At 55.1% G+C, this 57,671-nt stretch carries 50 protein-coding genes and 1 riboswitch (1 of these 51 running past the window's edge); of the genes, 20 read left to right on the top strand and 30 right to left on the bottom strand.

All coding sequences use genetic code 11. The annotated features are described in order from the left end of the window. The 3 genes in view from moaC to M1136_09660 are tightly spaced (at most 10 nt apart) and all read right to left on the bottom strand, a layout consistent with a single transcriptional unit that may run on beyond the window. Nucleotides 1-203, bottom strand: the beginning of a protein-coding gene (gene moaC / locus M1136_09670; GenBank protein MCL5075896.1) for a cyclic pyranopterin monophosphate synthase MoaC. 301 nt of this gene lie to the left of the window's left edge; only the first 203 of its 504 coding nucleotides appear in the window; its start codon is at nt 201-203; the stop codon falls past the left edge of the window. A 4-nt stretch (nt 204-207) separates the two neighbouring features. Then, a complete protein-coding gene (gene moaA, locus M1136_09665) occupies nt 208-1,224 on the bottom strand; it encodes a GTP 3',8-cyclase MoaA (GenBank protein MCL5075895.1) in 1,017 nt (338 codons plus the stop codon). A gap of 10 nt (nt 1,225-1,234) precedes the next feature. Continuing rightward, nucleotides 1,235-1,978: a metallophosphatase family protein gene (locus M1136_09660; GenBank protein MCL5075894.1), complete on the bottom strand. Its 744-nt coding sequence runs from the start codon at nt 1,976-1,978 to the stop codon at nt 1,235-1,237. Nucleotides 1,979-2,197: 219 nt separating this feature from the next. Continuing rightward, nucleotides 2,198-2,336: riboswitch (molybdenum cofactor riboswitch) on the bottom strand. A 1,672-nt stretch (nt 2,337-4,008) separates the two neighbouring features. Here M1136_09660 and argF point away from each other — a divergent pair. The 5 genes from argF (at nt 4,009) to M1136_09635 (ending at nt 9,975) form a co-directional block, all read left to right on the top strand. Then, nucleotides 4,009-4,932, top strand: coding sequence for an ornithine carbamoyltransferase (argF, locus tag M1136_09655; GenBank protein ID MCL5075893.1), 924 nt, complete (start codon nt 4,009-4,011; stop codon nt 4,930-4,932). 18 nt (nt 4,933-4,950) lie between these two features. Continuing rightward, nucleotides 4,951-5,820, top strand: a complete 870-nt coding sequence (gene cdaA, locus M1136_09650) for a diadenylate cyclase CdaA (protein ID MCL5075892.1) — start codon at nt 4,951-4,953, stop codon at nt 5,818-5,820. 4 nt (nt 5,821-5,824) lie between these two features. Then, complete coding sequence (locus M1136_09645) at nt 5,825-7,015, top strand: CdaR family protein (GenBank protein MCL5075891.1); 1,191 nt, start codon at nt 5,825-5,827, stop codon at nt 7,013-7,015. 612 nt (nt 7,016-7,627) lie between these two features. Continuing rightward, nucleotides 7,628-8,959 (top strand): ribosome biogenesis GTPase Der, encoded by a 1,332-nt coding sequence (der, locus tag M1136_09640; protein ID MCL5075890.1) that lies wholly within the window; start codon nt 7,628-7,630, stop codon nt 8,957-8,959. Then, the gene (locus M1136_09635) at nt 8,956-9,975 is read left to right on the top strand and encodes an NAD(P)-dependent glycerol-3-phosphate dehydrogenase (GenBank protein ID MCL5075889.1); all 1,020 of its coding nucleotides are present in this window, start codon (nt 8,956-8,958) and stop codon (nt 9,973-9,975) included. The genes der and M1136_09635 overlap by 4 nt, the downstream gene beginning before the upstream one ends. Nucleotides 9,976-10,055: 80 nt before the next feature. Here M1136_09635 and M1136_09630 read toward each other — a convergent pair whose 3' ends face one another. After that, nucleotides 10,056-10,271: a hypothetical protein gene (locus tag M1136_09630; protein ID MCL5075888.1), complete on the bottom strand. Its 216-nt coding sequence runs from the start codon at nt 10,269-10,271 to the stop codon at nt 10,056-10,058. Between the two features lie 135 nt (nt 10,272-10,406). On the opposite strand from M1136_09630, the gene M1136_09625 reads away from it, so the two are divergent. Beyond that, on the top strand, nt 10,407-11,750 hold the full coding sequence (locus M1136_09625) for an amidohydrolase (GenBank protein MCL5075887.1): 1,344 nt from the start codon (nt 10,407-10,409) through the stop codon (nt 11,748-11,750). A gap of 114 nt (nt 11,751-11,864) precedes the next feature. Here M1136_09625 and M1136_09620 read toward each other — a convergent pair whose 3' ends face one another. Further along, nucleotides 11,865-15,065: a DEAD/DEAH box helicase family protein gene (locus tag M1136_09620; protein ID MCL5075886.1), complete on the bottom strand. Its 3,201-nt coding sequence runs from the start codon at nt 15,063-15,065 to the stop codon at nt 11,865-11,867. Nucleotides 15,066-15,070: 5 nt separating this feature from the next. Next, a complete protein-coding gene (locus tag M1136_09615; protein MCL5075885.1) occupies nt 15,071-17,989 on the bottom strand; it encodes a site-specific DNA-methyltransferase in 2,919 nt (972 codons plus the stop codon). Between the two features lie 317 nt (nt 17,990-18,306). Between M1136_09615 and M1136_09610 the strand changes: the two genes are divergently transcribed. Next, on the top strand, nt 18,307-19,758 hold the full coding sequence (locus M1136_09610) for an FAD-dependent oxidoreductase (GenBank protein ID MCL5075884.1): 1,452 nt from the start codon (nt 18,307-18,309) through the stop codon (nt 19,756-19,758). Here M1136_09610 and M1136_09605 read toward each other — a convergent pair whose 3' ends face one another. The 18 genes from M1136_09605 to M1136_09520 all read right to left on the bottom strand — a co-directional run bounded on the left by M1136_09605 (nt 19,759) and on the right by M1136_09520 (nt 38,445). Continuing rightward, entirely contained in the window at nt 19,759-21,933 is a 2,175-nt protein-coding gene (locus M1136_09605) for a xanthine dehydrogenase family protein molybdopterin-binding subunit (protein MCL5075883.1), read from the bottom strand. It abuts the gene before it with no gap. A 10-nt stretch (nt 21,934-21,943) separates the two neighbouring features. After that, nucleotides 21,944-22,819 (bottom strand): CoB--CoM heterodisulfide reductase iron-sulfur subunit B family protein, encoded by an 876-nt coding sequence (locus tag M1136_09600; protein MCL5075882.1) that lies wholly within the window; start codon nt 22,817-22,819, stop codon nt 21,944-21,946. Beyond that, on the bottom strand, nt 22,816-23,784 hold the full coding sequence (locus tag M1136_09595) for a 2Fe-2S iron-sulfur cluster-binding protein (GenBank protein ID MCL5075881.1): 969 nt from the start codon (nt 23,782-23,784) through the stop codon (nt 22,816-22,818). Before M1136_09595 ends, M1136_09600 begins: the two co-directional genes overlap by 4 nt. Before the next feature lie 9 nt (nt 23,785-23,793). After that, nucleotides 23,794-25,512 (bottom strand): FAD-binding protein, encoded by a 1,719-nt coding sequence (locus M1136_09590; GenBank protein MCL5075880.1) that lies wholly within the window; start codon nt 25,510-25,512, stop codon nt 23,794-23,796. 248 nt (nt 25,513-25,760) lie between these two features. Beyond that, nucleotides 25,761-26,981 (bottom strand): ABC transporter substrate-binding protein, encoded by a 1,221-nt coding sequence (locus tag M1136_09585; protein ID MCL5075879.1) that lies wholly within the window; start codon nt 26,979-26,981, stop codon nt 25,761-25,763. A 120-nt stretch (nt 26,982-27,101) separates the two neighbouring features. Beyond that, the gene (locus M1136_09580; GenBank protein MCL5075878.1) at nt 27,102-28,178 is read right to left on the bottom strand and encodes an ABC transporter ATP-binding protein; all 1,077 of its coding nucleotides are present in this window, start codon (nt 28,176-28,178) and stop codon (nt 27,102-27,104) included. A gap of 12 nt (nt 28,179-28,190) precedes the next feature. Further along, nucleotides 28,191-28,982 carry an ABC transporter permease gene (locus M1136_09575; GenBank protein MCL5075877.1) on the bottom strand — a complete coding sequence of 264 codons (792 nt, stop codon included), beginning with the start codon at nt 28,980-28,982 and terminating at the stop codon, nt 28,191-28,193. 20 nt (nt 28,983-29,002) lie between these two features. After that, the gene (locus tag M1136_09570; GenBank protein MCL5075876.1) at nt 29,003-29,872 is read right to left on the bottom strand and encodes an ABC transporter permease; all 870 of its coding nucleotides are present in this window, start codon (nt 29,870-29,872) and stop codon (nt 29,003-29,005) included. Nucleotides 29,873-30,116: 244 nt separating this feature from the next. Continuing rightward, nucleotides 30,117-31,238, bottom strand: coding sequence for a tRNA 2-thiouridine(34) synthase MnmA (mnmA, locus tag M1136_09565; protein ID MCL5075875.1), 1,122 nt, complete (start codon nt 31,236-31,238; stop codon nt 30,117-30,119). A gap of 103 nt (nt 31,239-31,341) precedes the next feature. Then, complete coding sequence (cysK, locus tag M1136_09560) at nt 31,342-32,283, bottom strand: cysteine synthase A (protein MCL5075874.1); 942 nt, start codon at nt 32,281-32,283, stop codon at nt 31,342-31,344. Between the two features lie 393 nt (nt 32,284-32,676). Next, a complete protein-coding gene (locus M1136_09555) occupies nt 32,677-33,087 on the bottom strand; it encodes a M67 family metallopeptidase (protein ID MCL5075873.1) in 411 nt (136 codons plus the stop codon). A gap of 14 nt (nt 33,088-33,101) precedes the next feature. After that, nucleotides 33,102-33,344: a sulfurtransferase TusA family protein gene (locus M1136_09550; GenBank protein ID MCL5075872.1), complete on the bottom strand. Its 243-nt coding sequence runs from the start codon at nt 33,342-33,344 to the stop codon at nt 33,102-33,104. A gap of 19 nt (nt 33,345-33,363) precedes the next feature. Continuing rightward, a complete protein-coding gene (locus M1136_09545; GenBank protein MCL5075871.1) occupies nt 33,364-34,356 on the bottom strand; it encodes a sulfurtransferase in 993 nt (330 codons plus the stop codon). Between the two features lie 42 nt (nt 34,357-34,398). Then, a complete protein-coding gene (locus M1136_09540) occupies nt 34,399-34,620 on the bottom strand; it encodes a sulfurtransferase TusA family protein (GenBank protein MCL5075870.1) in 222 nt (73 codons plus the stop codon). A 13-nt stretch (nt 34,621-34,633) separates the two neighbouring features. Beyond that, nucleotides 34,634-35,887 carry a YeeE/YedE family protein gene (locus M1136_09535; protein MCL5075869.1) on the bottom strand — a complete coding sequence of 418 codons (1,254 nt, stop codon included), beginning with the start codon at nt 35,885-35,887 and terminating at the stop codon, nt 34,634-34,636. An 11-nt stretch (nt 35,888-35,898) separates the two neighbouring features. Next, nucleotides 35,899-36,984: a molybdopterin-synthase adenylyltransferase MoeB gene (gene moeB, locus M1136_09530; GenBank protein MCL5075868.1), complete on the bottom strand. Its 1,086-nt coding sequence runs from the start codon at nt 36,982-36,984 to the stop codon at nt 35,899-35,901. 2 nt (nt 36,985-36,986) lie between these two features. Then, entirely contained in the window at nt 36,987-37,946 is a 960-nt protein-coding gene (cysK, locus tag M1136_09525; GenBank protein MCL5075867.1) for a cysteine synthase A, read from the bottom strand. A 61-nt stretch (nt 37,947-38,007) separates the two neighbouring features. Then, entirely contained in the window at nt 38,008-38,445 is a 438-nt protein-coding gene (locus M1136_09520; protein ID MCL5075866.1) for an Rrf2 family transcriptional regulator, read from the bottom strand. 160 nt (nt 38,446-38,605) lie between these two features. On the opposite strand from M1136_09520, the gene M1136_09515 reads away from it, so the two are divergent. Genes M1136_09515 through pyrE form a run of 4 tightly spaced genes read left to right on the top strand, consistent with a single transcriptional unit; the run spans nt 38,606 to nt 41,504 of the window. Further along, on the top strand, nt 38,606-39,814 hold the full coding sequence (locus M1136_09515; protein MCL5075865.1) for a 2,3-bisphosphoglycerate-independent phosphoglycerate mutase: 1,209 nt from the start codon (nt 38,606-38,608) through the stop codon (nt 39,812-39,814). Beyond that, on the top strand, nt 39,807-39,959 hold the full coding sequence (locus M1136_09510; GenBank protein ID MCL5075864.1) for a hypothetical protein: 153 nt from the start codon (nt 39,807-39,809) through the stop codon (nt 39,957-39,959). Before M1136_09515 ends, M1136_09510 begins: the two co-directional genes overlap by 8 nt. Further along, the gene (locus M1136_09505; protein MCL5075863.1) at nt 39,956-40,399 is read left to right on the top strand and encodes a hypothetical protein; all 444 of its coding nucleotides are present in this window, start codon (nt 39,956-39,958) and stop codon (nt 40,397-40,399) included. The genes M1136_09510 and M1136_09505 overlap by 4 nt, the downstream gene beginning before the upstream one ends. After that, the gene (pyrE, locus tag M1136_09500; GenBank protein ID MCL5075862.1) at nt 40,362-41,504 is read left to right on the top strand and encodes an orotate phosphoribosyltransferase; all 1,143 of its coding nucleotides are present in this window, start codon (nt 40,362-40,364) and stop codon (nt 41,502-41,504) included. Before M1136_09505 ends, pyrE begins: the two co-directional genes overlap by 38 nt. A gap of 120 nt (nt 41,505-41,624) precedes the next feature. Here the strand turns inward: pyrE and M1136_09495 are convergent, their stop codons facing one another. Continuing rightward, entirely contained in the window at nt 41,625-42,476 is an 852-nt protein-coding gene (locus M1136_09495) for a DUF11 domain-containing protein (GenBank protein ID MCL5075861.1), read from the bottom strand. Between the two features lie 366 nt (nt 42,477-42,842). Here M1136_09495 and M1136_09490 point away from each other — a divergent pair, with 366 nt between their 5' ends. Beyond that, nucleotides 42,843-43,694, top strand: coding sequence for a winged helix DNA-binding domain-containing protein (locus M1136_09490; GenBank protein ID MCL5075860.1), 852 nt, complete (start codon nt 42,843-42,845; stop codon nt 43,692-43,694). A 1-nt stretch (nt 43,695) separates the two neighbouring features. Beyond that, nucleotides 43,696-44,961 carry a competence/damage-inducible protein A gene (locus M1136_09485; protein ID MCL5075859.1) on the top strand — a complete coding sequence of 422 codons (1,266 nt, stop codon included), beginning with the start codon at nt 43,696-43,698 and terminating at the stop codon, nt 44,959-44,961. Between the two features lie 18 nt (nt 44,962-44,979). Here M1136_09485 and M1136_09480 read toward each other — a convergent pair whose 3' ends face one another. Beyond that, nucleotides 44,980-45,816 carry an MTAP family purine nucleoside phosphorylase gene (locus M1136_09480; GenBank protein MCL5075858.1) on the bottom strand — a complete coding sequence of 279 codons (837 nt, stop codon included), beginning with the start codon at nt 45,814-45,816 and terminating at the stop codon, nt 44,980-44,982. A 173-nt stretch (nt 45,817-45,989) separates the two neighbouring features. Here M1136_09480 and M1136_09475 point away from each other — a divergent pair, with 173 nt between their 5' ends. The 5 genes from M1136_09475 to M1136_09455 all read left to right on the top strand — a co-directional run bounded on the left by M1136_09475 (nt 45,990) and on the right by M1136_09455 (nt 49,382). Beyond that, nucleotides 45,990-46,805: an XdhC/CoxI family protein gene (locus tag M1136_09475; protein MCL5075857.1), complete on the top strand. Its 816-nt coding sequence runs from the start codon at nt 45,990-45,992 to the stop codon at nt 46,803-46,805. A 110-nt stretch (nt 46,806-46,915) separates the two neighbouring features. Then, nucleotides 46,916-47,233: an XdhC family protein gene (locus M1136_09470; GenBank protein ID MCL5075856.1), complete on the top strand. Its 318-nt coding sequence runs from the start codon at nt 46,916-46,918 to the stop codon at nt 47,231-47,233. Between the two features lie 262 nt (nt 47,234-47,495). Then, nucleotides 47,496-47,699, top strand: a complete 204-nt coding sequence (locus M1136_09465) for a TM2 domain-containing protein (protein MCL5075855.1) — start codon at nt 47,496-47,498, stop codon at nt 47,697-47,699. A gap of 224 nt (nt 47,700-47,923) precedes the next feature. Further along, nucleotides 47,924-48,796: a xanthine dehydrogenase family protein subunit M gene (locus M1136_09460; GenBank protein MCL5075854.1), complete on the top strand. Its 873-nt coding sequence runs from the start codon at nt 47,924-47,926 to the stop codon at nt 48,794-48,796. Between the two features lie 181 nt (nt 48,797-48,977). Beyond that, complete coding sequence (locus M1136_09455) at nt 48,978-49,382, top strand: (2Fe-2S)-binding protein (GenBank protein ID MCL5075853.1); 405 nt, start codon at nt 48,978-48,980, stop codon at nt 49,380-49,382. A 78-nt stretch (nt 49,383-49,460) separates the two neighbouring features. Here the strand turns inward: M1136_09455 and M1136_09450 are convergent, their stop codons facing one another. From M1136_09450 to M1136_09440, 3 genes are all read right to left on the bottom strand, one after another. Then, nucleotides 49,461-50,822, bottom strand: coding sequence for an amidohydrolase (locus tag M1136_09450; protein MCL5075852.1), 1,362 nt, complete (start codon nt 50,820-50,822; stop codon nt 49,461-49,463). Between the two features lie 48 nt (nt 50,823-50,870). Further along, the gene (gene ade / locus M1136_09445; protein ID MCL5075851.1) at nt 50,871-52,634 is read right to left on the bottom strand and encodes an adenine deaminase; all 1,764 of its coding nucleotides are present in this window, start codon (nt 52,632-52,634) and stop codon (nt 50,871-50,873) included. Nucleotides 52,635-52,772: 138 nt separating this feature from the next. Further along, entirely contained in the window at nt 52,773-54,317 is a 1,545-nt protein-coding gene (locus tag M1136_09440; protein ID MCL5075850.1) for a hypothetical protein, read from the bottom strand. Between the two features lie 281 nt (nt 54,318-54,598). On the opposite strand from M1136_09440, the gene M1136_09435 reads away from it, so the two are divergent. Together M1136_09435 and M1136_09430 are read left to right on the top strand one after the other, a co-directional pair. After that, nucleotides 54,599-55,201: an XRE family transcriptional regulator gene (locus tag M1136_09435; GenBank protein MCL5075849.1), complete on the top strand. Its 603-nt coding sequence runs from the start codon at nt 54,599-54,601 to the stop codon at nt 55,199-55,201. 353 nt (nt 55,202-55,554) lie between these two features. Further along, entirely contained in the window at nt 55,555-56,442 is an 888-nt protein-coding gene (locus tag M1136_09430) for a prohibitin family protein (protein ID MCL5075848.1), read from the top strand. Between the two features lie 40 nt (nt 56,443-56,482). Here M1136_09430 and M1136_09425 read toward each other — a convergent pair whose 3' ends face one another. Beyond that, complete coding sequence (locus M1136_09425; GenBank protein ID MCL5075847.1) at nt 56,483-57,337, bottom strand: sugar phosphate isomerase/epimerase; 855 nt, start codon at nt 57,335-57,337, stop codon at nt 56,483-56,485. Between the last annotated feature and the right edge of the window lie 334 nt (nt 57,338-57,671).

Below are 57,671 nucleotides of genomic sequence, written 5' to 3'. Positions count from 1 at the left end.
GCGGCCAGTTGAGCGGTGGCCAGGACATCGCCCTTCTTCGTCTTCCCTTCCTTGATCGCTGTCAATGTGGCCGGCTGCATGGCGATCTCCCCTACCGCTGTAGCCACCCGCAGCGTGTCGGGCTTTTCACTGACGTCTACCATACGCGGCCGGCCTGTAGTATCGAGATGGGTCAAACCATCCGCCCGCTCACCCTTGCTCATTCCGTCAGCCTCCAATCTGGTACATTGAACGATCCTCAGGGACAACGCGTTCGTTCAAGCGATGCCCCAACGGTTTCATCTGAGCAGCCTGCCTGATCAGTTGTTTGATATCGTCTATGGTGGCCCCCTGGCGGAGGGGACTACGCAAGTCAACCTCTTGCTCACTCAGCAGGCAGGGACGGAGGCGACCGTCGGCCGTCAAGCGAAGACGATTGCATTGAGCACAGAATTGACAGCTGATGGGGCTAATGAAACCGATCGTGCCTTTGGCCCTCGGCAGGCGGTAGTAACGGGCTGGGCCATCAAGATTGAACCTCGGCTCGTTTCCAGTGTTGGTCGCCGGATGGTGCGGCTCCAGGTGACCCAAGGCCTCCTCTATCCGCCGCTTTATCTCGTCCAGGGGGATGTATCTCTCCTGGGCCCAGTCCGCTGTGCCTCCCACCGGCATCAACTCGATAAAGCGGATGTGCCAATTTCTCTCGATGGTGAGCGTGGCGATGTCGATCAGCTCATCAGCGTTGAAACCATCGATGACCACGGTGTTAATCTTCAGCGGCTGCAGCCCCACCGCTTGGGCAGTCTCGATGCCCTTGAGCACCTCTTCCAGTCGGCCGAGCCGGGTGATCTGCTGGAAGCGATCGGGTCTCAATGTATCCAAACTGACGTTGATGCGTTTAAGTCCGGCTCTCTTCAAGTCAGCGGCGTAGCGGCTGAGCAAGAAACCGTTAGTAGTCAAGGAGAGGTCATCAATTCCCGGCATGGCCCTTAACATAGCAATAAAATTGGTCAGACCAAGTCTCACCAGTGGTTCACCGCCAGTTAAGCGGACCTTGCGGATGCCCAGCTCGGCCGCTGCCCGCACGATCGCAGCCATCTCCTCATAACTGAGGATCTCAGCGTGGGATAGACTGGCTATTCCCTCCAGGGGCATGCAATAAAGGCAGCGGAAGTTACAGCGATCGGTCACCGAGATGCGCAGGTAAGAGATGGGCCGATTGAAGCCATCACGTAAACAGGTCATAGCAGTTCCTCTACGGCTGGTTGATCATCCAGGAATGTGGTGGCAATCCCTTACGGATACTCTCTACGATTATTTCCTTACCGGGCATGTCACGCCTGAGAATCGCCTCCACGGTGGCTTCAACATCATACGCTACCCGACGATGTTCCACCTTCCAGGAGTGGTTTTCATAGGTCAATAGCCCATATCCAGCCCTGAGATCACCGTCAAACGGCCTACCAACGCTGCCGACGTTCACCCATAATCGCCCATTTATGGGACGCACAAAGGGAAGGTGCACGTGTCCACACACGATCAGCGGCGAGTCGGCTCCCGCTAGGGCTTCCCGCACCACCTCCTCCGGCGTATCAGGAAAGATGTTCTCAGACTGGTCGCGGGGGGTAGCATGCACTACCAACAGGCTTGTTCCCTCCGGCCCAGCAATCGTACATTGCAAGGGCAGTTCGGCCAGAAATCGCCTCTGTTTCGGTTCCAGCTGTTGCTGGGCCCAAAGACACTGCAGCACAACTAAGCCCTTATGCCCAGCGGCGCGCTGTTCCAGGTCCGGACTGCTCACCACAGCATCCGTGTTCCCCTGGACGATGGGGCAAGGCAAGTCCAGCAGGCGCTCAAGGACAGCCGACGGCTCCGGACCACCAAAAGCGAGGTCTCCAGCAACAACGACCTGATCCACCTGCTGGGCATAGATGTCGTCCAGGACTGCTTCTAAGGCCTTCAGGTTAGCGTGAATATCCGATATAGCTGCTATCCTCATTGATGCCCTCCCCGCGATGCGGCGGGCTCACTCGCCGTTGATCAGGTTTTGATTCCAAACCAGGCGACCGCCTGGCAGAAAATCACCCCATCGGCCACCAGAGCTCCGCACCAGCCGGCGATGTAGCCGATGGGTTAGGGAATCACAGGCAACTCCAGGTCCTGATGAAAAAAGCAGCATCTTCCTGCTAGGAGATGCTGCTCAGCGAACAATCATACGGCTCTAGCCGAGCGTTCTCCTTTCCGAAGATGGGTGGCTCAGGCGTTTCCCCCTGAACCAGCGGGATGTATAGGCCATCCACGTGGCCACCGGCCCTGGGAAATCCTGTAGGCCAAACGGCTCGGAGAAACAAGTGCTGGTCTAATATAGCACGTTGACTGTGGCCTGGTCAAGGCAACGAAGTTTTGGATAGTGTATCCTTTATTCAGGCTTTTCCTTAAAGAAGCCGGTCATCTCTCTTGTGTTAACCTCTCAGTCTAACTTTTTTAGTTTACCACCGCCTTAAGCCAGTCTTCCTTCGCCATTCTAGCATTTTCCTTAGCCAGCCAGATCCTTAAGAAGTTAGCCGCTCCCATAACCGACTTGAAGCCGTCCATCGGTCTAGTCCGTCTCCGCTACTCCTTTATACCCCTTTCCAAAGGCGATGTCGTCTTCGGTCCTCCAGTTTGCAGCCTCATTTTAGCGATTTGAACAACCTGCTTTATCTTTTCTCGATCGTTAGGAAATAGTTCCCTTGCCTTAAGGAAGATATTGTGGAGCTCAGGCCAGACACATAGGCGGCTTTTGGCTTCAGGCAAGACCAAACTTAAGGCGGAAGCAATCGCCTGGTCACCATCGTGGATAACTAATAATCCCTTGCCACTATCGGGGACCCCTAAGGCCTCAAGGAGGCTCACCCAGGAAGCTGCGCTTTTATCCCTGGATAAGACAGCCCCAAGATAAGCCCTTTGGCCATCTTGGCCCTCCCCTAAAGCCAATAGACTCCAGTAAGGCTTTCCTTTTACCTTGGTATAAGCCTCATCAAGATATAAAAACCTTTAGTGGCTCATCCCAATGGTGGGATGAAGCCCTCCTGGCCATCTTCGGGAAGCGCTGCCATAAGCCCATCAACCCACAGTCTGACTCCATCACCCGCTCTAGTATCGCCTTAATCTGGCGATAGCTAGCCCCGCAGAGATAAAGCTCAGTGATTCTCCGATCTAGCTCTATCCAGTACCTCTTTCTTTTGGGGAGGAAAAGGGCATTTAAGGCTACTACTCTGCCGCAATCAAGACACTCAAGCTGGGGGACTCTTAGGTGGATGACACCTTCAGCAACCACCAGGCAGCGTCGATGATGTCCATTTCTCTTAATCTGATTACTTTCCCGTGAACCACATTTTAGACATGCCCAGGGAGTGGGTTCTCTTTCCCTAATCTTTAGCCATTTGGGGCCATGGTATTTATCTACCAGGTTTTCTCAAGCCTCCTCAAGCAATCTCCTTTTCCATGCCCTCAGATTAGCCTTTGCCTTTCGAATCTACTAGCTCTATCACCTCTTTAGCACTGTTGCACTCCAAAATCTTTTGTGCTACCTTCATCTCGGGCTCTCCTCCTTGTGTTTTCTAACCAGACTGAAGGGTCTAACACAAGTAGGTGAGCCCCATTCCTTGTCCCTTTAAGAAAAGCCTGAATAAAAAGAACGCTACTGCGAATTTGTGGGACACTAATGTAATGGGCCAATAGCCTGGACTCAGACAGATAGGGATGGTATACTATGCCTAAGATTCGGCAACGCCTTTCGGAGGCATGTCCTGAGCATCCCTGTAAGGTCCCAGGGCTCCGCCCTGCCCATCATCCCCCCTCTCCCGCCGGAGCAGGGGTAGTCCAGAAGGGGATCACCCCTTCTGGGTGGGTCCTAGGGCTCCGCCCTGACCTATAATTCCCCCTCTCCCGCGAAGCGGGAGAGGGGGATACAGGGGGTGAGGGTATCATTTATAGTAAGGAGGTTAAGGAGGTTGGGCGCTCTCGCCTAACCGAATCTTTATAAGGATGAAAGTGAAACATCTCGTTAGTATCGCCGATTTGTCAGCCGCCGATATTTGGGAAATCTTGAACGTCTCCCTTCAGTTAAAAGAGGAGCTGAGGGCAGGCAAGCCACGCCCTCTCCTGGCCGGGAAGACGCTCGGCATGATTTTTCAAAAACCTTCGCTACGAACGCGTGTCTCCTTTGAAGTGGGTATGCTTCAGCTCGGTGGCCATGCCCTTTATCTATCACCCAACGAGATACAGCTGGGCCAACGGGAAAGCACACCAGATGCGGCCCGTGTCCTGAGTCGTTATGTAGATGCACTTATGGCTCGTACTTTTGCGCATAGCGATATCGAATTGTTGGCTGAGTATTCCCGTGTACCTGTAATCAATGGTCTCTCCGACTTGAGCCATCCTTGCCAGGCCCTGGGCGACCTGCTGACGATTTACGAGAAAAAGGGAAAGCTAGAAGGTTTGCGTTTGGCCTGGGTTGGCGATGGCAACAACGTGGCCCACTCCCTCTTGTTGAGTGCTGGAAAATTGGGCATGGCGATGACGGTAGCTTCACCAAAGGGCTATGAATGCAACCCAGATATAGTGGCCAAGGCTAAGGCCGCAGCTGTAGAAAGCGGGGCTAAATTAAGCTTTACCCACGACCCAGCAGAGGCTGTACAACGGGCTGATGTAATCTACACTGATGTATGGGCTAGCATGGGGAAGGAAGCGGAACGAGGGGAGCGCCTCAAGGTTTTCCAGCCCTATCAGGTGGATACGAGACTGGTCAGCAAGGCAGCCAGAGAAGTCATTGTCATGCACTGTCTGCCAGCCCATCGGGGTGAGGAGATCACCGATGCGGTGCTGGATGGGTCACATTCGGTCGTTTTAGACCAGGCAGAAAATAGAATGCATGCGCAGAAGGGGCTTTTGGTTTTATTGCTCACATAGGAGGCGAGGTAGAAAACCATGCCTCAATTAATCCAGGTCGTTTTCTCAACACTGGCGCGCCTGAGCGTCTGGAGCGTCATTGATATCCTGCTTGTGGCCATAATCATATATGGTGTCCTCAGCCTTTTCCGTGGAACGAGCGCCCTGACCCTCTTGTATGGCTTATTTCTTCTGCTCGGGGCAGTGTTAATAGTAAACAGTCTGCCTCAGCTGGTTATGCTCAACTGGTTGCTGCGCAATACATTGCCCATTCTTTCCATCGCCTTACTGATCATCTTCCAACCTGAGCTGCGAAGGGCGGTCGAACGAATCGGACGGTTTCGAGGACTATTCTACCGTCCTTTCACTATCCCGGGGGCACTGGCTATCCCCAAATCTATCGATGAGGTCAGCCGGGCCTGCCAGCAGCTGGCCGATCAACGCTATGGTGCCCTGCTCGTTCTGGAGCGGAGCACAGGATTACAGGAGTACACTGAGACCGGAGTGGAGATCAACGGTACTGTATCAGCAGAGCTGTTGCTGACCCTTTTCTATCCCAACTCACCGCTACACGATGGCGCCGTGATCATCCGGGGAGATCGGGTCGTGGCTGCTGGCTGTGTATTACCCTTATCCGAAAATACGGTTAATTATCAGCTTGGTACACGCCACCGAGCCGCTGTGGGCATAACCGAACAGACCGATGCCCTCTCAATCATCGTCTCGGAAGAGAGCGGGGCGATCTCTCTGGCTAACAATGGACGGTTGGTGCGAGACCTCAATGAGGATAAACTACGGAAGGTCTTAAGTGTACTTTATCGCTCACCCTCTTATTACGAGTCCCTTCCTCTCTTCTGGCCACGGCGGGATGAACGTCAGCAGCACACGACACGCATAAAGCGGGAATAAACTTATGTTACCATTCCTGAAGAAGCAATTGAGCTGGATATTACTAGCGATTGGCTTATCAACGATCATGTGGGGGATCGTCACTAATCAATTGAACCCCGAAGTGAGTGACGTCTTCCAGGGCATCCCGGTGCGAGTGGATAATCTACCAGCTGGCCTGGTTGTTAGAGGCGAGGTCCAGGGAGTCGACGTTAGGATTGTGGCCCCACAGGACGTGATGAAGCGTTTAACTCGTAATGAGATTCAGGCCTATGTTGATGCCTCGAAAGCGGGTCCTGGGATCCAAGAGCTGCCAGTTAGAGCGGAGGTAGCGTACTTTCAAGCACACGTCGACGATACTCAGCCATCTAAGGTGGCCGTTCAGCTCAGCGTTGTCAAGAAGAAGGACATACCAGTTAAAGTCAACCTGCTCGGTAACGTTCCCTTTGGCTATACCCAAAAGCTACCCCGTGTAGCTCCGGAGCAGGTGACTGTCAGTGGACCGGAGGACGCCGTGAAAGCAGCTGTGGCCGCAGTCATTGATATAAGGTTAGATGGGGTAACAAGTAGCATCAGCCAGCTGTTCAAACCCGTCCCTCAGGATGGCTATGGTGGTGATGTCAAGGATGTTAGTCTTAACCCTGAATCGGTATTGGTGGAGATGCCAATTGAGCGCGAGGTCGGTTATAAGACCGTGCCGATAGTTCCGCAGGTGGTTGGTGTGCCAGCCCTTGGCTATCAGGTGGTGGGCGTCATGTCTGATCCCACCAGTATAACTGTAGTGGGCGACCCCAAGGCTCTGGATGGCCTCTCTTTCCTGACGACAACGCCTATCGATGTTACTGGAGCATCGCGGGATATGACTACCAACGCTGAGCCATCCTTGCCTAGCGGTGTCTCTCTGGCCAGGAAGCAAAGCGTCGTAGTCCGCCTTTATATCAACCCTATAGAGGGTTCCGAGATCCTGCGGGTAGCACCCACCATAAAGGGGCTACGCGATGGTCTGCAGGCGACTATCGCGCCTTCAGCTATAGACGTGACCCTTTCTGGGCTGATGCCTGTTCTTTCCTCCACAAAGCCTCAGGACATCCAAATTGTCATCGATGCTACTGGTCTAACGGCTGGTAAATATACGGTGAGTCCAAAAGTCATTCCTCCGCCCGCTCTCAAAGTGGGACAGATACGCCCGGATAAAGTGGAATTGACCATACGCTAGCCTGGAACAGACTGGGAGGGTCTTGGGGTTTCGCCCTAACCTATATTCCCCCTTCTCCCGCCTGATAGGGAGTGCAGCGGGGCAAGGCCCCTCAGTCAGGGTAAGGGGTATTCCAAACCTCCACTCCCCTTCTCCTGCTGGAGTAATGGAGAGGTCAAAGAGATGGGGACCCAGCCCACTACTTTTGGTGGTGCAGGGATGCAGCCTACATCCCCCTTCTCCTACCGGAGTGGGGGTGTGCAGAGGGGGATCGCCCCTTCTGGGTAGGTCCCAGGGCTCCGCCCTGGGTTTATTCCCCCCTTCTCCCAGTGGAGTAGGGGGTAGTCCAGAAGGGGATTGCCCCTTCTGGGTAGGTCCCAGGGCTCCGCCCTGGGTTTATTCCCCCCTTCTCCTACCGGAGTGGGGGTGTGCAGAGGGGGATCGCCCCTTCTGGGTAGGTCCCAGGGCTCCGCCCTGGGTTTATTCCCCCCTTCTCCTACCGGAGTGGGGGTGTGCAGAGGGGCAAAGCCCCTCTGCCGGGGTTTGGGGTGTCCCCAAATCTTTATTCCCCCCTTCTCCCGTCCTTCTCCGAAGGACGGGAGAAGGGGGCAGGGGGATGAGGGAAATAGAAAGGTGACCAAACCATTAGTGGCCATCGTAGGACGTCCCAATGTCGGTAAGTCTACCCTCTTTAATCGTTTGGTTGGTGAACCGATGGCTATCGTGGAAGAGATGCCGGGGACTACCCGCGATCGCCTCTACGCCGATGCCGAGTGGGGCGGACGCCAGTTCACCCTTATCGATACCGGTGGCTTAGAGCCAACACCCGGTAGCAATATCACCCGTCTTGTTCGAGAGCAGGCAGAATTGGCCATCGACCAGGCAGACGTCATCCTCTTTCTGGTCGATACTAAGGAGGGTATAACCCCGGCCGACCAGGATATCGCCGATATTCTTCGCCGAACGGAGAAGCCGGTAATAGTGGTGGCCAATAAAGCCGATAACAAGGAGCGACGACTCAACTCTATCCAGTTCTATGAATTGGGCGTTGGTGAGATTATCCCTATATCAGCCACCCATGGGACAGGTACAGGTGACCTGCTAGATTCAATCATTGCCTGGTTTCCTAGCGAAGCGGCCACCGAGGCGGAGGCCGATGTGGTGGGGGTAGCCATCGTGGGGCGTCCCAATGTCGGTAAGTCATCGCTGCTCAATGCCCTCCTGGGAGAGGAGCGGGTCATCGTCCATGAGGTGCCAGGTACTACCCGCGATGCCATCGATACGTTCCTCGAGTACGGTGACAGAAGGGTAGTCCTGATCGATACGGCCGGCATCCGTCGCAGGGGGCGGGTGGAAGCGGGGATCGAGAAATATAGTGTGCTGCGCGCCCTGCGAGCGATAAATAGGGCCGATATCGCTGCGCTAGTTATCGATGCTGTCGAGGGGATAGCGGCACAGGATACGCATATCGCCGGTTATATTCAACAGGCGGCTAAGGGTATCATCCTAATCGTTAATAAATGGGATCTGGTGAAGAAGACCAGCCATACGGAGAAGGAGTTCACGAGGGCGATCAGAGAGGAATTAAAGTTTTTGCCTTATGCACCGATCCTCTTCACCTCGGCCAAGACGAAGCAAGGAGTCCCAAAGATTTTGCCGGCTGCATTGCAGATCAAGGGGGAGCGACAGAAACGCATTCCTACTGGACTGATTAACAGTGTGATCGGCGAAGCGGTATTAGCCCATAGTCCCCCCTCAGTCCGAGGGCATCGTTTAAAAATCCTCTATGTCAGCCAGATCGGTGTCGAGCCACCCACCTTTGCCTTCGTCGTCAATGATCCCAAGCTACTCCATTTCTCTTATCAGCGTTATCTGGAAAACAAGCTGCGGGAGGACCTTGGATTTGAGGGGACACCCTTACGCTTATTCTTCCGTGCTCGAAGGGAAGGGAGCAGACAGGCTTGAAGGGGATAACCATCATCGGCACCGGTACCTGGGGCACGACCCTAGCCATCTTCTTGGCTAGGAAGGGGTTGCCTGTCCAGCTTTGGTGCCGTACAGCGGAAGAGGCGACCATTCTGGAGAAGGAAGGCGAAAATAAGACCTTCCTGCCCAGTGTCATGTTCCCGGAAGGGTTAAGGGTGACTGCCTCACTGGACGATGCCTGTAGCGATTGCTGGTTCCTTCTTTTGATCGTCCCTGCCCAAACGATGCGAGCTAACGTCAGGCGTCTGCGCGATCGTCTGAATAGTAGTACGCTTATCCTCAGTGGAGCGAAGGGGCTGGAGTATGATACAGGCATGCGCATGACCGAGGTGATCACCAGCGAGTTGCCAGCGCAATTTCAGGGACGCATTGCCGCTCTTTCTGGTCCCAACCTGGCTCGCGAGATAGCCATGGGACTACCGGCCACGACAGTCGTCGCCTGTCACGATCAGGGCGTTGCCGACTGTATGCAGAGTGTACTGATGGATCCCCTTTTGCGAGTGTACACGAACACTGACGTCATTGGTGTGGAGCTCGGTGGTGCGCTGAAGAATATTATCGCCCTGGGGGCAGGCATTTGCGATGGCTTTGGCTATGGTGACAATGCCAAAGCGGCCTTTATAACACGTGGCTTAGCTGAGATAAGCAGGTTGGGGATTGCCGCTGGGGCAAATCCATTGACCTTTGCCGGCCTGACCGGACTGGGCGACTTGGTCTGTACCTGTGCCAGCCCCTATAGTCGTAATCGCTACGTTGGGCAAGAGCTAGCCAAAGGACGGAAAATCTCTGACATCTTGTCCTCGATGAGAATGGTAGCTGAGGGCGTTCAGACGACGGTTGCTGCCCGGCGCCTGTCCCAGCGTTATGGGGTGGAGATGCCTATAACAGAGCTCACCTATCAGGTTCTTTTTGAGGGGAAGGACCCCCGAAAGGCAGTTGGCGAGCTTATGGGACGCGGACCAAAACAGGAGCTTTACGGCCTTGAATCTAGCTGAAGGGTTTGGCGAAGAAACAGGAACTTCCCCACATTGCTTCCCTTTTAGCATGTCATGCGGACGACGGCCAGCAGGCTGATCTAGAGACGTAATCCTGGGACGATGGTGAAGATAGGTACATTCAGTAGGATAGCGGCCAGAATGGTGGCTGTGATCAAAATGAATAGGGCTAGGAAGAATGCCAGCCAGGCCAGGATAAGTCCACAACCAAGCTTAAAACCATCGCCTACAGTCAAACGAACGCGGTGTTCCCCTTCAGTAAAGGTAATCTGAGGTTCAGTTTCAGGCACACTCATTGGTTATCATACTCCTGAGTTGTTGAAGGAATCGCTTAGGGATATTCTACCGAGGGCTATAATTGTGATTATAACACGGTTGAGCTGTTAAACCAACCACTGATCCGAGACCCCTAAGTATACAAGGATACTGCGATGCAAAAAAGGGCTGATCTGCTGATCTCCAACGGACTCATCGTCGTGATGGATCCCCAGATGGCGACGTATTATCCTGGATCTATTGCTGTCGACGGAGGTCTCATTGTGGCCGCAGGATCGAGTGAGATCATCGACCCACAGTACCTAGCCGATACCAAAATAGATGCCACAGGCAAGATCGTGATGCCGGGACTGATCAGCTGCCACACGCATGCGGCTTTAAGCGTGCTCAGAGGAATGGCTGATGATACCCCATTGCAGCCACGTTTGCAGATCATCATCTGGCCGATCCTCGCTCAGATGACTGAGTCCGAGAGCTACGCGGCGGCTCGCCTTGGTTGCCTGGAGATGCTCCGCGCCGGAATAACCACCTTTCTCGACATGTGGAACTTCATCGGAGCCACCGTCGCCGCCGTTGAGGAGGCCGGGCTACGAGCCTGTCTATCACCTTACATCATGGGTTTGGGGGATATGGGGAGGGGTGACCGGGAACTCGCGCAGAACGTTCGCGATTGGAGACTCTACCACGGTCGCGCCAATGGGCGTATCAGCATCTGGTTTGGGCCACACACACCCTACACCTGCTCAGAGCACCTCCTCCGTCAGGTTCAGGAGTTGGCTACTTCTTGCGGAGTGGGTGTGCACATCCATGTGGCGGAGACCAGAGAAGAGCATTGGCAATCAATGCAGAGGCATGGGGTCTCGCCGATAACTTATCTGGATAGGATAGGTTTCCTTCGCCCGAATGTGCTCGCTGCCCACATGGTGCAGTTATCTGCTGAGGATATAGCCATCGTCAAGGAGCGAGGGGTAAGCGTCGCCCACAATCCGACAAGCAATATGAAGCTGGGCAGTGGTATCGCCCCAGTGCCACAGATGCTGGAGTGTGGTATCGCCGTTGGGCTTGGCCCAGATGGCGCCTCGGCCAATAATGTGTTGGATCTCTTTCAAGAGATGAAGATGACAGCCCTGTTGCATAAGGTTGATCGCTATGATCCAACTGTGCTCCCTGCTGAGCAAATTCTGGCTATGGGCACGCGCATAGGGGCCCAGGCCCTTGGCCTAGAGAAACATATTGGTACGCTGGAAGTCGGAAAGAAGGCTGATATCATCATCATCGATACATGTAAGGCACACTTGGTCCCGCTTCATCCCCGTTTGCCTCAGCAGATTTTCTCCCACCTGGTTTACGCCACCTCCGCTCAGGATGTGGAGACAGTGATCGTGGATGGCCGCATTCTCCTTTTCCAGGGAAGGGTCATGTCAATGGATGAAGAGAGGGTGCTCAAAGAGGGGCAGGAGACAGCAGAGCGTCTTCTAAAAAGGATTGGTCTATTGTAGTTCCCCGAATTTATCAATAGACAGAGACCGGCCTCCTTCTCAATCATCTCCTCAACCCGCCGCTTCGCCTCAGTGTCATTGATGGCCGAAATGAATTTCCTCAGGGTCAGACTTCTATGCCTCGGCACTGGCATCCTCCAAAACTTTGCTGAGGAGCTTGCCGATGTACCGAGAGTCCTCGGAGAAAAGGATGTTGTGCTCCTCAAATTCCTCTCGTGAGTGCTGTCCCGTTCCGAAGGTCCTTCTCGTCTCTTCATAGGAGCCGGGGGCAAGAATGAAGGATGCTAGATGCACTTGCCATTGGGCACACTGCTGTTGTAGCGTTGGCTCCAGAACCTTTAGGCTTTTGTGCAACGTCACCTTCGGGTCATTGAAGCCGCCTCGGGCCATGCGCAGGCCATGAGGATCAATGAAAGTAACCCGCTGCTGCTGGTCCTGAATCAGCCACAAAATGAAGTCGGGATAGAATGCCTCACCCTCGCCTGCTTCAAAGAAGCCAATGCCCCTGCTACGGGTAAGGTTCCTTAGTAAGAAGATCTCTTTGTCTTCAAACTCTGCCCTTTGCGATTGCAGGTAGGTGCGCAAATCATGGACAAACCTGGCCTCCCCTTCGTTCAGGGCCGGAGGGGTTGCCTCCATGCGTTCCTGCTTGTCGGTGACTAACAAGGGCTGATAGAGATGGCGGTCAAAGTGAATGTTGGGGAAACGTGCGACATCCTTCTTGTAAATCTCGTCGGCACGGCTGACTAGTTCGCGCACCTGCTCCAAGAAAGCTCTATCGGCAGTCTTCACCCGAAGCGTATAGGCGCCGAATTTAAGGTTCGGGTCATCGGGCATCAGCGCCGCCAGTCTCATGTTCTCTTGTTCCCATGCTCGACGCCTCCGGTCATAGAACGCAGACACGTATTTCCGCAGAACAGCAATGGCACTATCCTCCGCCCGGCGGACTTCTTGGTAACCGGACGGTGGCAGTTGCCCGTCAGGACAAAGGACTTCATAGTTGCCTTTCTGAAGGATCTCCCGCAGGCTCGCTTCTCCAAAACTCAGGTTATGAAAACCCTTCAACCTCTTGAACGCCAGCAGGTCAAAGTAAATCCGCTGCCAGTCGAAGAGCGGCGCACATTGGCGCAGCAACGATGCCCTATCCTCCCCACCCACCTTCTCCATTGCCTCTGTTTCGCTCGCCCCCGACCTGGCCAGCTCCAAACGTGGCCGCAAGTCCAGGACTACCTGGATACTATCGTCCAACGCCAGCACTATGCCCTTTTTATCTTCAAATCGCTCCCCTTCAGGTAGCCGCAACACCTGCAGACCAGGCTTCAAGAAGTCCTCTTGAATCTGGATGGGCAAGTGGATTTCTTCAAATTCGGTCTCAATGCCCTCCTGCTTCAGATACTCCCGGAACTGGGCCATGTAGTTGGCCCGAACGCCAAAGACATTGAGGGTTTCCAGGAGGCGGATATTCGGCGCCGCACCATCTGGCTCGATAGCGCTACTTCGTTTGAGTGATAACGCCTTGCCCCACAGCCGCACGCCGCGCCCAAACAGTTGAATAATTTGTGCCCCTTCGCCCTTGCCTATGTTCATCAGCCCCATGCTGGAGACACGAAAGCTGTCCCAGCCTTCCATAAATTTGCGGGAACCGATGAGCACATTGACTGGCGAGTTGGCTTCGTTGATGCGAGTGAACAGGGAGCCAGTGATGTTCTCCTCCTCCCGCACGATGCTTCTGGCCTCGAGCAGCTTCATCAACCCAGCCACATCGCCAATATTTATGACGCCGAAGTAGGGGCTATCTGCGCCCGCCCGCAGCCCAATCTCACCTGCCGCCGCCTTCAGTTCTACTGCCCGCACGCTTTCGCCCGTCTGGGCCCAGAGTATCCGCCCCACCACGCCTTCATAGATGTCCTCAGCGCTCAAACCTTTCTCTTTCAAGTAGGGGAACTGGCCGATGAAGATGTCCTCGTCTCGGCGGTTCTTCAGCCCCGTTTCGCCCCGGAGCGCCTTGGCTATCCGCCTTGTCCACTCACTCCGGTGACGCAGAAAGCCGTCGAAGAAAGCCACGATCTGCTCCACATCGGTCAGGCTCTCCTTATCCTCTTGGGACTTGCCACCAGTGACGGTGTGGCCCACGAAGACCCAGAGCGGCTTCTCCAGGTTGTAGGGGCGAAAACTCTCCCGGTGCTCCTCGTAGAGCAGATATTGCTCGTAAAAGGACAGAAGGTTGCCCAGCAGCATCCAGTCGTTAAAGGTGTCAGTCTCGTCCTTCAGGTTGGTGATCCAGTAGTCCTTACCATATCCATCGTGGTAAAAGTGGGGGTAGGAGTAGTCGAACAGGATTGCTTTGGAATACTCTTCCAGCAGTGCCGGCCGTTTATCCCTGCCGGCGCCGTTGACAATTTGACCGAAGGTGGCGCTGTATTCAAAGGTGAAGCCACGCTCTGCCAGACGGCGGCGTAGCTCCCGCCACACCTCGCCACTTGCCCCCCGATGCCCCTCGTCTACAAAGAGCAGGTTGTTAGGACCGAAAGCGTCCACCTCTATGCTTAAGCCGCCGCCCCGTTTGGTCTCGGTCAGCTTCGTAATCTCAATGACTGTTAGCGCCCTGCCGCCCTCAAACAAACTGCTGCCTCCCGCTTCCCCATAATGCCTGGCGGCAATGCCACTTTTCTGCAGCTCGTCCAGATGCTGCCGTGACAGCCCTTCGTTGGGGGTGACGAGCAGGACATTCTCGTGGTGTGCCTTCCCTTGGCCATAGTGCAGGTATTGCCAAAGGTTGATGTGCATGACCAGGGTCTTGCCGCTGCCGGTGGCCATCCAGAAGGCGAGCTTGCTCAGGTCAGCCTCGGTGAAGCGCTGGTAGCGGGGCGTGGCAGGGGACAGCTTGCTGTTTTCCTGGCCGATGAACTTGTTCAGCTCGGAAAGGAGAGACGCCTGGTCGCCGAACAAACGGTCCAGGTAAATCTCGGTAAAGAGGACGGCGAGATACTGGAAGTATTTGAGTTGAACCGGGGGAGTGCGGAAGCGGTTAAGCTGTTCCACATACTCCTTGATACGCAGGTCATAGGCGGCGAGCTGGTCGGGGGCAAGCTTCGACCCTTGCAGTCCCTCCAGCACACGCAAGAAGTAACTATGCCCATCTTCGGCCCAGCCCTCTTTCTGGTCCCGCAGAACTTCCCTCAAGCCACGAAAGTCCTGGCACCCGAAAAGCTGGCAGAGATAGCGGTTGAGGACCAGGCGGTCTTGTAGCAGAGGCACCTGGTTGACACCGCCTGGGGAATACCTGGCTACTTTTCCGACCTTTGTTTTAGCCATCCCGTTCATACTCCTGACGGGGCAAACATCAGCCGCTTGAACTCCGGCTCGATGGCTTCGGCGTCCTTGACGAAGCAAGCGCCATTCACCAGCAAGCGGTCCGGCTTGGCCTCGCCCAGCAGGGCAGGTAGCACCGTCTTCTCTATGTAGCGTTTGTCCTTCATCAGCGCCTTATCGTTGTCCTCAAGGCCAATTATGGAGCGCCAGACGATAGCCGTTCGTTTACCGTTCTTCTCGCCCAGGACTGCCCGGTAGGGGCGCCCGTTGTCCTGCAAGGCCCGCACCTTCTTCACCTGAATTCCCAGCAGGTAGTTGAAGGTCTCCACCAGGTCCACCGGGCGCTCCACCCCACCCGTTCCCTCCCCGTCGATGGGGAGGGTTGGGGAGGGGTCCTGCACCTTTAGCTTATAGGCGAAGGGGTCTTTGAACCTATCCAGATTGAGCAGGCAGGGGCTGCCCTGGGTCTCAAAGTCCAGCATATATTTCAGCAGGTATTCGTCGCCGAACATCTCCAGCGCCTGTTGCCCCTCCGACGCTCGGGGCAGCTCCAGGTTGTTCAACGCGTCCTCGTATTGCTCAAGGTACTGGTATTTGAAGAAGCCACCTCTTTGTGAAGAGTGGATGACTTTCTTCATCCGTTCCAATGGCTTGTTTTCAAAGAACTCGCCGAAGTCAACCCCTATCCATCTCCTACACGCTTTGTGAGCGCCAGCGCACGCGGTGCCAGAACCCACAAAGAAATCCAAAACAATTTCACCCTGTTTAGAGGATACCTTGACAATGCGGTCAAGGAGCTTTTCAGGCTTCTGGGTATCAAAGTCCAGACGTTCCTCTTTGGGACTATGCATCATATCTGGTATGTCAAACCAGACGTCTCCCACTAATTTCTCATCAATGACATACTCGCCTTCTTGTCGCAGGAAATACTTAATCCGGATATTGCCCTCTTCGGTCTCATATACACGCCCTTCCGCCCTTAGTCTGGTTATACTCTCATCTGTATAGTCCCCCCGTGGAGCAGTCTTGAACCATCTGCCCTCTTCGTCTTGCTTAAAACCTTGCTTACGTGCTTCAGAGAGAGGGATCCGTAATTCAACATAGTCCTTCTCCACCTTTCCAGCCTCGCTTTTGCTGTAAAGAAATACAAAATCGTAGTTCCTTGGGAATTGACCAGAGATAGCCTTCGCACCTCTGCCGCCGTAGTGCCAAACAACCAAGTTTCGCCAATTCTCTCCCCCAAACGCTATATCCATCACATGTTTCAACCTTTCAAACTCGTTGTCGTCAATGCTTACAAAGATTACCCCGTCCTCCCGCAGTGCCTCTCTTCCCACCACCAGCCTATCCGTCATCATGCTTAGCCACGAGGAGTGCTGATAGCGATCCTTATAGATGAACTCATCGCTCCCAGTGTTATAAGGCGGGTCGATGTAGATGCACTTCACCTTCTCCCGGTACTTCTCCAGAAGCAGGTTGAGGGCCTGCCAGTTCTCGCTCTTGATGAGCAGGCCGTCCAGGGCTTCGTCCAGGTCCTCAAAGTGGGCCAGGAGGCGCCACTTGAAGCCCTCGGGGAAGTGGCGGGTGTCTACCACCAGGGTGGGGTGGGCTTTGAGAAAGCTCTTGTTCAGGCCTGTGTTCATGAGGGGCTGAGCCTTCAGAAGGTCATCCAAAGCATAGAGTTGCCGCCACTCAGCGAGCTGCGCCTCATTGGCCAGCACCTCGTCCCATAGCTCCTCGGGCACCCGGTCCAGGGTGAGGCAATACTCGGTGCGGACGACGAACTTCTTTTTCTCAAAGAGCTTCTTCTGGAAGTCCTCCACCTGGGCCAGGAAGTCAATGATGGCCTCAGCCACCTGGCGCACTACCCGCCCCCGCTGGACATGTTCCCTCAGGTCTTCTTCTCCACCAGCAATGAGCTCGTCCAGGAGGAGCACCTCGTTCTTGATGAAGAAGTCCACCTCCCGGCGCAGGAAGCCCCGCAGGTCTTTGTGGATGAAGAAGTCGGCGGTGTTTTTGCGGGTGAAATGGTCGAGCTGCCACCTGAGAGCGGATTTCTCCTTGTCGTTCCTCTTTTCGGTACGTGCCAGCACCGTTTTCAATGCGGCTTCCGTAACTTGGGTGAGGATGGCCTGCTCCGCCGCCTCGTTCAGGCTATCCTGGGGCTTTTGCTGCTCCGTCTTGCCGTGCTGTTTCTCTTCAGATTCTGTGAGGGGGCGGTATTCAAAGGCGATTGCCAGTGCCTTCTCCTGCTCATTCCAACTCACTGGCGTTTCATGGGCGAGCACGAAGTAGCGTTTCTTGCCGGCGTTGCCGTTCTGCTCTGGAGCCAGGTTCCGCAGCTCAAAGGCGACAGTGTAATCGCCCACCTTGAAGCGATAAGCCTTGAACCGCTCACCCGTTTTGACGTAATACTGGTCGCGGTTTGCCCAGTAGAGCACCACCTCTTCACCGCTATAGGGGATGGCATAGGTTTCGTGGCGCCCGTAGCGGCGCTTGGAGATGAAGTCCCCATCCTCGTAGTAGCGGGAGAAGAAGGTATAAAGGTCGTTGTAGGCGCGGGCCTTAAGCTCGTCGGCAACTTGATACTGGGCGCGCTTTTCGAACAATTGCAGGTATTGTTGGCCCAGCCTTGTTTTGTGGTAATTGCGTAGTTGGCCACTTTCGTCTATCGCTTGCTCGCCCAGCGTCCCTATGATCTCCTGTCGTTTCTGTTCTAACTCTTGCTCTACTATAGCCTTGTCCGCCGCTGCATAGTGGGCGAATGCCTCGTCCACGATTTGAGGCAGGCGACTTTGAATGAAAGCCTCCACCTGCCCCCGCTTGTAATTGAGAATACGGTAGATGCCAAAATCCAGGTCAGCACAGTCGAACTGGAAAAGGGTGCGGAGCAGGTCCTGGAACTTGCTCAAACTGTCTTGATTCATACTTGTCGCCTCCCCGACGCGTTATTGGCCCCCTTCTTCTCACCTCACAGCCGACCTTTCCTTGTCCTGCCTTGAGGATGTCGGAGAAGACACGGACTTATTGATGCGCCTTGGATTACGAAATGGATACCTTCTCATGGTTTTCCTCCCTTCCTTATCCTCCAGTCTATCCATTCATCAGGGTTTGGCTCATAGGCTGTGATAACGGGGTGAGATTGAACCTTTCGATGACAGTAGTATATCATACTGAATAAACCAAACACAGGCAGCGGAGATATTCACACACTTAGTGAGGTAGAACGGCTGGGGGTGAAGAGATGAATGTAGTCGTAGAACCGCAGAGAGAGGTACCGGTGGTGCAGAGGGTGGATGTTGTTGTGGCTGGCGGTGGACCGGCCGGATTCGCTGCGGCCCTAGCAGCAGCACGCAATGGGGCGACTGTGCTTCTGGTGGAGCGTTATGGTTTCCTGGGAGGTATGAGCAGCGCTGGTTACGTTATCCTGCTCCCCCTGTGGTTATTAGGGCCCTTTGGGTCCGAAGGCAGATCCTTGCTCGGGGGTATTGCGCAGGAGATTGTTGAAGTGCTGGAGGAGATGGGCGGTTCCGTCAAACCGGGTGAGGCTTACACCTTACTTAAGCAGGGAAGACCGCTGTTGCCCTATCAGCCGGCCTGGATACCCCACGACTTTGAGATGATGAAGATGGCCATGCTTCGAATGTTGCGGCGCGCTGGGGTCAGGTTGCGCCTGCATTCTCTCGCTGTAGGGGCAGTGAAGGATGGTCAGCACGTCACTGGGGTCATCGTTGAAAGCAAATCAGGGCGGGAAGCCATTCTGGCTGATGTAACCATAGATGCTACCGGAGATGGGGATATCGCCTTTGCCGCTGGCGCCTCCTGCGAGCAGACGAAAGGAGGGGAGGTTCTGCCAGTGACCCTGCCCTTCTACCTCGGCAACGTGGATATCGACCGGGTGCAGAAGTACCTTAAGCAGGATAGTGGACTGAAGCGTGTTCTCAAGGAGAAAGGGAGGGCTCATTTCAGCGCCTATTCCGAACTCGCTTTTCAGCTGACGCAAGTCCTTCAGGGCCGGTCTATAGACAGCGAAGCTGAGTTATCCCTCACCCTGTCACTTCAATTGATACATCCCCCCGCGGCGTATCCGCCCCGCTATGACCAGCTATTACGCTATTCTGAGCTCGGTGTCTGGGGAGCCCATAGTTTCGGCCGCGATATTACCGATGTACAAGACCTGACTGAGGCGGAGATGGAGACTAGAGAGAGGGCTATGGCTATAGCCGACTTCTTGCGTAAATATGTACCTGGATTCGAGAGGGCCTATTTGGCCACGACAGCCACCCAGATTGGCACGCGCGAATCGCGCCGTATCCTGGGCGATTACCTGCTTACAGCCGCAGACGTCCAGCAGGGACGGAGGTTCTCCGATGTTATCGCTCGTAGTCAAAAAGGGGAGTGGGATCCAGCTGAGAACGAGAAGAATCCGGCCTTTGACATTCCCTACCGCTGTTTGTTGCCCAGGGGCCTCGAGGGGATTCTTGTTGCCGGTCGCTGCATCTCGATGGATCACCAGGCAGCGACCTTCCTTTCACCACGTGATATCAGCACGTGCATGGCTACTGGTGAAGCGGCCGGAACGGCCGCTGCTTCGGCTGTGCAAAACAAGGTCAAGCCCCGAGCGCTATCTATAGCCATACTTCGGAGCAGGTTACAGAAACAAGGAGTGAATTTAGGGGGCAACAGCGAGACGTGATTACGCTGGCCTTAGATGCAGGCCTTGCAAAACCCTCTCTGGTTTGAGGGGCAGCTCATCAAACCAGAGGCCAGTGGCATCGTATACGGCCGACACGATGGCCGGGGCGAGGGGCAAGGTTGTCATCTCGCCCACCCCCTTGGCCCCAAAAGGTCCATAGGGATCGGGCACCTCGATGATGAGTGGCCTTAGCTCCTTGGGTACATCCGCCGCAGTGGGAATAAGGTACTCGTGCAGGTCCACCGTCTTAGCCACACCTTGTTCGATAACGTATTCTTCTAAGAGGGCATATCCCTGGGCCATCAAAACCCCACCCTCGATTTGCCCCTCAACGGATAGCGGATTGATGGCTCGTCCCACATCGTGGGCGGCTACTACCCGTGTTAATTCGATCACCCCGGTCTCGGTATCTACCTCAACCTCCACAATATGTGTGCCATAGCCTAGACTGAAATGGGCTACCCCCTTGAGGAGTCCGCCTTCAGTTGGATTGGTTGGTGGCGCCTGGTAATCGCCTCGGCAGATGATTGGCGGTTCTCCTGGAGCAGGTCTCTCTCCCCGCTCCATTATCCTCTGCCGGGCCTCGTTGGTAGCCAGGCGTACAGCGTTGCCCAACATAAAGGTTAGACGTGAGGCTGAACCGCTTCCAGCGTCAAGAACCTCTGCTGTATCACCATAGATCACCTCTACTTCCTCCGGATTGACTCCCAGCTCAGCTGCGGCAATCTGACGCAAGATGGTCGTCACCCCCTGTCCAGCCTCGATGGCCCCGGCCTTCACGGCTATGTGCTCCCCATACACCTCTAGCACTACTGAGGCTCTATCCCCATAACCAAAGCTATAACCAACGTTCTTATATCCACAGGCCACGCCTATGCCGCGTACCTTCCCTGGAGCAGATGGTTTCCTTTTTTTGGGCCAGGCGGCCATTTCGGCCGCCCGCAGGATTGTCTCTTCGACGCCTACCCCCTCTCCCAAGACCTGGCCTGTGCAGGTCATTTGCCCAGGACGCAGCACATTTTTGAGCCGAAACTCGATGGGGTCCATTCTTAGAGCAACAGCTAACTTATTCATTTGTATTTCTGAGGCGAAACAGGTTTGTGTTGCCCCAAATCCCCGCATCGCCGCCGTAGGTGTGTTGTTGGTGTAAACGGTGCACGAATCGATCTTCACGTTAGGAATATGATATGGGCCAGTGGCTACGGAGGTGGCCACACGCAGGACCTGAGGACTGGTCATGGCATAAGCGCCTGCATCGGAGACAATCTCTGCCTCTAAGGCGACCAATCGTCCATCTCTCCTCGCTCCCGTTCGATAGTGCATCTGGAAGGGGTGACGTTTTGTGTGGGCAATGAAGGACTCCTCCCGACTGTAAGCCAGCTTCACCGGTTGTCCCGTCTTAAGGGCGAGCAAGGCCAGGGGACATTGGACAGTCATGTCTTCACGGCCGCCAAAAGCTCCACCAACGGTCGGTTGTATTAGGCGTACGCGCTCCTCCGGCAGTCCAAGGGCGTAGGCGATCTGCTTAAGATCTCTATGGGGATGCTGTGTGGCCACACAAACTACTACCCTTCCTTCCTCATCCAAATATGCCAGTCCAGACTCCGTCTGTAAGTAGGCGTGTTCCACGAACTGCGTTCGGTAAACCCCTTCCACTATCGCCTCAGCCTCGGCGAAACCGAGGTCTGCCTCTCCCAGGCGCACCGTATTGGCGCTCAACAGATTACCCTTTTCATGTACCAAGGGTACACCCGGCTGTAGCGCCTCCTTCGGATCGAATATCCCTGGCAGGGGTTCGTATTCCACCTCAATGAGGCGAATGGCCTCCTCGGCCAATTCCTCCGTTTCAGCCACTACCAGTGCGACCGCATCTCCCATATGGCGTACCTTATCCCTGGCCAGCACTGGTTGGTCCGGCAGGTAACGCCCATAAACGTTTGGCCCCTCGATGTCTGCTGCGGTGAGCACAGCCACTACTCCCGGAAGCTGACGAGCTCGTTCGGTGTCAATACGGAGAATCCTGGCGTGGGGGCGCAGGCTGCGTAAGGCCCGGCCATAAAGCATACCCTTCATCCGCAAATCGGCCGGATACTTAGCCTGCCCCAGCACCTTCCCCAGGGCATCTACCCGCACCATCCGTTGTCCTATAACATTTACCGAGGACAAATCCTTCATCTTTTAGGTCCTAAGTAGTCAGAAATCTGGCCGGCACCATATGTCTGGTCAACTGTAGCTCCTTGGCCTTCATTCCCATAGCCGAACCCAGCAGCTGAGGCAGGTGTAAGATGGGCAGCTCCAACCTGGCCCCAATCTCCTTTTCTATTTCCCTTTGGTAGCCATCGAGCACTGTGTGGCAAAGAGGGCAGGGCGTAACCAGACAATCTGCCCCTTTGTCCTTAGCCTCTCTCAAATGACGGCCACTCATCCGCAGGGCCATTTTCTCGCTCACTAACAGTGAGTGGAAACCACAGCACGAACCCTTGCTGCTATAATCCACTGGCGTCCCGCCCACAAGCTCGATGAGAATATCCAGCGAGTGAGGATGATAAGGGTCATCGCGATAGCCGTGCACCTCGCCCGGACGAAGGAGGTGACAACCATAGAAGGGCGCTACACGTAAGCCTTTTAGGGGGCTTGTTATCTGGTCACGCAAGAGTTGCAGCCTGATTTCATCGAGCAAACCCCAAAGCAGGTGTTTAACTTCGACCGTACCTCGATAGCGTAGGTCGACTTTGGCCAGGAGGTTGTTTATCTGCTCCAATAGAGAACGATCCTCCTTGAGCCTCTTGTTGTCCCCAGCCAGCTTCAACTGGCACGTGCTACAGACAGTTATGATATTGAGCCCCTGCGCCTCGGCCAACGCCAAGGTCCGGGCATTTAGAGCCAGAGACAGCTCGGCATTCTCTATGGACAACCCCCCACCCTCCCGTGTGCCACAACAGGCGGCTTCTCGTAGTGTCTCCAATTCCAACCCAAGCCGAGCAGCCACCGTCTTGGTGGAAACGTCTAGCTCTACGGCACTATTCAACGCTGAGCAGCCGGGGTAGTAAGCATATCTCATTTCTTCCCCCTTCCTTTTTCAGCGGTTGTGAGCCGATAGATTTGACGTACCTGCTCAATGCCAGGTATTGCCCCCGTTCCCAGGAAGGCACTCAGCACTTTGCCTGGTGAGACCCTTCCTCGTAAGCTCATACGGATGGCCAGGGGGATTTGGGTGATAGTGCTGAAGCCCTTAATGCGCAGGAAGAGGGTAGTAGGGCTAATTAGCCCCGTCTCTTTTACTAGAGCCGCCAGTGCTTCGGTTTGTTTGGCGGCCTCTCCCAGGCGATGTTTGGCACAAATCCGCCGTAACCCATCGATAGCCTCTTCCAGGATGTTGATCTTGTTCGGGCAAGCTTCAGTACAGGCGTAGCACGACACACAGTCGCGCAAGAGCCCTTCTTTGGTGGCCGAAGCCGCTCGGTCGGCTTCGTCACGTGGATCCAGGGCGTATTTGGCTAGCTGCACGAGCGGAGCCGGGCCGATGAACCCCCCTCCCTCGTCCCTCATGGCATAGGAAGGGCATTCAGACACACAGATGAGACATTCGATACAGTCCATCATATTATAGGCGCTCAACATCTCCTCGTGCGTTAATGGCTCAGGGAATCCTGCATAGGGTCTGCGGCGTTGCAGAAATGGCTGTAGGCGTTGCAGATCCGCATCGTAGACGTCCCTATCTATGACCAGGTCGCGAATGATGGGGAAGCCGTGCAGAGGCTCAATGGTCATCTCTTTCTGAGCCGGCTCCCAGCAGGTTAATATGGCTCGGCCATTGACGGTAGTGGCACACATGCCACACTTCTTGACGCCACAGAACCAGCGGTAGGCGAGGCTGTGCCCCATCTCCTCTGTGATATAGTCAAGGATATCAAGGACGCGCATATCCTGGGTATAGGGTACCTGATATGTTTCGTAGTGCGGTTCTTCATCCCGCGTGGGATCGTACTTAAAGACTCTGGCTGTGAGCAGCTCTCCCTCGTTCATCTATCCTCCCTAATAGTCCAGGGCGAAGAAATCGGCCTGTCTCTCTTTCGGTTTAGTGTAGGGCAGGTCCACCGGCTTCGTCTCGATCTTTAAGCGACCATCCTCCTGGTGTCCCAGCACGTGGCATAACCAGTGCTCATTGTCTGTGATCGGATAATCTTCGCGGTAGAAAGCACCTCGGCTCTCTTTTCGATGGAGCGAGAAACACATCTGCAACTCACAGGCCTCAAGCATGTCTGCTACATCCAGAGCATCCACCCAGTCGTAGTTGAAGCGTCGTGTATCAGAGCCTAAGCGCATTTTGGGGACGACCTCGGTTCGGACGCGTTGAAGCTGCCTGAGCCCTTCGTTCAAGGTTGCCTCGCTCTTGACGTAGCCCATATACTTCCACATTGTCTCCCTAATCTGTCTCTTCACCTGGGCCGGTAGATAGCCCTCCCGTGGCTCAGTACGCAGCTGGCCGAAGACGCGGGCCTCTTCGACCTGGACCTGTTTGCTGTTCATCTCTGGCGATGGGAGGCAATGGGCGCGTTCGCCAGCGTATCGAGCGGCAACCCTGCCATCATACATCACATTGGGTAATCCACCCGTGACCAAGGCCCCGACCGATCCGGCGATGAAAAGTCCGGGGACACCGCTCTCCATTGTTTGACCATTGACCCGGATGCCCCCCACGTTCATATGATAGGTTAGTCCACACTCGATCATATCCCTGGTCACGTCATAGCCTAGCTTCTTATAAAATTGACTTTGGTAAATGAACTTCTCTATCACTTTGGGGTCGATATGCCGGTAACTGGTGTAGTAACCGCCATCCCATCTGGCTTTACCCCGCTGCACTTCTTTATAGAGGTGCTTGAGCTGCATATAATACGGTGCGGCGTTGTCGGGGTACATGTTTCCCGAGAAGAAGAACTCTCCATCAGTATTATGCAGATGAGCGCGCTCTGCTGTAGCCGGCAGGGGGTTGGGGTAGAGATGTAGTCTCATCCAGGCGCGCGGTCGGGCGATATCTGACACGTGGTACCATTGCATCTCCAGGTTCTGGAGGGTGGCTCCTACCCGATAGGCCATAACCCAACCGCTGGCCGAACCATCTCGTGTACCGGTAGAACGTAGGGAGAGATAGTTGGAGTGTCCGCTGGCCAGGATGGTAGCCTTAGCGCGAATGATGAGGAGTTCGCCGTTTCGATAATCCAGAGCGGTAGCTCCAACCACGGTCCCATCATTGGTCAAAAGGGAGGTAGCCGTGGTCTCCTCCAGGACCTTGATGCCCTTACGCAGGACCTCCTTACGCAGGATATCCATTATAACCGTACCCGAAGTGCCCATCTTGGGAGCCCAGGTCTGTAGCCCTTTGGGCAGGTTCTTGATCAAAGTCCCATCCGGCATGCGCCGCACGTATAGTCCGCGCTCCTCCAACCAGGGGAAAAACTCTCGTATATTGTATAAAGTGGCCTGTTTCAGGTACTCCTGATCACCGAGGTAATGGGTGTATTTGGCCAGGAAATCCATCTGTCGATGGATCTGTTCCTCGGTTCCCGCCTGGGGACTCTCATCTGGCGTGGCCAGAAGGTTGGTGGCGAAGATCGAGCAACCGCTTCGTCCGAGGAAGCCCTTGACGACCATCAACACCTTTAAGCCTTGCTCATGTAGCTCTAGGGCCGCCTTGGTCCCAGCTGCGCCGCCCCCGATGATTAAAACGTCCGCATCAAGCATTTTGGTCATAGGGTCTCGTGCTCCTCTACAAAGAGTCTTAGATGGAGACACGCCAGGTTGGGCCCGGCGCTATTGGACACAACAAACCTGTAGGCTGCAAAGATCGTGGTCCCCTGGGGACACAAGCGCTGTCTTGGGATACCCCTGGTCAAAGGCTTGACCAGGGGTATCCGGTCGTAGCTCCTGGACGGTGAGGTGTGTGCCTTTCTCCCTCTATGTGACTTAGGGGTTAAGGGGCAATGGCTACCGTAAGCGCATTAGACCTGCCACTTCGGTAGGACTTCCGTATTCCACTTCTCCGTCCACATCGGGCGCCTTTCGGCCCAGATCTTCGAGTCGAAGACACGTCCTAGCTTGGTTAGGTTGTCGCCATAGCTGATCTTGTTTGCCACCGCCGGGTCTACCTTGGCATTCTTGTTTGATGGCCCGATGAAATAGTCTTTGGCTATGGCCGCCTGTCCCTCTGGATCGAGCATGGCGTTGATGTACGCCTCGGCCAGCTCCTTGTTCTTACTACCATTAACCACGCTCAGGGTTTCCACGGCCACAAACCCCTTCTCCTTGGGTAGGACGAATTCGACAGGATAGCCTTGCACCTGCATAATCCTTACATAGTAGTCGAACTCGGTGGCCAGCCAGGTATCGCCCGTCTTCAACAGGGGTGCCCAATCCGTCCAGAATACGGTCAGCTTATTTGGTCTAAGCTCGGCCAGTTTCTTGAACCCTGGCTCGATGTTGTCCACGCTGCCCCCGGCCAGCTCGGCCGCTGTGATCAGAAAGGCGGGCGCGTTGCTATGAGCTGGGGCTGGGGCGGAGAATCTTTTCTTGAACTCCTCCCGCCAGCAGTCATTCCAGCTAGTGGGAGGATTCTTCACCTTCTCGGTGTGGTAGGCTAAGGCATAGGTGATCACACTATAGGTCACCCCATATTCCCCCGTGGTATTCATCCAGTCATAAACTTCCTTCCAGCGAGGGATATTCTTCGCCTCCAGCTTGGCGAACAGGTTCTCTTTTAAGCCAGCGTGAACGGCCTCATCAGTGGAGAAGAATACGTCAACGGTAGGGCTCGCCTTCTGGGCCAGCAACTTATTGTAGCGGGCTCCTTGTCCACCAATATCCAGCGTGACCGTACAGTTGGACTCCTTCTCGAACTTGGGGATGACGTATTTCTTCAGGCTCTCTTCGGTCATGCCACCCCAGGTGGAGACAACCAGGTTTCGTTTCTCTCGCACGATCACTGTTGGTGTGGGTGTAGGGGCAGGCTTGGGTGTGGGTGTGGGGGTGGCTGCTGCTACCGGAGGCTTCGTTGGGGTAGGCGTCGGAGCGGCCGCCGGAGCGCACCCAGCTGCTGCTAAACCCAGGCCGGCTGCAGCGAAGGCGCTGAGCTTCAGAAAGGACCTTCGTGATGTCTCCTTCTCCAGCCAAGAGGATTTCTCAGAACTTTCCTCGGGATGGTCTTGCCGTTTGCGTTTTGCCATCGTTTGCCTCCTTTATTTTGGGCCAATTTTGAGCCGGGATAGACCCCCGGCCAGATGTCACCTGCGGAACGCGCATGTGCTCTTTAGCGGTATATTCTTTGCCTGATCACCTCCCTCCGCTTACTCCTTGATGACGATACAGTCGCCTGGCTGCCAGGTCAATTTGACATCATCCCCTATCCTGAAGAGGGGTGTGCCCACCTCGTTGCCGGTGATAACGGCCATTTTCTGTTTCCCAACGGAACAGATGTATTGGATACTTGAACCCAGGTAGGTTACAAACTCCACCTTAGCTGGGTATACGTTGCCTCCGAGGACTTCTTCTTCGGCCGGAGCGATCTTCATCCGCCCCAATCTGATCACCACCAATACCTCACTCCCAACGGGTGCCTGCGTCTCCCTATCAGCGCAGACCTGTAGCCCTGTATCGGTGATGATGATCGCCCCGTTTGCCTCCACGGCCACAACTTTGCCCCGTAGGAAGTTGGATTGACCGATGAAATTAGCGGTGAAGGTGCTCCGCGGCTTCTCATAGATCTCGATGGGCGTGCCTATTTGCTCAACCCGTCCACAATTCATCAGCACTAAACGGTCAGACAAGGTCAAGGCTTCTTCCTGGTCATGGGTGACGAAGATCGTGGTGATGCCGATGCGTTTCTGGATCTGCCGTAATTCGATGCGCATCTCCTCCCGCAGCTTGGCGTCCAGATTGCTCAGTGGCTCATCAAGGAGCAAGACGGATGGCTCGATGGCTATGGCCCGAGCCAGGGCCACCCGCTGTTGCTGTCCACCGCTCAGCTGGCGGGGATAGCGCCGGCCGAGCCCTTCCATGCGCACCAGCTTGAGAGCGTTCTGTACCCGCTCGGTTATCTCTCGTCCCCGCCTACCCCGCATGCGCAGACCGAAGGCGATGTTATCGAATACAGTCATATGGGGGAAGAGGGCATAGTTTTGGAAGACCATGCCGATATTACGTTTGTAGGGTGGCTTGTCGGTGATATTCTCCCCGCTCAGATAAACCTCTCCACTATCGGCTCTCTCGAAGCCAGCGATCACGCGCAGGGTGGTCGTTTTACCACAACCGCTTGGACCCAGAAGGGCCAGGAACTCTCCCTCCTGTATGACCAGGGACATGTTGTCCACGGCCTTGACTTCCTTGAAGGTCATGGTGATATTTTTCAACTCTACGGCATCCATCCTCATCCTCACTTAAACCAACAAACGGATGCGCAGCACCTTCTCGATGAAGAAGCTGGTGGCAAAAATGGCGATAACCATCAGCGCGCCGATGGCTGCCACGAATGGATCGATTCTTGACTCCATATAAGCATATATCCTTATCGGCAACGTCATGCTGACCGGCGTGGTCAAGAATAGAGATAGAGGCACATTGACGAAGGACATGATGAAGGAAAAGACAAAGCCGGCCGTCATTCCGGCCTTGGTGATGGGCAGGGTCACATACCAAAGGGTCTTCAGCCTGTTGGCTCCCAGGTTCATCGCTGCTTCTTCCCAGGCTAGGTCAAAGAGTGTCAGGCTGGTCATCATCGCTCTGATGACGTAGGGCATTACGAAGACAGCGTGGGCCAGGATGAGCCCGACGATGCTGATTGGCAGTTTGAATAGGCTGAGCATCTGGAGCATGGCTAGTCCCATGACGATCTGGGGGATGACCAATGGGGACATGAAAAAGGCGGCGAGAGCATCCTTGCCTGGGAATTGCTTGCGCACAAACTGGAAGGCTACTGGCGTTCCCAGTAGCGTAGCGATAGCGGCGGCACAGGTGGCTACAATCAGGCTCACCTTGATCGAGTCGATGAACTCCTTATGCCGTAGTATCTGAAGGTACCACCTCAGCGTGGCTGACTCAAAGGGGCTGGGGAAACTAGTGGCCGAGTTGAAGGAACCATAGATCACCACCAGGGCCGGCGCCAGCACGTAGATGTAGACAAGGATGAGGAAAGTGTAACTCAGTAGATCGGTTATCCTGGCTTGTTTCATCGGTTCGGCAAATATCCTTTCTATCCCGATCCGCCTTTGATGGCCTGGGAAACGACCTTGTTGTAGAAGAACATAATTACTAGAGCGATGACCAGCAGGATGACTGCCGCGGTGGAGGCCATCTGCCAGTTGAAGGTGCTCAACATAAATTGGGTGATGAGGGTGGTGACCACCAGATTGGCATCACCGCCGAGATAATGGGGACTGACGAAGGCGCTCATGGAGAGTGAGAAGGCGATCAGGGTAGCCGAAAGAACACCAGGTAGGCTCAGTGGCCAGGTAATATGAATGAAGGCGCGTACATTGTTTGCCCCCAGACTGCTGGCGGCCTCGGTCAAGGCTGGATCGATGCGGATAAGGGCATTGAAGATGTTAAGAACGACGAAGGAGAGAGTGAACTGTACCAGGCTGATGACGACAGCCTTCTCTGTGCTGAGCAGTTCTAGCGGCCCTTCGAGCAAACCGATAGACATCAACATCTCATTCAAGGGGCCACCGTTGGCCAACAGGATCATCCAACCAAGGACAACTATCAGGGGACCACCGAGGATAGGGAAGCTTAGTCCCAGGATCAGGGTGCTTCCCAGATGAGCCGAGAGGTTCTTTAAGATGTAAGCCAGGGGATAGCCGATGAGAAGGGCGAAGAAGACGGTGAGGACTGAGATGCGTAGCGTTCGCCAGAGGACATTGATATAGAACTCTTTCTGGAAGTAATAGATATAATTACCGAAGCCGGTCTCCTTGCTCTGCACTAGTACGTTGGGCTCGAGGCTCAGGCGGAAGGTAGCGATAAGGGGTAAAATGAGGAAGAGGAGGAAGAAAAATAGGGCGGGTATAAGGGGCAGTATCACCTCCCAGCGCAGGAAGGCGGCCGGAAAGTAACCAGCCATTATTTGCCTTAAGCCGACTTCTGGTTGTTCGGCTAGCGAGACTTTGCCTGTAGGGGTGGTTTGCCCGGGCTGCTGTCCGCGCACCGCGTGGTCGGGGGTATTTCAACCAGCAGAGGGTGGAACGCCGGATACGGAAGAGGCATCCACCTTTTTTCGCATCTAAAGCCCCTTATTCTAGCAAATTATCTCTGTGCAACTCGACATAAGTCGTCAGGCCGGGACGCTCTGGAATATTGCTTCTATACTAGCAGGTGTATCCTCCTATGTCAATAGTTTTTCTGAAACGTTTCAGAAATTTTTTTTCTTTCGTTTCCAGTATTGCCCCTCCGCCAATAACTACATCGCCATCGTAGAAGACTACGGCCTGTCCCGGGGTGATTGCCCTTTGCGGCTCCTTAAAGTGAACGTGCACAGTGGTGAGGTCGAGAGGTCTTATTATGGCTTCGGCCACGGGCGTTCGATAGCGAATCTTGGCCTGGACCAGTTGTGGTTCTGAAAGGGCGAGCTGGGCGATCAGGTTTACCTCGCTGGCCACCAGTTCGTTGGCATAGAGCTCGTCCTCCCTTCCCACGATGAGTGCGTTCCTGTTCGGGTCTAAGCGCAGGACGTATAGCGGCTGAGCAGTGGCCAGTCCGATTCCTCTGCGCTGCCCAACGGTGTAGAAGACCAGGCCGCGGTGTTGTCCCAAAACGTTTCCCTGCTGATCCAGGATAGGACCCGGTTCGATCGCCTCGGGAATGTAATCTAGGAGGAAAGTCCCGTAATCGTTATCCGGGACGAAGCAGATCTCCTGGCTCTCCATTTTTTGGGCGACTGGCAGGTCGAACTGGGCGGCTAATTGTCGTGTTCTTGTCTTAGTCAACTCCCCCACTGGCAACAGGGTGTGAGCCAGCTGTTCCTGGGTCAAGGTATAGAGGAAATAGGATTGATCCTTCTTTTGATCTATGCCTCTAAGAAGGAGGTATCTTCCTTGTCGTTGATCACGTTCCGCCCGCGCATAATGACCCGTGGCGACGAAGTCTGCCCCCAACTCCTTGGCCCTGTGGAGCAGAGCCTCGAACTTGATGTACTGGTTACAACGGATGCATGGGTTGGGCGTTCGGCCACGGGCATATTCCTGACAGAAGTCGGCGATGACCTTAGTGGCGAAGATCTCCCGAAAGTTCAGGACGTAATGTGGAATGCTCAAGCGGTCGGCCACGCGCCGTGCATCCTCTACGGCGGCCAAGGAACAACAGGCATCAAGACGACCGGCCTTGTCGGCTGTTTCCTCCTTCGGCCAGATGTTCAGGGTTATGCCGATGACCTCGTACCCCTTCTCCTTCAGCAAGGCGGCAGCGACGGAGCTGTCAACGCCCCCGCTCATAGCCACCACTACTCTTATAGACACATTTGCTCCTCCCGGACACTGTTGAAGCCTACGTAGCTCAAGAGCCAGCTCACCTCTGGTGGCGAAGCTGTTGCTGCGCCTAAATTGCCGGTGGTTCTACTGGCTGAAATACAGGTGTGCTCAAATATCGCTCCCCCGTGTCCGGCAAGACGACGACGATCAATTTTCCAGCATTCTCGGCTCGCTTGGCTACCTCCACTGTGGCGAAGGCAGCCGCCCCCGCGGAGATACCGACCAGGAGCCCCTCCTCTCGGAGCAGACGCCGCGTCATCGTGAAGGCCTCCTCATTGGTCACCTGAAACACTTCATCAATCAAATCCACCTGGAGGACATCAGGGACGAATCCAGCGCCGATGCCCTGGATCTTATGTGGACCGGCTGACCCACCAGAAAGGACGGGCGAGGCAGCTGGCTCCACGGCTATGATCCTAAACGTGGGTTTTTGGGGCTTGATGACCTGTCCTACGCCAGTGATCGTGCCGCCGGTGCCTACTCCTGCCACCAGGATATCCGCCTGGCCATCGGTGTCCTCCCAGATCTCTACGGCTGTCGTCTGGCGGTGGATCTCTGGATTGGCTGGATTCTTAAATTGTTGGGGCATCCAGGCATTGGGGATGCTGGCCACCAGCTCCACAGCGCGCCGGACGGCCCCTCGCATGCCCTCGGCGCCGGGGGTAAGTACCACCTCAGCACCGAAGGCCTGTAATAAGTTACGCCGCTCCAGGCTCATCGTATCGGGCATCGTCAGGATCAGGCGATAGCCGCGGCTGGCGGCCACGAAAGCCAGGGCGATTCCGGTGTTGCCACTGGTCGGTTCGACGATCACCGAATCCTTATGGAGGATGCCGTCCGCTTCGGCAGCGTGGATCATGCTCACCCCAATACGGTCCTTCACGCTGCCACATGGATTGAAGCTCTCGAGCTTAGCCACCACGGTGGCCAGTGTCCCAGCCGCTATCCGGTTCAAGCGGACCAGGGGTGTGTGGCCGATCAGCTCTGTGATATCGTTAGCAATTCTCATTTTTTTCTACTCCTTGGTTGTTTTTAAGTGCCCTCATCCCCCTTACCCCCTTCTCCCGTCCTTCAACGGACGGGAGAAGGGGGGATTATGGGCTAGGGCGGAGCCCTAGAACCCTCCAAGGAGGGTGCTCCCTCCTTGGCCTCCCCTTCCCTCCAGCGGGAGAGGGGGGGATTATGAACTAGGGCGGAGCCCTAGAACCCTCCAAGGAGGGTGCTCCCTCCTTGACCTCCCCTTCCCTCCAGCGGGAGAGGGGGGGGATAGAGATTTAGGGTACCCCAAACCTCAGTAGACGGGCCTTGCCTCTCTGCACACCCCATCCAGCGGAGGAAACGCTGATTTGGCAGAGCCCTACGCCTTTCCCCTTTTGTACTAGCCTTACTATCTGGAGGTGGGCTATTCTTCTGTGGTGAGAACGACCAGTTGTTCCTCCTCGATGTGGCCATCAACGATGCGAAAGCCGCGCACCTCTGGCCACTCAGGATGCTGAAGGGAGATGATGAGATAAAGCGAATCGGGATAGAAAGCCAGCTCCACATCGGTAGCTGAAGGATAAGCCGCTGAGGCGGGATGCGAATGATAGATGGCCAGTATCTCCCATTCCTGGTCGTCGATCTCTTGCATCAGACGCAGCTGTTCCTGCGGCTCCATCGTGTAACGTACCTGGCTGTGCGCAGCGTTGGCGGCGCGATAGAGACGAAGCACCTGGCTGGCTCGCCCGGCCAGGATGCCGCAGGCCTCGTTCGGATACTCATCCCAGGCGTGACGGATCATCTCCTCAGCATAGTGCTTCTCCAGGTGAAACAATCTCTCGCTCCGCCTTAAGCCTTTTTAACCGTGATGGACCAATCGGTGGCGTTGATCTGGGACACGTCCAAGACCTGATGTCCTTCGTTGGTAAGGCTACGGGGGACATTATCCACAGCCGGCAGATGATCGACAATGACCCGTAGCACCTGTCCACTCTCCATCTCTTCCAGGGCCAATTTCGACTTGACGAAGGTGTAGGGGCAGATTTCACCCCGCAAATCTATCTCTTGATCGATCTTGGTGAGTTCGGTCATATTCTCTCTCCTTTTAGGCTTATTTCTCTATGGGTACGTTGGGGTCATTGCCCCACTCCGACCACGAGCCGTCATAATTGTGCACTTTGTCGTAGCCGAGCAGGCGCAGCACGAAATAGGTGTGCGTCGCTCGCGTCCCTGTCTGGCAGTAGACCACGACCTCCTTATCCTTAGTCACCCCTGCGCCCTCATAGAGTTTCTTCAGGGCCGCGGCCGGTTTTAGTGTCGGGATATCCCCCCCAGTCAAGTTATTAGTCCAGTCGATATTCACTGCGCCGGGGATATGTCCTCCCCTCTTGGCCCGTACGTCTTCACCGCTATACTCCTTGGCTGAACGAGTATCCACGATGATGGTTGTGGGCTTTTTGAGGCTGTCGAGAACCTGCTGCTTGGTGAACACCTTGCTGGGGTCGGGTTTGGCGATGAAATGGGATTTGACTATCTTGGGTGCCACCCTGGTAATTTCGCGCCCTTCCTTTTCCCACTTCTTGAAGCCACCGTTGAGCAGGCGAACCTTTTGGTGCCCATAGTATTCCAAGGTCCAGAAGAGACGAGCGGCATTGATGCTACCTGTGGCGTCGATGGCGATGACCACCGTATCGTTGCTGATGCCCAGGTCGCTCAGGAGTGGTTCGATCTTATCTTTAGGTAGGACCATCCCCTTTATGGGGTTCTCGGGGTCGTAGATCAGGTCAATGGGGAGATTCACTGCGTTCTTTATATGCCCAGCTTGATACTCGCTGGCCGACCGCACGTCCATGAGGCGAAGGTTGGTGTCGTTGCTGTGCTGGGCCAACCAGGCGGTTTCTACCAGCAGTTCCGAGTTGGCGTAGTTTTCCCCAACTGACGCCGTGGGTGTAGCGAGCGTGGGGGAGGGGGTGGCCACTCCTGGGGCAGCCGGTGCACAGGCAGCGACCAAGGAGAGCACCAACAAGCCTAAAGTGAGTAGGAAGATGGCCTTGCTCTTTACAAGGTCAGGTATCATCGTTGTCCTTTGGCGGATTGTTTCCATCGCTATCTCCTTTCTTCACAATTGATGGGTTGGATGAGGGGTTTAACCTATATCCCTTTTCAAAGTTATGCGCCACTCAGGTGAGCCTGTTTGCTCGATCTCTACGGTGAAGCCCAGCCTTTTCGCCTGGGTGGGAATCGTCTCCAGGGCGGGGGCATGGTCGGTATAGACCTCGATCACCTCGCCGGGCGGGGCTTTTTTCATGGCCTCCACGGCCTTCAACATAGGATACGGACAGGTCTCGCCCCTGACGTCGACAATCATCACGAACCTCCTATCAGATTCTCTGAATCAGCTTTCCGCCTAAGTAAGCCCCGATGGCCAGCCCTCCCCCGAACACCCAACCGTTCAACCCCAGGGAGGGTACGGCGGAGAAGAAAGCACCAATGGTGCACCCTGAGGCCAGGCCGGCCCCGTAGCCCATCAGGGCCCCACCGATGAGTGATTGAGCATAACGGCGTCTCTGGCGGGGAAACCTCGGCTTGAACTCGCTCGCCAGCAGGGCGGCCAGAGCAGAGCCAAGGATCATCCCCCCATTTATCATCAGCCCCCAGGTCAGCAGATCAGGGGAGGCCTCTCCCACGGCGCAGGGCCCTGCCCCGGCGGCGATTGGTCCCGGGGAGAGCCGGATCAGACCGAGAAGTCCAGAAGACCAGCGGGAGACCTCGCCGGTGAGCCCCCAGGGTCGCTCGAAGAGATACTCGAAAACGTTGAGGATGCCCAACATCACTCCACCCCAGACCACTGGCCAGGGGAGAACGAAGGCGGTGCGCCAAAGGCTGCGGACCTGGTCCCCGAATGTCACGAGGGGTTGCTCGGTCAAGGGCCTTCTGGCTGTAACCCCACCACGGGATTCCCACCACAGCACGGCTAAGTAGAAAAGAAGCAACAGCGTTAGAGTAACCAGGATGGCTCCTGTCCAACCCAGGAAGTGGGGCAGCCAGATGCGAGGCTGAAAGGAGATGTAATTTTGCCACCACCAATTCCAGCTATGGAGAAGAAGTCCCATGCCCCCCAGGATACCTACGAGGGTGGCCAGTGAGGCGACATAGCCCTCCCCAAGCCGATAGAGGGTGCCGGAGAAGCAACCACCGGCCATGACCATCCCCAGGCCAAAGATTATCCCCGCTAACACGGTATGAAAGCCGAGAGGGGTTACATAGGCATTGACTGGGAAGATTTCACGAGAGATATTAGGCACTAAATTATACATGACCAGACCGAAGCCTAGCGTGGCTATAGCCATCCCTATGATGATCGCCTTCAGCACGCGCCCATCCTTGAGGAGAAAGATATCACGAAAGGAGGAGGCGAAGCAGAAGCGACTGCGTTGTAGCACGAATCCAAAGGCCAAGCCAAATAGCCAGAAGACAGCCAGCGGTGGCTGCAGTTTGACGACGTAGAGATAGATGGCCAAGGCCGGGATGAGCCCGGCGCTGATGCGCAGCACGGAGCGCAGTGATATGGCACTATATAGAGGGATGGCTAAGGTTCTCGCCCGACCAGATGAGAGGCAACTCCGTTCGCTCATCGTTCTCCTTTCTAGTGGGCGGCTGGAGTGAGCCCACAAAACTGCTCGTAGTCGATCAGCTCCGTGACCTTGGGATTTTCCCCGCAGACCGGACATTCAGGATTGCGTCGCAAGCGCACTTCTCGGAATTCCATCGTCAGTGCATCGTAAAGGAGCAAGCGCCCTATTAAGAGTTCACCGATGCCCAGGATGAGCTTAATTGTCTCGGTGGCCTGGATCACCCCGATCATCCCCGGTAGGACGCCGAAAACGCCGGCCTCCTGGCATGAGGGTACGGCCCCTGGGGGAGGCGGGGTCGGAAAGAGGCAACGGTAGCAGCCCTGACCGGGCATGAAGACAGTTGCCTGTCCTTCGAAACGGAAGATGCTGCCATGCACATTTGGCTTCTTGGCCATCACACAGGCGTCATTCACCAGGTAGCGGGTGGGGAAGTTATCACAGCCGTCCACCACGATATCATAATCAGCGATGATGTCCATGATGTTCTCTGAGGAGAGGCGCACAGCATGCTGCACCACCTCCACGTCCGGGTTTATATCTCGGATGGCCTCTGCCGCCGACTGTACTTTCGGCCGACCCAGATCGTGGACGTGATGCAGGATCTGCCGTTGCAGGTTGCTCAGGTCAACGACGTCAAAATCGACGATTCCGAGTCGTCCTACACCGGCCGCGGCCAGGTAGAGCGCCGCTGGGGAACCCAAGCCGCCTGCTCCAATCAGCAAGACGCGGGCTGCCAAAAGCTTTCTTTGCCCCTTACCACCTACCTCTGGCAAGATGATGTGGCGGCTATAGCGTTTGATCTGCTCCTCGGTGAAGGGCATGGCTCCACCGGCCATGGCCGGTATGAAGGCTACCTCATCGCCATCGCTTAGTGGGGTTGCCTTCCCCTGCAGGGTGGACAGGTCGGATTGATTGACATAAACGTTGATATGGCGCCGAATCTCGCCGTCACTATCAACCAGTTGCTCCTTCAGGCCGGGATATGCGACTTCGAGAGCAGCCAGCAAGCTGGCTATGTCGGTAGCTTCTATCTCCACCCTGGCCCGATTGCCGGTCAATCGGCGCAACGAAGTGGGAATATAAACACTTACAGCCATCTTTACCTCCCTAAACTTAATTCCATTTTAGCGGCTGCCAGCCGCTCAAAATCCATGCTCAGGTATCGTTCCCCTGTATCGGGGAGAATAGTAACCACTACCTTACCCTGCCCAAGCCTCGCCGCTACCTGCAAGCTGGCGAAAACATTGGCTCCGGAGGAAATGCCGACTAACAGTCCCTCCTGCCGTGTCAGATGGAGGGCACACTCATAAGCGTCCTCGTCGGTGACCGCGATGATCTCATCGATGATCTCTCGATTGAGAACGCCGGGAATGAAGCTAGCACCGATGCCCTGGATGCCGTGTGGCCTGGGCTTGCCTCCGCCCAGAACCGGCGAGCGGGCCGGTTCCACGGCGATGATGAGTACCTCCCTCAGCTCTTGTTTTAACACCTCCCCCACTCCGGTGATTGTCCCTCCGGTGCCCACACCGGCGACGAAGGCGTCTATCTTTCCTTGTGTCGCCTCGAGGATCTCCCTGGCTGTGGTACGACGATGTATCTCAGGGTTAGCGGGGTTAAGGAACTGCTGAGGCATAAAGTAGCCTGGGTTGTTCGCCACCAGCTGCTCTGCGGCGTAAATGGCACCGGTCATGCCCTCGATGGCCGGGGTCAAGACGACCTCCACGCCATAACGGGCCAGTAAGCGACGGCGCTCCAGGCTCATATCTTCGGGCATAGTCAGGATCAAATGATAGCCCTTAACGGCCGCCACCATAGCCAGCCCTATGCCGGTATTACCGCTGGTGGGCTCGACGATGGTATCGCCCGATTTGAGACGTCCGTTTCTTTCTGCTTCCTCGATCATGGACAAGGCAATGCGATCCTTTACGCTGCCGGCTGGGTTGAGGGATTCTAACTTAGCCAGGATGGTGGCAGCATCATTCTCAACCAAGCGCTGGAGCCTCACCAAGGGTGTCCCTCCAATCAATTCAAGGACATTATCCACAATGCTAGTCCTCATCGCTTTCCCTCCCGAGCCTGACTTCTACCCGGCTATCATTGAAGGTATAATACCCGCAGAACTAAATCTGATAGCGGTCACGGACCTTGTAAGATAGTTGACGCTGACACAGCTCAGCGATAGTGACGGAGTTGAATATTTCCTGGATGGACTCGTTCACTCTGTCCCAGACTTCACGCAAGGCACAGGTGTTGGCCAACTCACAGGCATCTGTCCCCTCACCACACCCTTGTAGGGCAGCTGCTCCCTCCAGGGCGTGGATCACCTCACCGAGACTGATCTCGACCGGCGGTCTGGCTAGGGCGTGCCCGCCCCGTGGGCCACGCGTGCTATTGATCAGCCCGGACTTCTGGATGATAGCCAGCAATTGGTCAAGATAGGGTTCGGGGATATTCTGGCGTGCGGCGATCTGGCTGGTCTGGATCAATCCCTGCTCGTAGTGCTGGGCGAGGTCCAACATCGCTCTCACCCCATAATCGATTCTCGTCGATGGCTTCATCGCCTCTGAGCTCCTGTAAATAATATTGTAGATTGATTTACTTCACAATTTTATCGTAATTATAAGGGGTTGCCTGGCGTTTGTCAAGCAAAAATTGTTGCATGTCCATCTGATCATCAAGTAAAATGGGGAGGCTATCCTTTCGAGGAGTGGAGATGAGATGATACCAAGCGAGATATTACAACAGATCGTCGTGAAGACGCCTTCAAAGATCGTGCTTTTTGTCATCGATGGTTTGGGTGGCTTGCCCCACTCGGAGACGGGTAAGACAGAGTTGGAAACGGCTCGGACGCCCAACCTCGATCATTTGGCCGCCCTATCTCTATGTGGCTCAAGTGTACCCATCAGTTTGGGTATAACGCCCGGCAGTGGCCCGGCCCATCTGGCCCTTTTCGGTTACGATCCAATACAGTACGACATCGGGCGGGGAGTCCTTTCGGCCTTGGGGGTGGGGTTTCCTCTGGAGCCGAGCGATGTCGCTGCCCGCATCAACTTCGCTACGGTCGATGAAAACGGTTTGGTCACCGATCGGCGTGCCGGGCGCATCTCTAGCGAGGTCAATCGGGAGCTTTGTGCCCTTCTGCGTCGGAAGATCCAGATCGCTGATGTGCAGCTGTTCTTGGAGACTGAGCGTGGCCATCGGGCAGCCGTAATCTTTAGAGGGGATGGTCTTTCAGACAAGTTGACCGATTCTGATCCGCAGCTGACTGGCGTGCCTCCCCTGGAGGTGCAACCTCTCAGCCCAGAGGGCAGGAAGACGGCCACTATCGTCAATGAGTTCATCGCGGCGGCGCGGGCCGCCCTCAAAAATCACCACCCGGCCAATGCCGTGTTGCTGCGGGGGTTCGCTAAGCGGCCGTCGCTCCCCCTCTTCAGCGAACGATACAAATTGAGTGCGGCGGCCATCGCCACGTATCCGATGTATAAGGGGTTGGCCCGCTTGGTTGGTATAGAGGTGCTTCCTTGTGGAGATACTCTCGCTGAGGAGATCAAGACGTTACAAGATAATTTCGCTAAGTACGATTTCTTCTATGTGCATGTTAAGGCCGCTGACACGGCTGGTGAGGATGGCGATTTTGAGCGCAAGGTGCGGGTATTGGAGGAGATCGACAGCTACATCCCGGCCTTGCTGGAGCTGAAACCAGATGTCCTGGTGGTGACAGGCGATCACAGTACGCCCTCGGCCCTGAGAGGTCATTCTTGGCATGCGGTGCCGTTCCTGTTGTATTCCCGCTGGGCGCTGCCCGACGGGGTGGTGGAATTCGGTGAACGGGCTTTGCTAAATGGTGGGCTAGGTCGCTTCTTGGCCGTGGAGGCTATGCCCCTGATGTTGGCTCATGCCCTCAAGCTGATCAAATACGGTGCTTAAGCTTAGTAGGATGGCCCGCTGTCTGGCGACGATCGACGATCTCAGCGTGATGGAGAGTTATCCTGGCTATCCGATTGTCTTAAGCGTCGAAGCAGGAACGAGTCCATCTTCCCTAAACTTTCTCCGTTGGGAGGTGTGGGAGTGAAGATTTATCTGGCTGGCGTCATCCAGGGCTCAAATACAGGTAAGGGGATACACGACCAAGCCTACCGAACGCAATTGAAGCAAATTATTGCGGCGCGCTATCCAGATGCGGGTATAGTTTGCCCACTGGAGCTTTGCCCTGATTCGATGAGCTACTCTTGGGAACAAGGTAGACAAGCCTTCCTCTCCCTGGTGGAGGAGGCCGTGCAAGCCGACATTGTCTTAGCTTATCTTCCTCATGCCAGTATGGGTACGGCGGTGGAGATGTGGGCGGCCCATTGGGCGGGCAAGCCAGTCCTGACCATCACGCCGATGTGTGAGAATTGGGTCGTCAACTCAATTTCAGACATAGTTTTTGGCTCGATTGAGGAGTTCGAGGGGTTCGTCTGCGGGGGTGGTTTCGATGAAATTCTGTCCCAAGTGCGGCGGAGTGCTTGCTGAAGAGACTATTGCCGGAAGGGCACGACTTGTTTGCCAGTCCTGTGGCTTTATCTTCTTTCAAAACCCCAAGCTGGTGGTGGGTGTCATCCCGATGCAGCAGGGAAGGGTGCTTCTTTGTCGTCGGGGCATAGAGCCTGGGTATGGCCGCTGGACCTTCCCATCGGGCTATGTCGAACTTGGAGAGAGTGTTGAGGATGCAGCCCGGCGTGAAACGAGGGAGGAAGCAAACGTTGATGTGCGTCTGGATCGTTTACTGGGGGTGTATTCGCGTCCCACCAGTCAAGTAGCCACGGTAGTCTACATCGGCACGATCATCGGTGGAGAGGCAGCGCCCGGTAATGAGGAGACAGAGGTGCATTTCTTCGCCCTGGATGGTCTGCCGGAGTTGGCCTTTTGGACGACTGAGAAGGCCCTGGCGGACTGCTTCAGTTTACTCCGCCGCCCTGAAGGAGGGGCTAGCTATCTGAGGGAGGTCACTACGTCCAAGGGGATGGAAACTGAGCTGAAACAGGTGCTGTCCCTGGCCCTTTTTGAGATTGGGTCGCTTAAGTTTGGCGAATTCATTTTGAGGTCTGGGATGCGTTCGCCCATCTATTTAGACCTTCGTCTGCTCATTTCCCATCCGCCAGTACTGAAGCAAGTAGCCCAGGCAGTGATCGAAAAGCTGAAAGGTCTCGCCTTCGACCGCATCGCGGCCGTTCCCTATGCTGCTCTCCCCATCGCTACAGCCGTCTCGCTGGAGATGGGTGTACCGCTCCTCTATGCGCGCCAAGAAGCCAAAGAGCATGGCACCATGCGGCTCATCGAGGGCGAGTTCAAGGCCGGGGAGACGGCCGTGGTTATCGATGATGTTATCACTACTGGCACCAGTAAACTGGAGATGATCAAGTCGCTGGAGGAGGCCGGGTTGAAGGTGCATGACATCGTTGTCGTAGTTGATCGGGAGCAGGGAGGCGCTGAGCAGATGGCTCTGGCCGGATACTGTTTACATAGTGTCATCGGTCTTAGGGAGATGGTGCATCTTCTCCATATGCAGGGAAGGATTTCCGCGGAGCAGCTGGAGCAGACGATCGCCTTCATCGCTTCCGGCCGAACTGAAGGTTAGATCGAGCGCCGCGTAGGTTGAGGTGAAGAGGCGCTCCCCCCAGGGCGATCGCCCTGGGGGGAGCGCCTCTTTCTACCGGGGAGGGCGCCTTAGCGGTCCCTCACCAAGCAACTATGGCCTTTAGGGCTTGATCGTCCCCGGGATGGGGAAGACCTTAGGCACGCCCTTCTCATTCACATCTACCTTCTTGCCGAGGATCAGATATTCGCCCTCGCCGTCGACATCGTGGCAGCTGAAGCAGTTACCCTTATAATGCTCCACGAAGGTTTTGCTGAACATGTGGGCCGGATGGACGATGGAGCGTAGCGGTAGCGGAGCAGTGCTGCTGCCTTTATGGCAGGTGAGACATACAGCTACCGATTGGGCTTGCTTCGGGTCCAGTTTGGTGCCATCTGGGGCCGTGGTGGGATGGGTCAGCCCGGCTGCCTTCGCCCGTTCGAAGGCCTCGTAGGCTAAGGTGTACTTTCCAGTGGCCGGATCTCGCACAGTGTGGCAGGCCAGGCATCCCCGCCGTGGTGGTTCTGGAGTGGGTGCTGGGGCTGGACGCACAGCAGCCGCCTCGGCCGAGGCGCTCCCCGGACCCTTAGCCGAGCCCCAGGAGACGACAGCCCTGGCTACGCCACTGGCGTTCTTCACCCCATAGTCGAAGCCCACCAACTTACCCCCATCCTTGATGATTCCGGTGTTGATCCAGGTGACGGCCAGTCCATCGAAAGTCCCCCCAGGGGTGTAGCTCACCAGGGAGCCGCTGGCGGGCATGTAGCCCTTGATGGTGAGGCTGGTGATGTCATAGCCCAGGTTGTTCGTAATGCTTATGGCGTAAGTTGTGATGTCGCCCACCGTGGTGGGTGTGATAGTAACGCTGACGGTAGCGTCGGCAGCGGCCGTGCTCCAGGCGAGGAGGGCGATGATGAGGATCAAGGCGATGAGGCCGCCGGCCAACAATGGCGCTTTACGAACCATTTTTCGCATAAATTACCTCCGAAAGTTTATAGGGGCCATTAACTCGATCCTGAGCATACACTGGGCCATTTAATTCGCTCTTATCACCCCCTTTCACCGCTGAGAGTGACTTATCCTAGGTCTGAGCCGCATCTTAGGGGCCATCTTTTATTGTAGATGGTCAGACCGGCCCATTGAAACTAGCTCTTGGGTAGTGGGTTAGTACTGTAAAGAGCTAGTAAGGTTACAATCTAATGATACCACTCTTCATCCAGTTGTCAAGCAGTTTTGTGGCCGAATTTTTTGTTGACCCTGGCAGGGTCGCTGCGTTAAGATAATTTCAGGGGTGCTGGCTTTAGTGTAGCTATTCATATCTTGTGTGGGTGTGTTAAGTCCATGATCACCTTAGAGGATGTTCAAGCGCAGCGTGACCGCCGTTATTGGCGCTGCCCTGACCTGCGGATACGAAACGAAGACCAAGCGGTTGAGTTCATCGATGAGGTCGGGTTTTGCTCCCTTTTTCCAGTACAGGGCCTGGAATTGCCGTCTCTTTGGGAGGCCATCAACGGGGCCTCACGGGAGCTGCCACACCATCATCACGATTATGAGCTGAATTGCCTCTGGGAATGGAAGGATACGCTTCCCATACGGAAGAAGGTCGTCTACGGCAAATTTATCAGGCAAAAGCCGACCTTTATCTCCCTCTCTATGTTTCCCTATTTTTACGCCCTTTCTGGTAATTATGGGGAGTTGGAGGATTATCTGGATGAGTATCGGGATGGTCGGCTGAGTGAGGAGGCCAAACGGATCTACGAAGTGCTGATTGAACAAGGACCATTGCCTACCAGTATCCTGCGCCGTGAGACGGGCTTGTATGGTCAACAATATGCCACCCGCTTCGACCGGGCCTTGGTGGAATTACAGAGCGGGTTTAAGATCGTCAAGAGCGGTATCTCGGACGCTAATCGCTGGAAATACTGCTACGTCTACGACATTCTGATCCGCTGGTCGCCTGAAGCGATAGCTCGTGCCAGTCACATCAAAAGCAAAGGGGCGATGCAGCATATCGTCACTAAATATCTACAGAGCGTAATTATTGCCACGGAAGAGGGCATCGCCCGGCTATTCGCTTGGGATTTGGGACAGCTACAGCGCCTTGTTACGGCTATGATAGGAGAGGGCCTGCTCCAGGAGGTCACTGTTGAGGGGCTGCTGGGTCGATGGTTAATGAACAGAGGGGAGGGATAGGATGGAGGCGGAGATCATCTCTGTCGGGACGGAGCTGCTTTTGGGGGAGATCACCGATACTAATGCCCCCTACTTAGCACAACACTTGGCTGGTTTAGGCATCGACCTCCACTGGATATCTCAGGTTGGGGACAATCAAAGTCGCCTTGTGGAGGTGCTGCACCGAGCCTGGAACCGCTCTGAGCTCATCATCATCACTGGTGGACTTGGCCCCACCGAAGATGATCTGACTCGTGAGGCGATAGCCGAACTGCTAGATGAGCCGATGATGGTCGAAGAGTCTTTGGAACAGGAGCTGCGCGCTTACTTCGCGCGTCGCGGTCTGTACATGTCACCTCAGAATATCAAGCAGGCCACTCTAATTCGTTCGGCACAGTCCTTGCCCAATCCCATCGGTACGGCACCGGGTTGGTGGGTGGAACGTTCTAACCGAAGGATTGTGGCTATGCCTGGCGTGCCGGCAGAGATGAAGCGGATGTGGGAGGATGAGGTGTTGCCCAGGCTGCGATCCGCTGTAGGCGGACCCAGCGGCGCCGTCATTGTCTCACGCACGCTCAAGGTTTTCGGCTTGGGCGAATCAACGGTAGAGGAGAGGATTCGCCCACTTCTTTCCTCTACCAATCCCACATTGGCCACCTACGCTCGGACAGATGGCATCCATCTACGCCTTACGGCTAAGGCCGGCGATCGGACCGCGGCCGAGTCGTTAATTTCCCCCTTGGAGGTGAAGGTGCGGGACATCCTTGGGTCCTGTATTTATGGTGTGGACGACGAGACGATGGCCACTGTTGTAGGCAGGTTGCTGAGTGAAAGAGGACTCACCTTAGCTACGATGGAATCCTGCACGGGCGGTTTACTTTCCAGCATGCTCACCGATGTGCCCGGTAGCTCCAGCTACTTTAAGGGCGGTTTTGTGGCTTACTCTGAGGCGATGAAGGTGTCCCTGGATGTGGACCCAGTTCTGGTCGCTGCGCATGGGGTGGTGAGCGGACCAGTGGCGATAGCCATGGCTGCCACTGCCCGGCGGCAGCTGGGAACAAGTTTGGGGCTGTCGGTCACTGGTGTGGCTGGACCGGATTCTTTAGAGGGCCAACCAATAGGCACGCTGTATATAGGTTTGGATGGTGAGGGTGATGTGGTGGGAGAGCACCCTGTCGTCAAGAGCTTTCTTCTCCCTATGGCCCGTCCCGATTTCAAACGGGTAGCGGCGCTGCACGCTCTCAACCTGCTGCGGCTCACCCTGTTCGAGGCTGGTGGGAAAGGATAAGCGAGTCTTGTTCGCCCTCTATCCTAAGGACGATTTCCCTTTGAGCCAGGGTGGTGGTGTGCCTTTCAGGGCTTGCTGGAGGGCCCTTCCACAAGAGCAGTTTCGCTCCAGGGGGATGAGATTGATCGCTTCGACGATGGCCGTCTCCACCATTTCTTGTAGTCCGGAGCGATAATAAAACTCATCTAGGCTGCCCGGTCCAGTATGGATAACGGCTGGGGCGAGTCCTGTGCCATAATTTATTATCACTGAGAGCGAGGCAAAACATATTTCAGCCTCGCGGGCCAGGATGACCTCTGGCACCAAGGGGGTGCCGGCTATATCACCACCCAACATTTGAAACATGCGTATCTCGGCCGGCGTCTCCAGGCGAGGCCCCTCAAAGCAGACAAAGACGCCTTTTTCGTGTACCTGGCCGCTGACCTTCTGCGTCCCCTTGATCAAAGCCTGGCGCAGCTCCGGACAGAAGGGTTCGGTCATATCCACCCGGCACCAGCAATCGTCGGAATCAAAAAAGGTCGATGGTCGCTGTTTCGTGTAATCGATGAAGTCATGGGGGACGACGATATCGCCCGGTCTCAGGGAAGGGTTAATCGAGCCGATAGCGTTCTGGGAGATGATGCGCTCAACGCCTAACTCTTTTAGAGCCCAGATGTTGGCTCTATAGTTCAGACGGTGACTGGGGGTAGTTATCTGTGGTCCATAACGCTGAATGAAGGCGACCGGCTGCCCTCCTAAGGTGCCGAGCTGAACAGGGGCTGCGCCCCATGGCGTGTCTATCGTCCGCTGCTCAGATACCTGGAGAAGTGCAGGAGAGAAATAGCTGGAGATTATTCCTAAGCGCACTGGTGGCATTCTATCCTCCTCTATAAAGCGTCTTGAATTATAACATAGGCTTCGAGCTACTAGATTTCAGAATTAGCTCACTCTCTGGGGTATCCCTTTGCATCCGGGGCTGACTTGATTATAATGATTTCTAAAATACTGGACCTGACGGTCGGTAGATGGAGATTAAGCTAGGATGGTTAATGATGCTTGATATCATCCAAAACATCATCGAAGTTATTGATAATAAGGAGACGGCTGCTCTGGCCACGATCGTGAATAGTAGTGTGTCATCGCCGACGATATTGGGCAGAAAGCTCTTAGTGAGGGTGGGTCGGGACCCCATAGGTTCTCTCGGCAGTGAACATCTCAATCGCTCTGTGATTGATGGGTGTCTGGCTACTATGAGGAGTGGTAAGCCGACGATCCTGGAGTATGAGACACTAGATGAGGAGGCTCCGCTCTTGGGACTGCCGCAGGGCACACGGGTAGACGTCTTCGTCGAGGTTTTCCGTCCGGTGCGTACCTTAGTGATACTTGGGGCTGGCCATATAGCCCAACCACTATGCAAGATGGGCAAGATTCTTGGCTTCGAGGTGGTGGTCATTGATGACCGAGCTGAGTTCGCCAATGTAGAGCGGTTTCCGGAAGCCGACCGGGTGATCGCCGCCGATTTCGCCGAGACCCTCCGTTCCTTTCCAGTCATCCCTAACACCTATATTGTGCTGATCACACGGGGCCATCGGCACGATGAAGTTTCGTTGCGGGAAGTGATCGCCTCACCGGCTGCTTACATCGGCATGATCGGTAGTCGGCGTCGGGTGGCGGCCGTCTTTCATAACTTAAGTGAGGAGGGCGTTCCAGCGGAGCTTATCGAGAAAGTCTATGCACCCATTGGTCTGGATATAGGGGCGGAGAGCCCGGAGGAGATAGCACTAAGCATCATCGCTGAGGTGGTGAGAGTAATTCATAAGGGTACGGGGCAGTCGCTGTCTCTGGCACGGAAAGCCCAGTTATAGGTGAAATGGCTCCCGCCGAAAGACCATAAGGTGATGAGTAGGGATCACGGGTGATAGCTTACAGGGAAGCTAGCGAAACCGACCCATTGGTTTTGAGGAGCGTAGGGGAAATGAAGGAGATATTTGAGGAGATAGCAGCGCATGTGGGGCAAGGAGAGACGGTTGCCCTGGCGACAGTGACACGCAGTCTGGGTTCCACACCACGAAAGCCTGGGGCCAAGATGCTCATCTTCCCTGATGGTAAGATCAGCGGCAGCATTGGCGGTGGTTGTGGTGAGGCAGAGGTTTGGGCAGAGGCAATGGAGGCGATCAAGACGAAGCAGCCCCGCCTGGTAACTGTCGACCTCACCCAGGATATCACCTCCGATAGCGCTATGATTTGTGGTGGCATCATGGAAGTTTTTGTCGAACCCATCGGACTAGCTTGACTACTTGTCCCGTTTCTTTGTAAAATAACATTTGACAATCGCCCGTTCTATTGAGTCTAGCTTTACAAAAATCCATCTGGCCAAAGGTGGGCCCCCAGCGTTGACGTGAAAGGTGTCAGCTGCATTTTCGACTACCTCGGGCATCTATGGCTGGAGCTTGAAAGATCGAAAGGGGTGCCTTCCACGGTAAAGATGGAGGGAACTGGCTATAACCTACCCTGGGAAGATGCCGCCTTTTCAATTTCAATCAGGAGGTGCTGTCGTGCAAAGCGGTGAGCTGACCCCAGAATGGCGTCGAAGGCATGTACTGATGGCCCTGAGCTGGCTCATTGGTTACCTTGGCGCTGACCGCTTCTATCAACAGCAGGTCGGCTGGGGCATCCTGAAGCTAATCACACTGGGCGGATTGGGGCTCTGGTGGTTAGTTGATGCAATCGTCTACACCGTCCAGGCCGGGAGGTCATAAGGCACTGGCACTGGTGGACGATTGCTAGTGTGGTCGGTTCAGGTCCAGGATGGGCATGACTCCGGTTATAGCTTAACCCTTCCTACTGGAGGTTTGGCGTCGGCGACCCAGACGAGTAAATTGCCAGAAATGGATTGGCCGAGCCTACGACTGTGGTTTGCCTGATCAGGAGCTGTTGGGAGGCTATGCCCAACTCAGTATAAGTACTAAGGAGAGCAAGAAATATGTTGACCTTCGACTATATCAAACCTAAGGGCTTGGATGAGGCTTGTAATTTACTGGTGACCTATGGATCACAGGCGAAGCTGCTTGCTGGTGGCACAGACCTACTGGTGGAGATCAGGGACAAGAAGCGAGAGTTCGCTGGGTTGCGCTATGTCATTGACATCAAGGGCATTCCTGAGCTGAGGGTTTTGGGGGAGGATGATGGTCATCTCAAGATTGGGGCCTGCGTCACCTATCGCGAACTGATGGGCTCTCCGTTAATTAAACGATATGCACCTCTTCTGGCGGAGGCCGCTTCAGTGGTAGGTGCACCTCAGATCAGGAATCGGGGTACGCTTGGTGGAAATGTCGTCACAGCCTCTCCGGCTGGGGATGCTATCCCAGCCCTGGTGGCCTTGAACACAACGCTTCACATTCGCAATGGCCAGGCCGAGCGAGAAGTGCCGCTGACGGATGTCTTCGTTGGCCCCTATCGTACCAACCTTTCCCCAGGCGACCTTATCGTTTATTTCCGTCTCCCCAAGCTGGCTGATGGGGAAAAATCCTGCTTCATTAAACTGGGACGGCGTAAGGCTCTGGCTGTCAGTATGATCAACGTGGCGGCTATAGCCAAACAGGATGTCCAACGACGGGTGGTGGATATACGCATTGCCCCCGGTTCCATAACCCCTCGTCCAATGCGTATAAGGGCAGCTGAGGAGCTATTGCTTGGCAAGGTACCCACGCGGGCACTCCTGGAAGAGGCGGGGAGGATCACTGGTGAGGAGATGGTGCGCCAAAGTGGCATCCGTGCCTCAACACCCTATAAGCAGCCGGTCGTGGCCGTCCTGGTGCGCCGTGCTCTCGAGAAAGTGCTTGAGCTAGATGCATAAGGTGCTGATCTCATTCTTGTTGGTAACCATCACGACCAGTGTACCCGAAAGTAATTCGCTGTGAACTTGAGCCAATCTAAGGAGGTATAGAACTTTGACCGTCGAGATACAGAAACCACCTAAGAAAAAGATTCAATTTATCCTTAATAAACAGCCTGTCGAGACCGAGGTCAGCACCACGATGACCCTCCTCTCTTTCCTAAGGGATCAAATGGGGTTGACCGGAACAAAGGAGGGTTGCGGTCGAGGCGACTGTGGCGCTTGTACCGTCCTCATCGATGGCCGGAACGTAAACTCCTGTCTGATGCTGGCAGCCGAGATCGATGGCTGCGAGGTCACTACCATCGAAGGGCTTGGTACCCCAGAGAAGCTGCATCCGTTGCAGCAGTCCTTCATCGAGGAAGGGGCCGTGCAGTGTGGTTATTGTATCCCAGGCATGTTAATGTCGGCGGCTGCTTTGCTTCGGGAAAATCGCAGACCTACCAGAGAAGAGATTCAGGTGGGCATTTCCGGTAACCTCTGCCGTTGTACCGGTTACATTAAGATCATTGATGCCATCGAAAAAGCGGCCAAACAGATATCATAATCGCTGGGGGAAGTGCCCGAAATGCCTGGCACTTTCGCTTCAGCGTGTAGGTGGTTGTAGAACAAGGCAGCGGCACGACTAGAGACAGGGGAATCTCTCTGGCAAACGAATGCCAGCCCGTTTGACGATGGCTGCTGCCCTCTCCTGGCTTTCTTTATAGACCTTACCCTCGTCGATTGTCGTTAGGCGATGTTCCCACATCAACCAGCGGCCATCGACCATAACACTTTCAATGTTATGCCCTTGTAAAGAGGCCACCAGGTTGGCTATCGGATCGTGGAGGGGTAACATGTTCGCCGAGTTGGGATTGACGATAATGAGATCGGCCTTCTTGCCCGGTTCCAGCGAACCGATTTGGTCTTCCCAGAGAAGCGCTCTAGCCCCATCGATCGTCACCATCTCGATGATCTTCTGAGCTGGCAGAACGGTCGGGTCCATTTTCCTCCCTTTGTGAACCAGAGCGGTCAAGTACATCTCGTCCACCAGACACATCCGATTGTTGGAGGGTGCTCCATCCGTCCCCAAGCCGACTGTTATTCCCCTTTGGATCATCTCTGGTATCTTAGCGAATCCCAGGACACGCATAGCGGCCGCCGGACAGTGTGAGACCTTCGCCCCATATTTGGCGTACAGGTCGAGCTCAGCCTCAGAGAGCCAGACGCTGTGCACGCCCAGGAAGTTTGTCCCAAGGGCACCTATAGCGGCTAAATGCGTCACTGTCCCCTCGTGGCCATACTTCTCCTTGACGAACTCTATCTCATAGGGTATCTCTCCAACGTGCATATGAATGCCGACGCCATAATGGTCAGCTAGCGCCTTCGTTTGCATGATCAAGATGTCCGAGTTATTCAGGATTTGACGCAAGGAGAACCAGAAGCGGATTAGACCATCAGCAGACCCGTGCCACCGTCTCAGCAGTTCCTCCTGAATGGCCAGCGTTTGCTCCGTGGTCTCAGCCATTTTGGGTGGAACCCCCTCGCCGCTGTCCATGGTCGAGCGCGCCAGGATGCCCCGTAGCCCAACCTCTTTGATGGCCCGCCCCATTCCATCAACGTGCTGTCCCCCCGCCTCGGCGAAGGTAGTTACGCCTGAGCGTATGAGCTCCGCCGCGCAAAGGAGCGTGCTGACATAGCTATCCTCTGCGGTCATATTGCTCTCATAGGGCCAGATGCGCTCGAAGAGCCAGGTCAGCAGGCTGACATCGTCGCCTAGCCCTCGGCCCAACTGCTGTGAGGTATGTACGTGAGTGTTGATAAGCCCGGGTAGAACGATCTTACCGCTGACATCAATCACCTGGTCGTAGTCCTGTTCACCGATTTGGTCAGACGGTAGGACCTCCTGGATCACATCTCCTTTTATGACGATGGCCCTGCGTCTGAAGCACTGTCGGGTCTGATTCATCGTGATAACCAGCCCATTGCGGATCAAAATCTTGCTCATTAGCCTCTTTGTCCTTCTTCCCTAGCGCCCTCATCGCCGTGGGCAAATCTAAGTCGATACCTCTAACACTGGCTCAACTATCTCATACTTCAGTGCGTCGATCAGTCCCAAATCGGTGATGCCGTAGGCAGGTATAAAAGGCAAGACGGCAAAGGAGAGCGACATATAGGGCGAGAGAAGGGGACAGCCCAACTGTTTAGTGGCTTCGTGTATTCTGCGGGTCTGCTCTGCTACGGTCCAGGCGTTGGCATCAGACATCAGTCCGGCAACGGGTAGAGGTACTTCGCTGACGACCTGTCCATCTCTGACCGCTACCAGTCCGCCCTCTGTCTCGGCCAGGCGGTTGCCAGCTACGGCCATATCCAGCGGGTTTGTGCCCACAATGGTGAGGTTATGGTGGTCGTGGGCCACTGTGGAGGCGATGGCTCCAGCCTTAAGCCCAAATCCGGAGACGAAGGCGGTGAAGACACGGCCACTTCTCTTGTACCTTTCGACAACGCTGATCAAGAGCACATCCTTGTTCGTATCTGGCTGGATCACGCCCTCTTTGACGTTCAGCCTCGCTTCGGCCGCCTCCTTGAGGAGTGTTCCCTCCAGCACCCTAATTACGCGAACACGGGCCTGTTTGGCCCCACGGTCGACTCGGACAGCAAAATCGTCCGGCTCGAGTGGGCGCCTGAGCTTGACCGTATTTCGCAATATGGGCGAGTAGCGAACGGCCTTGTAGGGAAGACGGAGTTGACCCTTATCAACAACTACCTCCCCTTTAGCGATAACGGTATCGATCGGCATCTTCTCCATGTCTTTGACCAAGAGGATGTCGGCGTAGCGTCCGGGGGATATGCTGCCCACCCAATCGTCCACCTTCAGACTCTCGGCGGCATTGAGTGTAGCCATCTGAATGGCTGCCATTGGAGCAAGCCCCTGCTCGATGGCCATTCTCACCTTATGATCCATATGGCCGACGGTGGTCAAATCCAGAACATGCACATCATCGCTTACAAATAGGCAGTGTCTGGGATCGACCCTATGTTCGGTGATCACTTTTAGGCATTCCCTCAGATCGGTGGAGACAGAGCCCTCTCGAATCATCAGGCGCATCCCAGAGCGTACCTTCTCCAGGGCCTCAGCAGTGTTGGTTGATTCGTGATCAGAGCGTATCCCGGCTGTCAGATAGGCAGCGAGCGTCTTGCCTGTCAGGGCTGGGGCGTGCCCCTCCAGGGTCTTCCTGGCCCGCTCGGTGAGGGCGATGGCTTCGCTCAATACGTCATCAGTCGCCAAGATATGATGGACGATGATTTCAGCCAGTCCCACCGTCTCCAGCCAGGGGAGCGTTTCCTTCACATCCGAGAGGTCGAACCCCCCGCCGATCGTTTCCAGGCCAGGTTTAAGAAGATGGGAAGGTGAAAACAGGAAAAGTTTAAGGGGACTTCCCTCAGCCTCCTTCAGCATTTCTCTTATCCCCTCTATCCCGGTTACGATGGCTACCTCCATCAGATCAGAGGCGACGGTGGTGGTGCCGTGAGCCAGTACTACTCGGGCGAATTCGCTGAAGGAGAGCAGACTGCTTTCTACGTGTATGTGGCTGTCAATAAAGCCAGGCAGCAGGGTATAGCCTGCGGCATCAATGACCTTGGTCCCTTTACCCAGGCAGTGGCTGATATCGCCTATCATTGCTATGATCCCATCGGCGATGGCCACATCAGCCGGGTAGAATTCAGCTGTGTGAACATTAGCGATGCGGCCGTTAAGGATGGCTATATCGGCTGGCCTCTGTCCTAAGGCTACCTGAATCGCTTTGGCTCTAATCATCAGGGCCTCCTTGCTTTATTTGGACTTATTATACAGAATGATGGCCAATCTTGGGGAGTTCCAAGGGGCGATCGCCCTTTGGAACTCCCCGTCGCCCGACACCTTGGTGTACAACTATTTGTGACGTCGGTACCAAACCTAATCTTGTTTTTCTGGATCATCCAGAGCAGGAGCCACTGCTGTGGCCGGCTTGAAGGCCAGGAGTCCCAGGAACAGGAGGCCAAATAGGGCCCACACGGCGGCCAAAGCGGGGGCTTGGTTGACGCCCATGGTCGGGGCATAGATGATGCCAAAGAAAGAGAGGATAGCTGCGCCGAATGCAGTCATGGCTCCTCTAAGGTAATCCTTGTCCAGAAGGAAAACAAGGACAGCACCCATGAGCAGAGAGATGAACAAAGTTCCGTAGCCCAGCGGTTCTGTGCCAGCCCAATCTACGCCTTGCGCTGCCAGCTTGCTGATCAGGTCGGGGGTTAGCTTATTTCCCAGGGCCGTTATAGTTTGGATAACCCTTTCGAAGCTCAGCTCCAGCACGAAAGGAATCATGGCGAAGGCGACAGCGATAGCGTGGTGGCGCGGCACGGTGCCAAAGGCTACGTCGGTCATGATCAAACCGATGAAGATCAGGAGGGGCATTACCGCGGCAATGGGAATCACCCCACTGACAAACTGGAACAGTCCGAAGATGGCCAAGAGGAACATCAAAAGCGCTGTGGCTGGGGCATAGCCCATCCGGGACCCCAGACGCTTGTAACCTGGGTGCCCGATGAACACGGTGTTGGGGTAAGGTGAGCCAAAGATAGCCCCAATCATTGTGGCGAAGCCATCAGTGAGCATCGCTTCCCTGGTGGAATAACGATCACCGACAGCAGCGGCGCTCTCCACATTGTTCACCGTATCAATGATGGTAAAGAAAGCGATGGGTAAGATTATCCCAACGAAGGAGAACGCCTTAGCAAAGGAGCCGATATCGAGTACGATCCAGGGGAAAGGATAGTAGAACCCTACACCGCTCAGGTTCACGGTCGTCTTGCCCAGAAAGGCGGCGATGATGATACCCACAATGATAGCCGCTAGTCCGGCCGGGATCCGTCCTGGTAGCCTGCCTCTGGCGATGAGCCCCCAGAAGATGATAGCCATGGCCGGAAAGCCGACGTAGGGGTTGGACATGATGTGTACCAGGCCTTCTCCAGCGATAAAGACGATAGCGATGCCAGCCAAAGAACCCAACATGGCGGCGCGGGGCAAGTTGGCCCGCAACCATGGACCGATGATCGCCCCGAGGGCATCAACGACCCCGGCCAGGAAGGTGGCCCACATACCGACCTTCCAGGCCAGTACCGGGTCACCAGTCATCGCTGACACCGGGACCAGAATGCCGAAGGTGTAGACCAGGACGAAGACGATGCTGATGCCGCAGGGAAGGGCGGTGACATCCCTCCGTCCCTCTTTCTCGGCTAAGCGTTTAGACATAAGGGAGTAATAGAAGTTGGCACAAAGGAGACCGATGGTGGCACCAGGCAGTATTCGTCCGAAGACGATATCGGCCGGAACCTTGACTACGAAGAGATTTAGGGCGATCAGCGTCAATAACACGGTAAGATTATCAGCCAGAAAGGCGAGTAGTCCATCAATATCTTCACGTGCGATCACCCAACCAACCGGTTGTTTTACTTCCTGACTCATACCTTTGAAGCCCTCCTTGAAAAGAAATGATGGTGATGTTGGATGCGGTGCCATATCTAGGCAAGGTCATTACGACGCTCCGAGCGGTCTTGTTCGCTCTGCTCTCACCCCCTTCGAAGGCCTCCGATGGGATTGAATTCAGGCTGCGAGTCAGCTAAAATGTAGAGGAGGAACGTTAGTGCAAGGCGAATTATAACACGCTGAGGCATTTGTGTCAATAATAAACGACAAAATATTTATTATAATAACACACAGCAGCGTTTGACCATCGAGGGGGATGAATGATGATTGTAAACAGGTCAGACCGACGGCGCGGAGAGCTGTCGGATAAGGCTGTTACTGCTTTTGGACAGAATGTTAGGACCGAGCGGGCGAAGCGGGGGTGGAGCCAGGCGTATCTGGCCACGTTAGCTGGGGTCAGTCGGGCTATGATATCCCAGATCGAGAGGGGACGACAGAGCCCCACCCTGAATGTTATCCTGCGGATCGCCGATGGCTTTGGAGTCATGCCCTCTCGGCTGCTTGATGGAGCCAGGGCGGGCGATGTGATCATTGTGCGGGGCAAGGAGAATCAGCCGTTTATTGATCCACTCACCGGGTACACCAGGTATGTCTTATGTCCGACTCACTCTCCGTTGGATGTAGAATTTATCAAGGTAATTCTCCCTGCAAACCGCACCTCGTCGGCCGCTCCCCATCGCGCCGGAGCCAAGGAGCACGTCGTCGTCCTTAATGGGGACCTGGAGGTGATCCTCGAGGGGAATCAGGTTTATACACTCCAAGAGGGGGATGCTATCACCTATATGGCTGATCAACAGCATACCTTCCGCAATGCGGGGCAGTCGGATTGTATCTTCTTTCTCGTTCATCATGCGGGACACTAGCGCTTCACGATCATCGTGTTGTGAATGCAGAGACTGTCGAACAGCGGGGGTTCCAAGAGGGCGCAGCTTGGTAAGGTTCTTTTGGATGTACTGAAAGAGCACATAAGCAGGGCTACCTTGAACCCCCTACGGCCGTTGCTACGAAAATAGCGGTCTCAGGCCGCCTCCAGGGTAACCCTGTATCCCAAGGATTGGATGCGGCGAACAGCCGGTGCCAAGGCATTTTTCATCCTTCGTGGTGTCCTAGGCAAGTGGGACATGGACGATTTGGGGGACGCATTCAACACTTTCAAGGCATCTTCTGGTGAAAAGGATAAAATTATTGCCTGTATAGGCAGAAAGGAGCAAAAGGGATGCCAAACGTATCTATGAGGCAGATTGGTCCGGGACGGATGGGATTCGGATGGGGGAAGTGGGTACTTGCCGCCTTGTTCCTGGTGGCCCTTTGGGCCTTCGTCACCAGCTTCGTGGTCATCGTACCTGCCGGTCACCGAGGGGTTGTAACCTGGTTTGGCAGTGTGGAGGATCGCGTGTTGGGTGAGGGTTTAGCCATTGTTGTGCCAGTAGCGGAGCGGGTGATCATCGTAGATGTCCGCGTGCAACCGCACCCATTCAAGGAAATTGATGCTGCCAGCAAGGAGATGCAGTCGGTGAGACTTACGGGAATGATGAACTTTCATATCAAGCCCGATAAGGTCAATGATTTGTACCAGAGGGTTGGTCTAGACTTTGCCAACAAGGTTATCGACCCAGCCTTCAATGACTACATGAAAGAGGTGATGCCTACCTACTCTATCGTCGATATATTGCCCAAGAGGGATGAGATACGTCGCAATGCTATGGACAAGCTGGCGGAGAACCTCAGTAGGTATCACATCGTTATCGATGACATCTATATCTCTGACATTCAGTTCAGTCCGGAGTACTCCAAGGCTATCGAGGATAAGCAGACTCAGCAACAGCGAGTCGAGACCGAGCGACAGATCCTGGCCCAAAAGGAGATACAGGCCAAACAGATGGTAGCGCAGGCTCAAGGGGAGGCCAATGCCATCCACGTGCGGGCTCAGGGGCAGGCGGCCGCAAATAGGGAGCTGGCAGCTTCGCTCACTCCTGAGGTCATTCAGTATCAATATGTACAGAAGCTATCAGACAAAGTGCAGGTTATCCTGGTGCCCAGCGGCCAACAGTTCTTGCTTGACACTAAAGGTCTGCTTGGAGGATCGGCCCAGCCCAAGCCCTAGCTAATTCGGCTTGATGATGAAGAGGGCGGGGAGTCCTCTTCTAATCGACCGAGTCAGGTGTTTCCCCAGTAACAAAATGGTTGCGGCAAAAGAGGATGCTGTGGGTGAGCCCTTCCTTAATGCACTTCTTACTCCATATCTGGAGGCTCCAGGGGCTGATCTCCAAAGTGATGGGACCACCATAGCTGTCGTTGGCTAAGACCCGCAGCAGTTCGGTCAAGGGCAGAATACCTTGACCGGGTATCTGGTGATGTTTGAAGATGGGGCGAAATAGTCCTCGATTAAGAAGAGCAGGCAGAGGGCGCAGGTCGCTTAGATGGATGTTACCTATATGCCCCTGGAAGATAGTGTAGGCAGCGAGGATACCGTAGCGAGAGTCTCCAGCGTGGCTGGTGTCCAAAGTGACCTGCAGGTTCCATTCCTCAACGAATTGCTTCAATTCGTTCAGATCGGTCAAGACGAAACCATCATTATCCGGTTTTCCGACGAAGCCATTCTCGATGGTTAAGCGGATATGGTTACGAGCCAGTCGGTTCCGACATTCCTCCAGAAGACGTAGATAGCACTTTCCAGTGGCGTCGGTGAGGGAACGCAGAATCGGCTTATGGAAGACGACCACTTCGCAGTGAGGCAGGTCGAGAGCGATGTCTATGACCTGTCGGTAGTGTCGCTCGTAGTCTCTCAGCCAGGTGCGGGGGTGGTATATAGGTTCGTGGACGCTAAGCACCGGAAGCTTGTAGCGCTCCGAGAGTTGGCTGAGGTAATCGTTACCTTTCGTCCGGACCTCTGAGGTGACGATCAGCTCGAGGCCATCAAAGCCTAGGGCTGCTGCCCAGGAGAAGGAGCGGTCCAACGGGCGGTGCAGGAACATCGTGCTAGAGAAGCTAAGTCTCAAGGGTCCGTCCTAATTGGGATGATGAAAGGCGAAGTATTATTGACTTCGGTCGTTAGTAGACGCATTTTAACAGCTTGGTGAAGCACCTGCAAACTGCGTTGGGAGACTGGCGAACAGCGGGGGTTCAAGGGAGTACAGCTTGGTAAGGGTCTCTCAGATGTACCCTTACCTCTTTCCACGCAAATTTGACAAAGAGCCCAAATTTTCTGTTGTTGTCCAGTGAAAATGTCACCCTAATTGTTCAGTGATTTTGTCACCATTACCTGCCTACGCCAAGGATGATTAGCTGCAGGCCGCCAAGGACTGGCCTTAGTTGCCTTCGGCAGCGAAACTG

The sequence above is a fragment of the Chloroflexota bacterium genome (assembly GCA_023475225.1).
Classification (GTDB): Bacteria; Chloroflexota; UBA6077; order FW602-bin22; family JAMCVK01; genus JAMCVK01.
This window is presented reverse-complemented; position numbering and strand designations above follow the sequence as displayed.

Excerpts from the sequence above, each read along its gene's own strand:
- moaA (MCL5075895.1), bottom strand. The coding sequence starts at position 1,224 with ATGACCTGTTTACGTGATGGCTTCAATCGGCCCATCTCTTACCTGCGC.
- M1136_09660 (MCL5075894.1), bottom strand. The coding sequence starts at position 1,978 with ATGAGGATAGCAGCTATATCGGATATTCACGCTAACCTGAAGGCCTTA.
- argF (MCL5075893.1), top strand. The coding sequence starts at position 4,009 with ATGAAAGTGAAACATCTCGTTAGTATCGCCGATTTGTCAGCCGCCGAT.
- cdaA (MCL5075892.1), top strand. The coding sequence starts at position 4,951 with ATGCCTCAATTAATCCAGGTCGTTTTCTCAACACTGGCGCGCCTGAGC.
- M1136_09645 (MCL5075891.1), top strand. The coding sequence starts at position 5,825 with ATGTTACCATTCCTGAAGAAGCAATTGAGCTGGATATTACTAGCGATT.
- M1136_09630 (MCL5075888.1), bottom strand. The coding sequence starts at position 10,271 with ATGAGTGTGCCTGAAACTGAACCTCAGATTACCTTTACTGAAGGGGAA.
- M1136_09625 (MCL5075887.1), top strand. The coding sequence starts at position 10,407 with ATGCAAAAAAGGGCTGATCTGCTGATCTCCAACGGACTCATCGTCGTG.
- M1136_09620 (MCL5075886.1), bottom strand. The coding sequence starts at position 15,065 with ATGGCTAAAACAAAGGTCGGAAAAGTAGCCAGGTATTCCCCAGGCGGT.
- M1136_09615 (MCL5075885.1), bottom strand. The coding sequence starts at position 17,989 with ATGAATCAAGACAGTTTGAGCAAGTTCCAGGACCTGCTCCGCACCCTT.
- M1136_09610 (MCL5075884.1), top strand. The coding sequence starts at position 18,307 with ATGAATGTAGTCGTAGAACCGCAGAGAGAGGTACCGGTGGTGCAGAGG.
- M1136_09605 (MCL5075883.1), bottom strand. The coding sequence starts at position 21,933 with ATGAAGGATTTGTCCTCGGTAAATGTTATAGGACAACGGATGGTGCGG.
- M1136_09600 (MCL5075882.1), bottom strand. The coding sequence starts at position 22,819 with ATGAGATATGCTTACTACCCCGGCTGCTCAGCGTTGAATAGTGCCGTA.
- M1136_09595 (MCL5075881.1), bottom strand. The coding sequence starts at position 23,784 with ATGAACGAGGGAGAGCTGCTCACAGCCAGAGTCTTTAAGTACGATCCC.
- M1136_09590 (MCL5075880.1), bottom strand. The coding sequence starts at position 25,512 with ATGACCAAAATGCTTGATGCGGACGTTTTAATCATCGGGGGCGGCGCA.
- M1136_09585 (MCL5075879.1), bottom strand. The coding sequence starts at position 26,981 with ATGGCAAAACGCAAACGGCAAGACCATCCCGAGGAAAGTTCTGAGAAA.
- M1136_09580 (MCL5075878.1), bottom strand. The coding sequence starts at position 28,178 with ATGGATGCCGTAGAGTTGAAAAATATCACCATGACCTTCAAGGAAGTC.
- M1136_09575 (MCL5075877.1), bottom strand. The coding sequence starts at position 28,982 with ATGAAACAAGCCAGGATAACCGATCTACTGAGTTACACTTTCCTCATC.
- M1136_09570 (MCL5075876.1), bottom strand. The coding sequence starts at position 29,872 with ATGGCTGGTTACTTTCCGGCCGCCTTCCTGCGCTGGGAGGTGATACTG.
- mnmA (MCL5075875.1), bottom strand. The coding sequence starts at position 31,238 with ATGAGCGGGGGCGTTGACAGCTCCGTCGCTGCCGCCTTGCTGAAGGAG.
- cysK (MCL5075874.1), bottom strand. The coding sequence starts at position 32,283 with ATGAGAATTGCTAACGATATCACAGAGCTGATCGGCCACACACCCCTG.
- M1136_09550 (MCL5075872.1), bottom strand. The coding sequence starts at position 33,344 with ATGACCGAACTCACCAAGATCGATCAAGAGATAGATTTGCGGGGTGAA.
- M1136_09545 (MCL5075871.1), bottom strand. The coding sequence starts at position 34,356 with ATGGAAACAATCCGCCAAAGGACAACGATGATACCTGACCTTGTAAAG.
- M1136_09540 (MCL5075870.1), bottom strand. The coding sequence starts at position 34,620 with ATGATTGTCGACGTCAGGGGCGAGACCTGTCCGTATCCTATGTTGAAG.
- M1136_09535 (MCL5075869.1), bottom strand. The coding sequence starts at position 35,887 with ATGAGCGAACGGAGTTGCCTCTCATCTGGTCGGGCGAGAACCTTAGCC.
- moeB (MCL5075868.1), bottom strand. The coding sequence starts at position 36,984 with ATGGCTGTAAGTGTTTATATTCCCACTTCGTTGCGCCGATTGACCGGC.
- cysK (MCL5075867.1), bottom strand. The coding sequence starts at position 37,946 with ATGAGGACTAGCATTGTGGATAATGTCCTTGAATTGATTGGAGGGACA.
- M1136_09520 (MCL5075866.1), bottom strand. The coding sequence starts at position 38,445 with ATGAAGCCATCGACGAGAATCGATTATGGGGTGAGAGCGATGTTGGAC.
- M1136_09515 (MCL5075865.1), top strand. The coding sequence starts at position 38,606 with ATGATACCAAGCGAGATATTACAACAGATCGTCGTGAAGACGCCTTCA.
- pyrE (MCL5075862.1), top strand. The coding sequence starts at position 40,362 with ATGAAATTCTGTCCCAAGTGCGGCGGAGTGCTTGCTGAAGAGACTATT.
- M1136_09495 (MCL5075861.1), bottom strand. The coding sequence starts at position 42,476 with ATGCGAAAAATGGTTCGTAAAGCGCCATTGTTGGCCGGCGGCCTCATC.
- M1136_09490 (MCL5075860.1), top strand. The coding sequence starts at position 42,843 with ATGATCACCTTAGAGGATGTTCAAGCGCAGCGTGACCGCCGTTATTGG.
- M1136_09485 (MCL5075859.1), top strand. The coding sequence starts at position 43,696 with ATGGAGGCGGAGATCATCTCTGTCGGGACGGAGCTGCTTTTGGGGGAG.
- M1136_09480 (MCL5075858.1), bottom strand. The coding sequence starts at position 45,816 with ATGCCACCAGTGCGCTTAGGAATAATCTCCAGCTATTTCTCTCCTGCA.
- M1136_09475 (MCL5075857.1), top strand. The coding sequence starts at position 45,990 with ATGATGCTTGATATCATCCAAAACATCATCGAAGTTATTGATAATAAG.
- M1136_09470 (MCL5075856.1), top strand. The coding sequence starts at position 46,916 with ATGAAGGAGATATTTGAGGAGATAGCAGCGCATGTGGGGCAAGGAGAG.
- M1136_09460 (MCL5075854.1), top strand. The coding sequence starts at position 47,924 with ATGTTGACCTTCGACTATATCAAACCTAAGGGCTTGGATGAGGCTTGT.
- M1136_09455 (MCL5075853.1), top strand. The coding sequence starts at position 48,978 with ATGACCCTCCTCTCTTTCCTAAGGGATCAAATGGGGTTGACCGGAACA.
- M1136_09450 (MCL5075852.1), bottom strand. The coding sequence starts at position 50,822 with ATGAGCAAGATTTTGATCCGCAATGGGCTGGTTATCACGATGAATCAG.
- ade (MCL5075851.1), bottom strand. The coding sequence starts at position 52,634 with ATGATTAGAGCCAAAGCGATTCAGGTAGCCTTAGGACAGAGGCCAGCC.
- M1136_09440 (MCL5075850.1), bottom strand. The coding sequence starts at position 54,317 with ATGAGTCAGGAAGTAAAACAACCGGTTGGTTGGGTGATCGCACGTGAA.
- M1136_09435 (MCL5075849.1), top strand. The coding sequence starts at position 54,599 with ATGATGATTGTAAACAGGTCAGACCGACGGCGCGGAGAGCTGTCGGAT.
- M1136_09430 (MCL5075848.1), top strand. The coding sequence starts at position 55,555 with ATGCCAAACGTATCTATGAGGCAGATTGGTCCGGGACGGATGGGATTC.